55 protein-coding genes, 1 tRNA gene and 1 rRNA gene (1 of these 57 running past the window's edge) are annotated in these 57,671 nt (G+C 49.3%); 40 read left to right on the top strand and 17 right to left on the bottom strand.

Features of this window, described 5'->3' with window-relative positions:
• From KJS57_RS00005 to gyrA, 3 genes are all read right to left on the bottom strand, one after another.
• Window positions 1-1,011 (bottom strand): 16S ribosomal RNA (locus KJS57_RS00005); the annotation flags it as partial.
• A 304-nt stretch (window positions 1,012-1,315) separates the two neighbouring features.
• Window positions 1,316-2,425 (bottom strand): HD-GYP domain-containing protein, encoded by a 1,110-nt coding sequence (locus KJS57_RS00010; protein WP_211025746.1) that lies wholly within the window; start codon window positions 2,423-2,425, stop codon window positions 1,316-1,318.
• A gap of 184 nt (window positions 2,426-2,609) precedes the next feature.
• The gene (gyrA, locus tag KJS57_RS00015; RefSeq protein ID WP_213653289.1) at window positions 2,610-5,153 is read right to left on the bottom strand and encodes a DNA gyrase subunit A; all 2,544 of its coding nucleotides are present in this window, start codon (window positions 5,151-5,153) and stop codon (window positions 2,610-2,612) included.
• 411 nt (window positions 5,154-5,564) lie between these two features.
• On the opposite strand from gyrA, the gene KJS57_RS00020 reads away from it, so the two are divergent.
• Complete coding sequence (locus KJS57_RS00020) at window positions 5,565-6,338, top strand: YheC/YheD family protein (protein WP_213653290.1); 774 nt, start codon at window positions 5,565-5,567, stop codon at window positions 6,336-6,338.
• Window positions 6,339-6,422: 84 nt separating this feature from the next.
• Here KJS57_RS00020 and gyrB read toward each other — a convergent pair whose 3' ends face one another.
• From gyrB to gnd, 10 genes are all read right to left on the bottom strand, one after another.
• Window positions 6,423-8,327: a DNA topoisomerase (ATP-hydrolyzing) subunit B gene (gene gyrB / locus KJS57_RS00025; protein WP_213653291.1), complete on the bottom strand. Its 1,905-nt coding sequence runs from the start codon at window positions 8,325-8,327 to the stop codon at window positions 6,423-6,425.
• A gap of 43 nt (window positions 8,328-8,370) precedes the next feature.
• Window positions 8,371-8,619 carry an extracellular matrix regulator RemB gene (gene remB, locus KJS57_RS00030; RefSeq protein ID WP_211025755.1) on the bottom strand — a complete coding sequence of 83 codons (249 nt, stop codon included), beginning with the start codon at window positions 8,617-8,619 and terminating at the stop codon, window positions 8,371-8,373.
• Window positions 8,620-8,631: 12 nt separating this feature from the next.
• The gene (gene recF / locus KJS57_RS00035; RefSeq protein WP_211025757.1) at window positions 8,632-9,744 is read right to left on the bottom strand and encodes a DNA replication/repair protein RecF; all 1,113 of its coding nucleotides are present in this window, start codon (window positions 9,742-9,744) and stop codon (window positions 8,632-8,634) included.
• Between the two features lie 51 nt (window positions 9,745-9,795).
• On the bottom strand, window positions 9,796-10,017 hold the full coding sequence (gene yaaA / locus KJS57_RS00040; protein WP_213653292.1) for a S4 domain-containing protein YaaA: 222 nt from the start codon (window positions 10,015-10,017) through the stop codon (window positions 9,796-9,798).
• A gap of 38 nt (window positions 10,018-10,055) precedes the next feature.
• Entirely contained in the window at window positions 10,056-11,198 is a 1,143-nt protein-coding gene (gene dnaN / locus KJS57_RS00045) for a DNA polymerase III subunit beta (RefSeq protein ID WP_213653293.1), read from the bottom strand.
• 331 nt (window positions 11,199-11,529) lie between these two features.
• Window positions 11,530-12,876: a chromosomal replication initiator protein DnaA gene (dnaA, locus tag KJS57_RS00050; RefSeq protein ID WP_211025763.1), complete on the bottom strand. Its 1,347-nt coding sequence runs from the start codon at window positions 12,874-12,876 to the stop codon at window positions 11,530-11,532.
• 567 nt (window positions 12,877-13,443) lie between these two features.
• Window positions 13,444-14,994, bottom strand: coding sequence for a gluconokinase (gene gntK / locus KJS57_RS00055; protein ID WP_211025765.1), 1,551 nt, complete (start codon window positions 14,992-14,994; stop codon window positions 13,444-13,446).
• 39 nt (window positions 14,995-15,033) lie between these two features.
• The gene (locus KJS57_RS00060; RefSeq protein ID WP_213653294.1) at window positions 15,034-16,392 is read right to left on the bottom strand and encodes a GntP family permease; all 1,359 of its coding nucleotides are present in this window, start codon (window positions 16,390-16,392) and stop codon (window positions 15,034-15,036) included.
• Between the two features lie 183 nt (window positions 16,393-16,575).
• Window positions 16,576-17,247 carry a GntR family transcriptional regulator gene (locus KJS57_RS00065; protein WP_213653295.1) on the bottom strand — a complete coding sequence of 224 codons (672 nt, stop codon included), beginning with the start codon at window positions 17,245-17,247 and terminating at the stop codon, window positions 16,576-16,578.
• A gap of 19 nt (window positions 17,248-17,266) precedes the next feature.
• Window positions 17,267-18,223 (bottom strand): phosphogluconate dehydrogenase (NAD(+)-dependent, decarboxylating), encoded by a 957-nt coding sequence (gnd, locus tag KJS57_RS00070; RefSeq protein ID WP_213653296.1) that lies wholly within the window; start codon window positions 18,221-18,223, stop codon window positions 17,267-17,269.
• 337 nt (window positions 18,224-18,560) lie between these two features.
• On the opposite strand from gnd, the gene rpmH reads away from it, so the two are divergent.
• The 12 genes from rpmH to KJS57_RS00130 all read left to right on the top strand — a co-directional run bounded on the left by rpmH (window position 18,561) and on the right by KJS57_RS00130 (window position 30,540).
• Complete coding sequence (rpmH, locus tag KJS57_RS00075) at window positions 18,561-18,695, top strand: 50S ribosomal protein L34 (RefSeq protein WP_044481584.1); 135 nt, start codon at window positions 18,561-18,563, stop codon at window positions 18,693-18,695.
• A 204-nt stretch (window positions 18,696-18,899) separates the two neighbouring features.
• The gene (gene rnpA / locus KJS57_RS00080) at window positions 18,900-19,250 is read left to right on the top strand and encodes a ribonuclease P protein component (RefSeq protein WP_211025773.1); all 351 of its coding nucleotides are present in this window, start codon (window positions 18,900-18,902) and stop codon (window positions 19,248-19,250) included.
• 75 nt (window positions 19,251-19,325) lie between these two features.
• The gene (locus KJS57_RS00085) at window positions 19,326-20,213 is read left to right on the top strand and encodes a YidC/Oxa1 family membrane protein insertase (RefSeq protein WP_211025775.1); all 888 of its coding nucleotides are present in this window, start codon (window positions 19,326-19,328) and stop codon (window positions 20,211-20,213) included.
• On the top strand, window positions 20,210-20,935 hold the full coding sequence (gene jag, locus KJS57_RS00090; protein ID WP_211025777.1) for an RNA-binding cell elongation regulator Jag/EloR: 726 nt from the start codon (window positions 20,210-20,212) through the stop codon (window positions 20,933-20,935). The genes KJS57_RS00085 and jag overlap by 4 nt, the downstream gene beginning before the upstream one ends.
• Window positions 20,936-21,590: 655 nt before the next feature.
• Window positions 21,591-22,970 (top strand): tRNA uridine-5-carboxymethylaminomethyl(34) synthesis GTPase MnmE, encoded by a 1,380-nt coding sequence (gene mnmE / locus KJS57_RS00095; RefSeq protein ID WP_213653297.1) that lies wholly within the window; start codon window positions 21,591-21,593, stop codon window positions 22,968-22,970.
• Between the two features lie 150 nt (window positions 22,971-23,120).
• Window positions 23,121-25,007: a tRNA uridine-5-carboxymethylaminomethyl(34) synthesis enzyme MnmG gene (gene mnmG / locus KJS57_RS00100; RefSeq protein ID WP_213653298.1), complete on the top strand. Its 1,887-nt coding sequence runs from the start codon at window positions 23,121-23,123 to the stop codon at window positions 25,005-25,007.
• Between the two features lie 4 nt (window positions 25,008-25,011).
• Window positions 25,012-25,734, top strand: a complete 723-nt coding sequence (rsmG, locus tag KJS57_RS00105) for a 16S rRNA (guanine(527)-N(7))-methyltransferase RsmG (protein ID WP_213653299.1) — start codon at window positions 25,012-25,014, stop codon at window positions 25,732-25,734.
• 403 nt (window positions 25,735-26,137) lie between these two features.
• Entirely contained in the window at window positions 26,138-26,956 is an 819-nt protein-coding gene (gene noc, locus KJS57_RS00110) for a nucleoid occlusion protein (protein WP_211025785.1), read from the top strand.
• A gap of 177 nt (window positions 26,957-27,133) precedes the next feature.
• A complete protein-coding gene (locus tag KJS57_RS00115; RefSeq protein ID WP_211025787.1) occupies window positions 27,134-27,895 on the top strand; it encodes a ParA family protein in 762 nt (253 codons plus the stop codon).
• Window positions 27,888-28,727, top strand: a complete 840-nt coding sequence (locus KJS57_RS00120; protein ID WP_211025789.1) for a ParB/RepB/Spo0J family partition protein — start codon at window positions 27,888-27,890, stop codon at window positions 28,725-28,727. Before KJS57_RS00115 ends, KJS57_RS00120 begins: the two co-directional genes overlap by 8 nt.
• A gap of 132 nt (window positions 28,728-28,859) precedes the next feature.
• Window positions 28,860-30,014 (top strand): aminotransferase class V-fold PLP-dependent enzyme, encoded by a 1,155-nt coding sequence (locus tag KJS57_RS00125; RefSeq protein ID WP_211025791.1) that lies wholly within the window; start codon window positions 28,860-28,862, stop codon window positions 30,012-30,014.
• Window positions 30,015-30,039: 25 nt separating this feature from the next.
• The gene (locus KJS57_RS00130) at window positions 30,040-30,540 is read left to right on the top strand and encodes a DUF4446 family protein (RefSeq protein ID WP_211025793.1); all 501 of its coding nucleotides are present in this window, start codon (window positions 30,040-30,042) and stop codon (window positions 30,538-30,540) included.
• On the opposite strand, the gene yyaC is transcribed toward KJS57_RS00130, so the two are convergent.
• Complete coding sequence (gene yyaC / locus KJS57_RS00135; protein ID WP_211025832.1) at window positions 30,512-31,123, bottom strand: spore protease YyaC; 612 nt, start codon at window positions 31,121-31,123, stop codon at window positions 30,512-30,514. The two genes, KJS57_RS00130 and yyaC, sit on opposite strands and share 29 nt — an antisense overlap.
• A gap of 151 nt (window positions 31,124-31,274) precedes the next feature.
• Here yyaC and KJS57_RS00140 point away from each other — a divergent pair, with 151 nt between their 5' ends.
• The 4 genes from KJS57_RS00140 to KJS57_RS00155 all read left to right on the top strand — a co-directional run bounded on the left by KJS57_RS00140 (window position 31,275) and on the right by KJS57_RS00155 (window position 32,969).
• Window positions 31,275-31,523 (top strand): putative Se/S carrier protein, encoded by a 249-nt coding sequence (locus KJS57_RS00140; RefSeq protein ID WP_211025834.1) that lies wholly within the window; start codon window positions 31,275-31,277, stop codon window positions 31,521-31,523.
• The gene (locus KJS57_RS00145) at window positions 31,520-32,425 is read left to right on the top strand and encodes a mechanosensitive ion channel family protein (protein ID WP_213653300.1); all 906 of its coding nucleotides are present in this window, start codon (window positions 31,520-31,522) and stop codon (window positions 32,423-32,425) included. The genes KJS57_RS00140 and KJS57_RS00145 overlap by 4 nt, the downstream gene beginning before the upstream one ends.
• Window positions 32,426-32,477: 52 nt before the next feature.
• The gene (locus KJS57_RS00150) at window positions 32,478-32,714 is read left to right on the top strand and encodes a DUF951 domain-containing protein (protein ID WP_213653301.1); all 237 of its coding nucleotides are present in this window, start codon (window positions 32,478-32,480) and stop codon (window positions 32,712-32,714) included.
• A gap of 164 nt (window positions 32,715-32,878) precedes the next feature.
• A tRNA-Ser gene (locus KJS57_RS00155) sits at window positions 32,879-32,969 on the top strand.
• A gap of 389 nt (window positions 32,970-33,358) precedes the next feature.
• Here KJS57_RS00155 and KJS57_RS00160 read toward each other — a convergent pair.
• Window positions 33,359-33,556, bottom strand: coding sequence for a YjzC family protein (locus KJS57_RS00160; RefSeq protein ID WP_211025798.1), 198 nt, complete (start codon window positions 33,554-33,556; stop codon window positions 33,359-33,361).
• Between the two features lie 129 nt (window positions 33,557-33,685).
• On the opposite strand from KJS57_RS00160, the gene KJS57_RS00165 reads away from it, so the two are divergent.
• The 19 genes from KJS57_RS00165 (at window position 33,686) to KJS57_RS00255 (ending at window position 53,160) form a co-directional block, all read left to right on the top strand.
• The gene (locus KJS57_RS00165; RefSeq protein ID WP_213653302.1) at window positions 33,686-35,197 is read left to right on the top strand and encodes an RCC1 domain-containing protein; all 1,512 of its coding nucleotides are present in this window, start codon (window positions 33,686-33,688) and stop codon (window positions 35,195-35,197) included.
• 142 nt (window positions 35,198-35,339) lie between these two features.
• Window positions 35,340-35,624: a 30S ribosomal protein S6 gene (gene rpsF, locus KJS57_RS00170; protein ID WP_211025802.1), complete on the top strand. Its 285-nt coding sequence runs from the start codon at window positions 35,340-35,342 to the stop codon at window positions 35,622-35,624.
• Between the two features lie 45 nt (window positions 35,625-35,669).
• On the top strand, window positions 35,670-36,161 hold the full coding sequence (gene ssb, locus KJS57_RS00175) for a single-stranded DNA-binding protein (RefSeq protein ID WP_211025804.1): 492 nt from the start codon (window positions 35,670-35,672) through the stop codon (window positions 36,159-36,161).
• Window positions 36,162-36,182: 21 nt separating this feature from the next.
• Complete coding sequence (gene rpsR, locus KJS57_RS00180) at window positions 36,183-36,452, top strand: 30S ribosomal protein S18 (RefSeq protein ID WP_211025806.1); 270 nt, start codon at window positions 36,183-36,185, stop codon at window positions 36,450-36,452.
• A gap of 675 nt (window positions 36,453-37,127) precedes the next feature.
• A complete protein-coding gene (locus KJS57_RS00185) occupies window positions 37,128-38,870 on the top strand; it encodes an ABC transporter substrate-binding protein (RefSeq protein WP_211025808.1) in 1,743 nt (580 codons plus the stop codon).
• Between the two features lie 121 nt (window positions 38,871-38,991).
• Window positions 38,992-39,963 carry an ABC transporter permease gene (locus tag KJS57_RS00190; RefSeq protein WP_213653303.1) on the top strand — a complete coding sequence of 324 codons (972 nt, stop codon included), beginning with the start codon at window positions 38,992-38,994 and terminating at the stop codon, window positions 39,961-39,963.
• Window positions 39,960-40,979, top strand: a complete 1,020-nt coding sequence (locus KJS57_RS00195; RefSeq protein ID WP_244861326.1) for an ABC transporter permease — start codon at window positions 39,960-39,962, stop codon at window positions 40,977-40,979. The genes KJS57_RS00190 and KJS57_RS00195 overlap by 4 nt, the downstream gene beginning before the upstream one ends.
• The gene (locus KJS57_RS00200) at window positions 40,946-41,980 is read left to right on the top strand and encodes an ABC transporter ATP-binding protein (RefSeq protein WP_213653304.1); all 1,035 of its coding nucleotides are present in this window, start codon (window positions 40,946-40,948) and stop codon (window positions 41,978-41,980) included. The genes KJS57_RS00195 and KJS57_RS00200 overlap by 34 nt, the downstream gene beginning before the upstream one ends.
• Complete coding sequence (locus KJS57_RS00205) at window positions 41,977-43,020, top strand: ABC transporter ATP-binding protein (RefSeq protein ID WP_213653305.1); 1,044 nt, start codon at window positions 41,977-41,979, stop codon at window positions 43,018-43,020. Before KJS57_RS00200 ends, KJS57_RS00205 begins: the two co-directional genes overlap by 4 nt.
• Window positions 43,021-43,287: 267 nt before the next feature.
• Window positions 43,288-44,385: an LCP family protein gene (locus KJS57_RS00210; RefSeq protein ID WP_211025816.1), complete on the top strand. Its 1,098-nt coding sequence runs from the start codon at window positions 43,288-43,290 to the stop codon at window positions 44,383-44,385.
• Between the two features lie 148 nt (window positions 44,386-44,533).
• Entirely contained in the window at window positions 44,534-44,965 is a 432-nt protein-coding gene (locus tag KJS57_RS00215; protein ID WP_211025818.1) for a CBS domain-containing protein, read from the top strand.
• 104 nt (window positions 44,966-45,069) lie between these two features.
• Complete coding sequence (locus KJS57_RS00220) at window positions 45,070-45,372, top strand: MazG-like family protein (RefSeq protein ID WP_211025820.1); 303 nt, start codon at window positions 45,070-45,072, stop codon at window positions 45,370-45,372.
• A gap of 6 nt (window positions 45,373-45,378) precedes the next feature.
• The gene (locus KJS57_RS00225; RefSeq protein ID WP_211025822.1) at window positions 45,379-46,299 is read left to right on the top strand and encodes a DUF2232 domain-containing protein; all 921 of its coding nucleotides are present in this window, start codon (window positions 45,379-45,381) and stop codon (window positions 46,297-46,299) included.
• Between the two features lie 11 nt (window positions 46,300-46,310).
• Window positions 46,311-48,293, top strand: a complete 1,983-nt coding sequence (locus KJS57_RS00230; RefSeq protein WP_211025824.1) for a DHH family phosphoesterase — start codon at window positions 46,311-46,313, stop codon at window positions 48,291-48,293.
• On the top strand, window positions 48,290-48,733 hold the full coding sequence (gene rplI, locus KJS57_RS00235) for a 50S ribosomal protein L9 (protein WP_211025826.1): 444 nt from the start codon (window positions 48,290-48,292) through the stop codon (window positions 48,731-48,733). The genes KJS57_RS00230 and rplI overlap by 4 nt, the downstream gene beginning before the upstream one ends.
• Before the next feature lies 1 nt (window position 48,734).
• Window positions 48,735-50,096 (top strand): replicative DNA helicase, encoded by a 1,362-nt coding sequence (gene dnaB / locus KJS57_RS00240; protein WP_211025828.1) that lies wholly within the window; start codon window positions 48,735-48,737, stop codon window positions 50,094-50,096.
• A gap of 237 nt (window positions 50,097-50,333) precedes the next feature.
• On the top strand, window positions 50,334-51,620 hold the full coding sequence (locus tag KJS57_RS00245) for an adenylosuccinate synthase (protein ID WP_213653306.1): 1,287 nt from the start codon (window positions 50,334-50,336) through the stop codon (window positions 51,618-51,620).
• 374 nt (window positions 51,621-51,994) lie between these two features.
• On the top strand, window positions 51,995-52,291 hold the full coding sequence (locus tag KJS57_RS00250) for a transposase (RefSeq protein ID WP_211022752.1): 297 nt from the start codon (window positions 51,995-51,997) through the stop codon (window positions 52,289-52,291).
• 11 nt (window positions 52,292-52,302) lie between these two features.
• Window positions 52,303-53,160 (top strand): IS3 family transposase, encoded by an 858-nt coding sequence (locus KJS57_RS00255; RefSeq protein ID WP_244861368.1) that lies wholly within the window; start codon window positions 52,303-52,305, stop codon window positions 53,158-53,160.
• A gap of 44 nt (window positions 53,161-53,204) precedes the next feature.
• Here the strand turns inward: KJS57_RS00255 and KJS57_RS00260 are convergent, their stop codons facing one another.
• On the bottom strand, window positions 53,205-53,438 hold the full coding sequence (locus tag KJS57_RS00260) for a hypothetical protein (RefSeq protein ID WP_213653307.1): 234 nt from the start codon (window positions 53,436-53,438) through the stop codon (window positions 53,205-53,207).
• Between the two features lie 6 nt (window positions 53,439-53,444).
• Window positions 53,445-53,618 carry a hypothetical protein gene (locus KJS57_RS00265; protein WP_213653308.1) on the bottom strand — a complete coding sequence of 58 codons (174 nt, stop codon included), beginning with the start codon at window positions 53,616-53,618 and terminating at the stop codon, window positions 53,445-53,447.
• A 122-nt stretch (window positions 53,619-53,740) separates the two neighbouring features.
• Here KJS57_RS00265 and KJS57_RS00270 point away from each other — a divergent pair, with 122 nt between their 5' ends.
• The 4 genes from KJS57_RS00270 to walK all read left to right on the top strand — a co-directional run.
• Window positions 53,741-54,586, top strand: coding sequence for a dermokine domain-containing protein (locus KJS57_RS00270; protein WP_213653309.1), 846 nt, complete (start codon window positions 53,741-53,743; stop codon window positions 54,584-54,586).
• 236 nt (window positions 54,587-54,822) lie between these two features.
• On the top strand, window positions 54,823-56,409 hold the full coding sequence (locus tag KJS57_RS00275) for a peptidoglycan DD-metalloendopeptidase family protein (protein ID WP_213653310.1): 1,587 nt from the start codon (window positions 54,823-54,825) through the stop codon (window positions 56,407-56,409).
• Window positions 56,410-56,608: 199 nt separating this feature from the next.
• Entirely contained in the window at window positions 56,609-57,322 is a 714-nt protein-coding gene (yycF, locus tag KJS57_RS00280; protein ID WP_211024407.1) for a response regulator YycF, read from the top strand.
• A 1-nt stretch (window position 57,323) separates the two neighbouring features.
• Window positions 57,324-57,671: the 5' end (the start) of a cell wall metabolism sensor histidine kinase WalK gene (gene walK / locus KJS57_RS00285; RefSeq protein ID WP_213653311.1), read on the top strand. 1,476 nt of this gene lie beyond the right edge of the window; the window shows 348 of its 1,824 coding nt (coding positions 1-348); the start codon lies at window positions 57,324-57,326; the stop codon falls past the right edge of the window.

Here is a 57,671-nt window from a genome sequence, read left to right on the forward strand (position 1 = left end):
AGGGATGTCAAGACCTGGTAAGGTTCTTCGCGTTGCTTCGAATTAAACCACATACTCCACTGCTTGTGCGGGTCCCCGTCAATTCCTTTGAGTTTCAGTCTTGCGACCGTACTCCCCAGGCGGAATGCTTAATGGGTTTCCTTCGGCACCAAGGGTATCGAAACCCCTAACACCTAGCATTCATCGTTTACGGCGTGGACTACCAGGGTATCTAATCCTGTTTGCTCCCCACGCTTTCGCGCCTCAGCGTCAGTTACAGCCCAGAGAGTCGCCTTCGCCACTGGTGTTCCTCCACATCTCTACGCATTTCACCGCTACACGTGGAATTCCACTCTCCTCTTCTGCACTCAAGCTACCCAGTTTCCAATGCGACCCGGAGTTGAGCCCCAGGATTAAACACCAGACTTAAATAGCCGCCTGCGCGCGCTTTACGCCCAATAATTCCGGACAACGCTTGCCCCCTACGTATTACCGCGGCTGCTGGCACGTAGTTAGCCGGGGCTTTCTTCTCAGGTACCGTCACTCCGCTAGCAGTTACTCTAGCGGACGTTCTTCCCTGGCAACAGAGCTTTACGATCCGAAAACCTTCATCACTCACGCGGCGTTGCTCCGTCAGACTTTCGTCCATTGCGGAAGATTCCCTACTGCTGCCTCCCGTAGGAGTCTGGGCCGTGTCTCAGTCCCAGTGTGGCCGTTCACCCTCTCAGGTCGGCTACGCATCGTCGCCTTGGTGAGCCGTTACCCCACCAACTAGCTAATGCGCCGCAGGCCCATCCGTAAGTGACAGATTGCTCCGTCTTTCATTATTCCACCATGCGATGAAATAAATTATCCGGTATTAGCTACCGTTTCCGGTAGTTATCCCAGTCTTACGGGCAGGTTGCCTACGTGTTACTCACCCGTCCGCCGCTAACCATCAGGAGTGCAAGCACTCCATCAAGTCCGCTCGACTTGCATGTATTAGGCACGCCGCCAGCGTTCGTCCTGAGCCAGGATCAAACTCTCCAATAAAGATGGAAGGAGTCTCAAACCCGAAGGTAAGAGGTGTTCCATCAAGGTGTTTGACTTGCTCATTTTGAAACTGACGAGAAAATTAATTCTCTATTTAATACTCACTCGTTGTTCAGTTTTCAAAGATCAACTTCATTCATTTCGTTGTTACCGTTGTTTCAGCGGCAACTCTTATAATATATCACTTACTGCGAAAACTTGCAAGCTTTTTTTTCGAAAAACTTTTTATCAGGTTTTAAAATCCTGATCTGCCTTCCGCAGCAGCGAATATTAATATACCTCATATGCAACCTAAAAAGCAACCCTAAGAAAGAACTTCCTCAATATGCAGATGTCGGGCTTGCACTAAATTGACGATTTCCCCCTGTACGGACACCATAGGCCGTGTTGGATATTGCCGATCGGAGAAGACAATTTCCCCCACGCTATCATTGCTGAGACGTACCCGCATTCCATTATGAAATTGAGTAACTTTCTCCACGAAGGTCTGAACAATGCCCGGATCCAGTTTGCCGAAAGCTTCTGACTTAATCTGTTCCAATACCAAATAAGGAGATTGCGCCTTGCGATATCGGCGGTTTAAGGTCATGGCATGAAAAATATCGGCAACGGCCACTATTTTGGCATAGATATGGATTTTGTCCCCCGTAAGGCGGAATGGATAGCCGGTTCCGTCCATTTTTTCGTGATGCTGCAGTGCCGTGAGTCTTACGCCCTCATTAATGGCCGAAGTTTTACGGAGTTGCTGGTAGCCGTAGGTGGTGTGCATCCGCATTTCTTCCGACTCATCGTCCGTAAGTAATCCCGGCTTATATAGAATGCCCGGATCAATCTTGGTATTACCTATATCATGCAATAAGCCTGCGAAAGCAACCTGCATCCAGTCCTTTTGCGGCAACCCGCACCACTTGGCGATCAGATAGGAAGTTAATGCAGATAAAATGGCATTATGGAACAAATAATCATATTCGTTCATGTTGCGTGGAGCAAAAGTCAGCACATTAAAGTACTTCAATTGCTTGATCAAAGCTTCCAACTGATGACGCAGTTCATAGATTGGGAGCTCAGACGCCAGAACGGATTGGAATGCACTTTTCGTCAAATGCAGCATCCGGTCATATTCTTTATGAAGAAGACCTGTCGGTGATAGCTCATTATCATAAGGCACTGCGCCTACTGCCGCAAACGAACCTCGTCCTGTTTTGACCGAATCCGCCGCGTCAGTTGAGTCTTCCCGCCCTCTCCCCTGAGCTTCTTCGATTTCGACCTGCTGTACCATAAATGCGCGTAATATATCCAAGTCTCTGGGCAGCAGTACTTTTCCTTTTTGCATCAGAAGCCCGCCCAAAGGAGTATGTACATGGTTCACAATTTTTAATCCGGGTTTAAGATCTAATACAGGGACACTTGCCATGTTCGCTCGCTCCTCAATCTCCACATGTTTAGGGCAGGCCCTATCTAGTGAATTAGCACTATTGTACTGCCATTATATTACGAGACTTCTTGCCCAACAATCCTTTTTACAACCTACAAATGAATTAAAACAAAAAAACCGGACTTCCCTAAGGAAATCCGGTTCTTGGTTCATTGTGTTTATGTTATTCTTCCGTACCTTCGGACTCTTGTTCCGGGGCGTCTTGAGCGGCCGTATCAGCGCCCTCAAGGGATTCTGATCCTTCTTGGCCCTCTTGTTCCAAGGATTCCTCTTCCGGCTCCTCCTCGGTCTTATCCGAGCGGCAGACGGTAGCCACAGAATCATCTTCACGAATATTAATCAGCTTCACGCCTTGCGTGTTCCGGCCCATGGTCGAAATTCCTTCCATGCTCGTCCGGATCAGCGTACCGCTTGCCGTAATAATCATTAGGTCTTCTTCATCCTTAACGACCTTCAAGCCGACGACAGGACCGTTCTTATCCGTTACATTGATCGTCTTGATCCCTTTACCGCCACGGCTCTGAATTCGGTATTCCGAGGCCGGCGTCCGTTTGCCGTAACCCTTGGTCGTAACTATGAGAATATCCTGTTCCGGAACAATGACGTCCATCCCGATCAATTGATCATCCGGGTCCAGCGTGATCCCCTTAACCCCGGTAGCAGCTCTACCCATGGAACGAACATCGCTCTCTGGGAAACGGATGGACATCCCTTGAGCTGTACCCATAATGACCTCCTGATTACCGTCCGTAAGCTTAACATCGATCAGGATGTCATCCTCACGGAGATTTACGGCAATCAACCCGCCTTTACGGATATTGATGTAATCTTCGATCGGCGTCTTCTTCACAACCCCTGAACGGGTGGCAAAGAACAGGTACTTATCCTCATCGAAGCGCTCAACAGGAATAACCGCATTGACCGTCTCTCCCTGTTCGATTTGAATCAGGTTGATGATCGGGGTTCCCCGCGCCGTGCGTCCAAGCTCCGGAATTTCATAAGCTTTGAGACGGTAGGCTTTGCCTCGGTCCGTAAAGAACATCAAGTAGTGGTGCGAGTTCGTCACGAACAAATGCTCCACGAAATCGTTGTCCTTAGTATCCATACCGACGACGCCCCGTCCTCCGCGTTTTTGGCTGCGGTAAGTGGTCAAAGGCAATCTCTTGATATATCCGGTATGAGTGATCGTAATGACGACCTCTTCCTGCGGAATCAAGTCTTCGTCCAGAATGCTTTCTTCCCCGACCAAAATCTCGGTCCGGCGCTCATCCGCAAACCGTTCGCGGATTTCCTGGAGTTCATCGCTGATGATTTGCAGAACAAGGGCTTCATTCGCCAAAATCTCCCGGTACTCCGCAATCTTTTGCAGAAGCTCCTGGTACTCGTTCTCAATCTTATCGCGTTCCAAACCGGTCAGGCGTTGCAGACGCATATCGAGAATCGCTTGGGCCTGCTCCTGACTAAGTCCGAAGCGCTCCATCAATCCGTTGCGGGCAATTTCCGTAGTTTGCGAACCGCGGATCAATGCGATGACTTCGTCAAGATGATCCAGCGCCGTACGTAAACCTTCGAGAATATGTGCGCGGGCTTCGGCTTTTTTTAATTCGAATTCCGTCCGGCGACGAATAACCTCGACCTGATGCTGCAAATAATGATGAAGAACTTCCTTCAGCGTCAGAATCTTCGGCTCATTGTTCACAATCGCCAGCATATTGATGCCGAAAGTGCTTTGCAACGCCGTATGCTTGTACAGATTGTTCAACACGATGTTCGGATTGACATCCCGGCGCAGCTCGATCACGACTCTCATCCCCGTACGGTCCGATTCGTCGCGCAAATCCGTAATTCCGTCGATCCGCTTCTCTCTGACCAACTCGGCGATTTTCTCAACCAACCGCGCTTTGTTGACCTGGTAAGGAAGCTCGTCCACGATAATCCGGGCTTTGTTGTTATTCTCTTCGATTCTGGTCTTGGCCCGCATGGTAATCGAACCGCGTCCAGTTGTATAAGCCTGGCGGATTCCCGTCCGTCCGATAATATAACCGGCTGTAGGAAAATCCGGGCCTTTGATATAGTCCATCAAATCCAGGGAATCGAGATCAGGATTCGCAATCAGCGCCTGAACCCCGTCAATGACTTCCCCTAAATTATGAGGCGGTATATTGGTCGCCATCCCGACGGCAATCCCCGAAACCCCGTTAACCAGCAAATTCGGATATCTTGCCGGAAGCACGACCGGTTCATGTTCCTCTCCGTCGTAGTTCGGCATGAAATCAACAGTCTCTTTATTGATATCGCGCAGCATTTCCATTGCGATCTTGGAAAGACGTGCTTCCGTATAACGCATTGCCGCCGCAAAGTCTCCGTCAATCGAACCGAAGTTGCCATGGCCTTCGACAAGCATATAACGCATGGAAAAATCCTGGGCCATCCGCACCATCGTCTCATAAACCGCCGAATCACCGTGAGGATGATATTTACCGATAACTTCGCCGACGATTCTGGCCGATTTCTTAAACGGCTTATCAGGATGCATGCCAAGCTCGTTCATGGCGTACAGAATACGCCGATGCACCGGCTTCAGACCATCCCTTACATCCGGCAAAGCACGGCTGACGATAATGCTCATGGCATAATCCATAAAGGATTCGCGCATTTCCACATTAATGTCCCGGTCTATAATTTGCGAAAATTTTTCTTCCGCCATGCTGGACCTCCTTCAATAATCTATCCATGTGCCCATAGAAATGGAATATAGACTTCAAATTAGTCATTCTCCTGAAGAAACCGCCACGAATAATTGAAACCCAATTAGAAATGATTGTGATTTTGACGTAATTCTTTATATTACTTTCACAAATCAAGAATAATTAAACGTCTCGTCCCTTCAACCCATTCCAGGGAGGCACAAATAAAATGGGGATGTGTCCATTCCCAATGCTTCCACTCTTCATACACTATGAATATAGGCATTTTGAGAGGTTGTTTAAAAAATCGTTCAAAAAACTTATAAAATCCCCATATCTTATAATTATACCATTGTTTATCTCTTCTGTCCTATGTTTTTCGTCTCTGAAGCAAATACCAGCGGGGGTTTTCGGAAAGGAAGGATTGGAAGTTGGCCATTCAACGCATTGCGAGCAAATGGGAAAAAACAATCATTCTAAAACAAAGGGAAATGATCCGTCCTTACATTCCAGATACGCGAAAATATGACTTTGAGCATCTAAAAGAGATGGTCGGTATCTACGGACTCGTGTACGTTAAGCCGGATCATGGAACCTACGGCAACGGAGTCATGAGCATAGAGCCTTGGAAGGATGACTTCGACCCGGAAAGTCCGATCCAATATAAACTTCGTTTTGGGATTCAAAGCGAGCTATATCCAACGCTGGAGGAACTTCATGCTACTTTGTCATCAAGAATCGGCAAAAAGATATTCCTGATCCAAAAGGGGATTCACCTTCTAACCTATCGCCGGCGTAAATTCGATATCCGGGCATTGGTTCAAAAGACACCTAAAAAGACATGGGAGACTACGGGCTTTATTGGGAGGATCGCTGCCCAGCAAAAAATCATTACAAATTATCACGGCGGCGGCTCCATTGCGCCCATTGAAGAATTACTCGGCCCCCATCTCGAACCTAAAGAATTCGCCAAGATATATAAAGAAATGAAGAGCTTAGGCATCCACGTGGCCGCCCAGCTAGCCCGAAGATTCCCCAACTTGAAAGAAATAGGGCTTGATATCGCCATAGACGAACAGCATCAGATCTGGATTTTGGAGGTTAATACCCTCCCGGCGCTATTCCCCTTTAAAAGTCTGGAAAACAAAGATATTTATAAAAAGATCCACCGTTATGCCGTTTCCTACGGCCGGTTTAAGAAATAGGCAGGAGACGACGTTAAGCATTCCGGCCCGTAATCATTCCGCAAAAAAAGCCCCGCCAACGGCGAGGCTTTAGTTAAATTAGGTTTAGATGTCCAGGTTTTTAACGGTTCTGGCATGCTCGTGAATGAAGTCACGGCGCGGCTCTACGTTATCGCCCATCAGCGTATCAAAAATGGCATCCGCTTGAATCGCGTCCGCGATCGAAACCTGCTGCATGGTCCGGCTCTCCGGATCCATCGTCGTTTCCCACAACTGCTCAGGGTTCATCTCGCCGAGACCTTTATAACGCTGCACATTGAATTTGGCATTCTCGCCGAAGGAAGCGATGATTTCATCCCGCTCTTTCTCGGATCCGGCATAACGAATGACCTTGTTACGCTCGACTTTAAAGAGCGGCGGCTGCGCGATGTACACGTAACCTGCTTCAATGATCTTCCGCATGTAACGGAAGAAGAACGTAAGCAGCAGGGTACGAATATGCGCGCCGTCAACGTCGGCATCGGTCATGATAATGACCTTGTGATAACGGGCCTTCGAAATGTCGAATTCTTCACCGATCCCGGTTCCGAGCGCCGTAATGATCGCCCGAATTTCCGCGTTGCTCAGAATACGGTCCAGACGAGCCTTCTCCACGTTCAGAATTTTACCGCGCAGCGGCAAAATCGCCTGGAAGTGCCGGTCTCGCCCTTGCTTCGCCGAGCCGCCTGCAGAGTCACCTTCGACGATGTATATTTCACTGATCGTCGCATCCTTGGAGGAGCAGTCCGCCAGCTTACCCGGCAGGGCGCTGACTTCAAGCGCACTCTTGCGCCGCGTCAACTCGCGGGCTTTACGCGCCGCTTCCCGCGCCCGGGAGGCTTGCAGTGCTTTTTCCAATACCCGACGGGCTACCGCAGGATTCTCTTCCAGGAATTCCTGGAGTTTCTCCGCGAACAGGGATTCCACAATACCGCGTACTTCACTGTTGCCGAGCTTCGTCTTCGTTTGGCCTTCGAACTGCGGTTCCGGAATTTTAACCGAAATAATCGAGGTCAATCCTTCACGAACGTCATCGCCGGTCAAGTTGTTGTCATTATCTTTGATCATGCTGTTCTTACGGGCATAATCGTTAATGATCCGGGTTAAGGCGCTTTTGAAGCCAGACTCGTGCGTTCCGCCTTCATGCGTATTGATGTTATTGGCAAAGGAAAAAATATTCTCCGTATAGCTGTCGTTGTATTGCAAAGCAACTTCTACCTGAATCATGTCACGTGCGCCTTCGACGTAAATCGGCGTCTCATGCAAAACTTCTTTGTTCTGATTCAGATATTTGACGTATTCCATAATGCCGCCCTCGTAATGGAACGAATCGGAGGCACCTGTACGTTCATCGGTGAGAGATATATTAATCCCCTTGTTCAGAAACGCCAATTCGCGAATCCGGGTCAACAGGATATTGTAATCAAAAACAGTCGTCTCCGTAAAAATTTCCGGATCCGGGAGAAACGTCGTCTTGGTTCCGGTAAAGTCGGAATCGCCTACCAGCTTAACATCATATTGCGGGGCTCCGCGACGATACTCCTGCTGATAAGTATGACCATCCCGATTAACCTGTACCACGACTTTTTCGGAAAGGGCGTTAACAACCGATACGCCTACCCCGTGTAAACCGCCGGACACTTTATATCCGCCACCGCCGAATTTCCCGCCGGCATGAAGCACGGTCATAACTACTTCCAGGGTCGATTTCTTCAGTTTCGTATTTTCACCAACCGGAATCCCCCGCCCGTTATCGATAACGGTAATGCTGTTATCCTCATGGACGAAAACGTCGATCTTGTTCGCATAGCCGGCCAGAGCTTCGTCAATACTGTTGTCGACGACTTCCCAGACCAAATGGTGCAGACCCCGGGCACTCGTTGAACCGATGTACATCCCCGGACGCTTGCGAACTGCCTCTAAACCTTCCAGTACCTGTATCTGACTCTCATCATACGATTGCTCGTTCATAGACAATGCCTTCACCTACTTCTATAGATTCTATGTCAACGGATTAGACCATAGATTGAATGTTCGACTTCTTCTTGAGCGTAGCAGAGGAAATCGGCGAATAGTACACAGTATTTTTGGTTACGACAATGGATTTAGGTTCTTCTTCTCCGATCCGCATCACATGTTTTTCCTTGATGGCGTGACTGACGAATTGTTTGGAGATTTTGGACGATTTCTCAATCGATATATCGAAGATCGCTACCAGTTCCGAAGAGAGAATGACCTTCTCCCCGCCCAAATGAATGTACATCGCTTCCCCCTTCTATTTCCGGACTTGTCCCTCTTGAACATGAAAAATGCTGGCGTCCTGAAGACGGCTGGCATTAAGACTCTCGATCCCAGTAGCCGTGATGAACGTCTGCACTTTACTTTGAAAAGTTTCGATCAATTGTGTCTGGCGGTAAGGATCCAACTCGGACAATACGTCATCCAGAAGAAGGATCGGGTATTCACCGATTTCCTCGTGGATAAGCTCAATCTCCGCCAGTTTAAGGGATAGCGCCGTCGTCCGCTGCTGGCCCTGGGAACCGAAACTTTGCGCTTCATTCCCGTTGATATGAAAGGCCAAATCATCACGGTGAGGACCCGAAAGGGTCATCCCGCGGCGGATTTCCTGATCCTTCGTTTGTGATAACTTTATCATAAATTGCTCCAATAAGACAGCTTCATCTTCTTCCTCAGCTTCTCCGAAGGACGGAAGATAGGATAATTTCAGGTTTTCGCCGCCCCCGGTAATGCCCTCGTGAATCTGCTGTGCCCATTTTTGCAGTTTTCTTATGAATTGTTTCCTTTTCTTGATGATTTTAACACCGTGCTCCGCCAGCTGCTCATTCCAGACTTCCAGCATCGTTCCCTTGTCCGAGCCTGAGCCCCACGCCTGTTTCAACAAGTTGTTGCGCTGGACGAGCACCTTTTGGTACTGCTGAAGGTGAAACAGATAGCTGGGCTGAACCTGTCCGATCTCCATATCGAGAAACCGGCGGCGCACCCCCGGCGTTCCCTTGACGATCTCCAGATCCTCGGGCGCGAACATAACGGCATTCAACACTCCGACAAAATCGCTCAACTTCCGCTGCTCCAGCCCGTTCAGTTTCGCCCGTTTACCTTGATGGGAGAAGCGCAGCTCCAGGCCGACCGCCCCGTATTTTCGCTCGATCTCCGCCGACACCGTAGCATGGTCCTTGCCAAAGGAGATCAATTCCTTATCCTTCGACGTGCGGTGCGACTTTGTCAGAGCTAGAACGAGCAGAGCCTCCAGCAAGTTTGTCTTGCCTTGGGCATTACGCCCGATCATCAGATTGACGCTGCCGAAGGAGTCCAGCGACAGCGTCTCGTAATTGCGGTAATTCATGAGTGATAATGATTTGACAAACACGTTATCCCAGGCCCTCCTCGTTTCCCCCTGTCATCCAGGTTCAGGGAGCCTCTATTCCTTGCCGCGAACCACTTGAAAAGAACCGCAATCCGCTACCTCAATCTCGTCACCGGGATACAATTTGCGTCCCCGACGATCTTCAGGCTCCCGGTTGACTTTTACGGCCCCTTCCTGCAGTAAAGCTTTGGCCATGCCTCCTGTTGAAACGCAATCGGCCAGCTTCAAGAACTGATCCAGCTTAATATACTCGCTGGAAATCTGAATGGTTTTCATGGATGTTCGAACTTCCTCTCTTCAGGTAGTCCCCCCGCTTAATTCGTTGTGCGGTAAGGGAGGATGAGATAAAGGCTTTGCGTATCGTCGACCGGTTTAACAATAATCGGGCTCATCGCTCCCGTAAAACCGATGTGCAGCTGCTCGCTTTCCACCACTTTCAGTACATCGAGCATATATTTGGAGTTGAACGAGATCCGCAGCGGGTCGCCCGTAAAGGAAGCCAGTTCCAGTTGTTCGGTAACCTTACCGAGTTCTGAAGAACTGGACGAAATTTCAATAGTGCCGTTCTCCATGGTCTGAAGGCGGACGATATTCGTCTTTTCCTCACGCGACAGCAAATAAGCGCGATCGATCGATTCGCTCAATTTTTTTGTATCCAATACCAGTTCTGTTTTGTAGGTTGTCGGAATAATCTTGGAAGTATCCGGATAAGTCCCGTCCAATATTCGGGAGTAGAACAGCACGCGGTCGATCTTAAACAAGACCTGGTTGTCCGCTACGACAATATCCACCCGTGTATTTTGGTCAGGAATGATTTTGCTCAGCTCATTCAGCGTTTTGCCGGAAATGACAATATTGCTGAAACGAACACCTTCGGCGTCATCGAGCTCTGCCATACGGCTGGCCAGACGGTGGCGGTCGGTTGCGACGAATTTGAATTGGTTGTCGCTAAGGTTCCACAATACCCCGGTCAAAATCGGCGAGCTTTCATTGGACGAAATGGAGAATGCGGTTTGCTTAACCATATTTTTGAGCAAATCGCCAGGAATGGAAATAACCTGATTCTCCTCAATGCTCGGAAGCACGGGGAATTCCTCAGGATCAAGCCCGACCATCTGAATATCGGTCGATCCGGAACGGATTTGCGTCTTGAATCCTTCAAGCACCTCCATCTCAATTTCGCTCGAAGGAAGCTTTTTGATGATCTCCACGAAGAACTTGGCCGGCAAAACGACGCTGCCTGGACGTTCTACCTGCACGATTTGTTTATCCTGATCTTCCGCCGGAATAAAGGCCTGAATGGAAATATCGGTATCGCTTGCGGTCAACGTCATTCCCTGAAAATTAACCTCCAGCTTAATCCCCGTCAAAATAGGGATCGTAGTCCGGCTTGAGATGGCCTTGGCCACATGTTGGATGGATTCGTTCAAATCGTGCTTCAAAACGCGGATTTTCATAAATTCAACTCCTAAAAAATTTATTATAGCATCGCAATATAAACACACTTAAAACAATCATAATTCACTTCGTTATGCATAAACTTGATTTTAGCAAGCAAATGCATTTGGGCTTAAATGGCTCTTTTCTATTTTAGCTCAATTTGAGCAGTTAAGCAGGACCTGAATTTGAATTTCTACCCTGGCGGCATGGCCGCTTTATAGGATGATGTATATCTTTAAAATATATAGAAGAAGTAGTAGGGGCCCTGAATATGTGGATAACGAGACGGAATATATGAAATGAAGCCTATCCACATGTGAATATCATGTGCATAGGCTTATAGCTTATTCAGGATGAGTTTTTGATTTTTTCCGTAATGTTGTTGATAACTTTATAGAGATCCTGGTCGACTTTGAGCTGCTGGGTTATTTTTTCGTGGGCGTGAATGACTGTCGTATGGTCACGGCCTCCGAAGGCATCCCCGATCTTAGGCAGCGAGAAATCCGTCAGCTCCCTCGATAAATACATGGCGATTTGGCGAGGGAAGGCGATTGCTTTTGTCCGTTTGCGGGCTTTGAAATCCTCAAGCCGCAAATTATAGTACTCTCCGACCTTTTGCTGAATGTCCTGAATGGTGATCATCTTCGGACGGCTGGAAGGTATGATATCCTTCAGCGCTTCGGCAGCCAGGTGGGTCGTAATATCCTGGTTAATGAGGGAGGAGTAGGCGACGACACGGATAAGGGCGCCCTCAAGCTCCCGGATGTTGGTATCGATTTGATTGGCGATATACATCATCGCTTCGTTCGGAATATCCAGGTTTTCCGCTTTGGCCTTCTTGCGGAGAATCGCGATCCGAGTCTCCAGGTCCGGTGGTTGAATATCCGTGATCAGGCCCCATTCAAACCGGGATCTGAGCCGCTCTTCCAGCGTCGGTATTTCTTTTGGCGGACGGTCACTGGAAATAATGATCTGCTTGCGTTCCTCGTGAAGCGCATTAAACGTATGGAAAAACTCTTCCTGGGTCGATTCCTTGCCGGCGATAAATTGAATATCGTCGATCAGCAGGATATCGATGTTCCGGTATTTGTTGCGGAAGCTTTCCGCCCGGTTGTCCCGAATGGAGTTGATGAATTCGTTCGTGAATTTCTCGGAAGAAATGTAAACGACCTTACTGCTGGGGCTATGTTCCAGAATGTAATGTCCGATCGCGTGCATCAAGTGCGTTTTGCCAAGTCCGACGCCGCCGTATAGAAATAACGGGTTATAAGCTCGTGCGGGAGCTTCGGCTACGGCGAGGGATGCAGCATGGGCAAACCGGTTGCCCGAACCGATGACGAACGTATCGAACGTATATTTCGGGTTGAGCATATTGGAAACGCTTTCCTCCGCTTGGACGGGTGCAGGGGGCTCCTTATATACCTGGGTTTGCTCGGGCACCGCAGATTCCTCAATGACGAAGGAAACGTCGACTTGTTTGCCAAGGTATTCATAAACGGTGGTTGCAACCAGTTTGGTATACCGGCTTTCCAGCCATTCCACGGCAAACGTGGTCGGAGCGGATATTACGATCTGGCGGTCGTTCAACGAGACAATTTTGGTCGCTTTAAACCAGGTATCGAAGCTGGGTTTGCTGAGTTTGGTATTGATGATGGATAAAATATGCTGCCATATATCGGAGGTATGGCTATCCACAGCGGTCACTCCTTTTAAATCTTCCAATTGTGGCATGAGCCATGCAGAAAGGGGTCGAATAAACATAAATAAAGGGGAATATTATCCCCATGAGTCAGAAAAGTGGAATCATTACAAACAAGGATAAATTCGAATTGTTCACAATTTTATCCACAGCCTGTTAATAATTATTGACTTAAACTTAGATATTCACAACAAAAGCAATATAATCATAGCAAAAGAAGCCTTATATTTCAATGCAATGCTGTATTTTATCCACAAATTCAATAACTTGTGTATAATTTTAACTCACACCACTACATATTGTTTATAATTTGTTTAAAATTCGACAGGATCCGATTTTCTCCGAAAAAAATTATACACAGGATGTTCAATATCGAAAATTACTTATCGACAGTTCTTTAGGGCTGGGTTCATCGATCGTTCTTAAAATCGGGAACCTAATAACAAGATTAGGAAGGGCGGATGGCAATTTGAGGAGGGAGGAGTAGGTTTAGATTATAGGCATAGCAAAGAGCAGGTTTTGCAACCTGCTCTTTTTATTTATTTAAAATTAGGCTGAAAAGCTTAATCTGCCGCCGGCAAATTCCGTTGGAATTTGGCGATCGCTTCATAATCTTCCTCCAACTTGCGGGAAATTCGGATGAAAATCGGGAGGAGCTCCTTGTAAATAGCGGCATGCTCCTTGATCGGGGCATGTTCAAAGGTACCGCCGACCATCTCTGACACTACATCAAACGAGTCGATCTTGCCCAGCGCATATAATCCGAGCACTACAGCACCGAGACAGGAGCTTTCGAAGCTTTCGGGAATAACAACCTCTTGGTCGAAAATATCCGCCAGCATTTGCCGCCAAAGCGGAGAACGCGCAAATCCGCCTGTCGCCTGAATTTTTTCGGGCCGGCCGATCTGTTCTTCCATAGCGAGCAGCACGGTATATAAGTTATAAATGACGCCTTCCAGTACGGAACGAATCATATGTTCCTTTTGATGGTGCAATGTCAGGCCGAAAAAGGATCCGCGAGCGTTAGGATTCCATAAGGGAGCTCGCTCTCCGGCCAAATAAGGGTGAAAGAGCAGTCCATCCGAACCGGGACGTACCTTTTCGCCGATTTTGGTCAGCACATCGTAGGGGCTAATTCCGAGACGCTTTGCCGTTTCAACCTCCGAAGCGGCGAATTCATCCCGCACCCAGCGAAAAATAACCCCGCCGTTATTGACCGGCCCGCCGATAACCCAATGCTTCTCAGTCAGCGCATAGCAGAAAATTCGCCCTTTCGGGTCGGTTTTAGGACGGTCGACAACAGTGCGGATAGCGCCGCTTGTACCGATCGTCACGGCTACGACCCCCGGTTTGATGGCATTGACGCCTAGATTGGATAATACGCCGTCGCTAGCCCCGATGACGAACGGAGTGGAGGCGAGAAGCCCCATTTCGGCCGCATAGGTTCCCGAAAGTCCCTTCATAACATGAGTGGTCGGCACGAGGGTCGATAATTGGTCCGGCGTGATGCCTGCAATCTTCAACGCTTCCTCGTCCCAGTCCAGGTTCTCCAGATTCATTAGACCGGTACTGGAGGCGATGGAGTGGTCCACGACATATTCACCGAACAGTTTGGCAAAGACATATTCTTTAATAGAAATAAACTTATTCGCTTTATTAAAAATATCGGGCATGTCATGGCGCAGCCATAGAAGCTTGGATAAGGGGGACATCGGATGGATTGGGGTACCGGTACGCAGATAGATCTCATGTCCGCCGAGCTCGTTTTTTAATTTTTCCGACCATTCCACGCTCCGATTGTCCGCCCACGTTAGACACCGCATCAACGGCTGACCTTCTTGGTCAACCGGGATTACGCTGTGCATGGCCGTGCTGAAGGAGACCAACATAATCTGTTCAGGGGCAGCTCCGCTTTGATCCATCACGTGACGGACGGCGGCCAGCATCGCAGCGAAAATCTCCTCCGGATCCTGTTCCGCCACATCGGCCGTCGGCGTATATAGCGGATAGCCTTCATTTGCCGTCGACACGATTTTTCCGTTTTCTTCGAATAATACAGCCTTGGTGCTTGTCGTTCCTATATCGATACCTATCATATAAGAAAGTTGATTCATCCGAGTTACCTTCTCTCCCATAAATTTATATTTATTTCTTTAGAAAACACTGGCGAGAAGAATCAGCGCCAAGCCAACGACGGAAAGGATCGTCTCCATCACCGTCCAGGATTTCAGAGTTTGCGGGACCGTCATGTTGAAGAATTCTTTGACCATCCAGAACCCTGCATCATTTACATGCGACAGGACGATGGAGCCCGCACCGGTTGCCAGAACCACTAGCTCCACGTTAGCGCCGGGCGTAAGGGCCAATACCGGAGCGACAATGCCAGCGGCGGTCGTCATGGCGACAGTGGCCGAACCGGTGGCTACCCGGATCAGTGCAGCGACGAACCAGGCAAACAGGATCACGTTGACATGAGCTCCCGTGGCAATTTCCGCAATCGCAGTGCCTACGCCGCTGTTAATGAGCACCTGCTTGAAGGCTCCGCCGGCTCCAATGATTAGAACAATCGTAGCGATCGGGGCAAGACATTCGCTTGTAAACTTGGAAATATCATGCTTCGTAAAGCCTCTGGAGAAGCCGAGCGAGAAGAAGGAGAAGACGACGGCAATCAGCAATGCCATAATTTCATGGCCGATAAATTCGCAGAACAGCGTGAAGCCGCTGGTAGCTTGCGGGTCGATAATGTCGGCGATGGAGCCGATCAGCATCAGAATTACCGGCAGAAGGATGGTAAACAGGGTGATTCCGAAACCCGGAAGTCTTCTGTTACCTTTCACGGCAAATTGCTCCGCCAGTTCAGCGGGCGGTTCCAGCACGATACGCTTACCGATGAATTTACCAAAAAGCGGACCGGCAATAATAGCGACGATAATGCCGATCACAAGGGAATAAAGAATGGTCCGGCCAAGATTGGCGCCGTAAGCATCAATGGCGATCATGGGTGCCGGATGCGGCGGCACAAGTCCGTGCACGGTCGAAAGGCCCGCCAAAATCGGAATTCCGATTTGCAGCAACGACATTTTTGTTTTTCTGGCTACAGTGAAGACAATGGGGATAAGCAGGATAACTCCTACCTCAAAAAAGACAGGAATCCCGACGATAAAACCGACGATCATCATCGCCCAATGGACTCTTTTTTCTCCAAACCGGTCGACCAGCGTAGTGGCAATTTGCTCCGCACCGCCGGATTCGGCCATCATTTTGCCCAGCATGGTGCCAAGGCCGATGACAATCGCTATGGTGCCCAGTGTGCCTCCAAGTCCGCTTGTGATCGAATTGACCACATCGAGCGGCTTCATCCCGGCCAGCAGACCGAGCAGCAAAGCGGAAATTAATAAGGTCACGAACGGATTCCATTTATATTTGGAAATCAGGACGATAAGAAACACGATCGTCACCAGGGTCCATAATAGCAAGGTGGCGTTGTGGCTCATGTTGAATAACGTGCTCATGGTGTTCCTCCTTTTATTTACCCTGAAAAATACATACATCTGTATGTTCTTAATATAAAGCGAACGTTTTGGGATAGGGGATCCTTTGGAAGTGCGCGCCTAATGACGAAAGTCAGCGGTGGAGCGACGAACAACAGATCACATGGCCCAAAATGTGAGCGATATATATGTTATTTTTGTCGATTATTTCATGGACGTATGCAAGGTATTTCTGGAATCTGCAAAATACTCCTCAATCCGTGCCGAAATGATGGCCGGGTCTCTGGACTCCAGTCCTTTAAGCAGCTTACGGTGCTTATCCACCACATAGGCGATTTTGTCTTCCCCTTGGGACAATACATCTTCCGTCGTTATAAGCATTACGGTCATTACGATCTGCCGGATGCTGGTCCATAAATGCAAAATTCGCGTATGATTGGCGGAAGAGATGATGAGTTCATGAAAGGACAGGTCCTGATAAGCAAATTCCACAATATCGCGGTATTTGGCAGCGAGCTCCATTTTATCGATGATTTGGTGAAGCCGGGCGATTAACGGAGCGGGATCTTCCTCCGCGAGGCGCTGCCAGGCAAAGCTCTCAATGAGATACCGGACATCGTACAGTTCATCGATGTCTTTTAATAGAAGACCGTTTACTACGGCCCCCATCCGCTGCAAGGTGATGAGGCCTTCGCCGGATAGCGTTTTCATGGCTTCGCGGACCGGTGAACGGCTTGTTCCGAAGTCCGCGGCTATGCGGTTTTCGGACAGCACCTCGCCTGGCTTGATGGTGTTGTTAATGATTTGAAGGCGCAGCTCGCAGGCGATGGATTCGCCCAGCGAGCTGCCCTTCAACCAAGAAGCGGGAAACTTCATAATATGGTTGGCTCCTATCTTATTCTGCAGATTCGACTGCATGGCCGCCGAATTCGTTGCGCAGGGCAGCGACGACCTTGCCGTGGAACGTGTCGGATTCAAGAGAGCGATACCGCATGAACAGGGACAACGCGATTACCGGAGCGCTCGCTTGAAGATCCAGTGCGGTTTCAACGGTCCATTTTCCTTCGCCGGAAGATTTCATGACACCTTTGATTCCCTCGAGTTTAGGGTCTTTGGAGAAGGCATTTTCCGTCAATTCCATCAGCCAGCTGCGGATGACGGAGCCGTTGGACCAAACGCGGGCCACATCTTCGAAATTGTAATTAAACGGACTTTTCTCAAGCACCTCAAACCCTTCGGCAATCGCCTGCATCATGCCGTATTCGATACCGTTATGAACCATTTTAAGAAAATGTCCGCTGCCGTTCTGGCCTGCATACAGGTAACCGCGATCGACGGCGATATCCTTGAAAATCGGTTCGATCGTACGGAATACCGATTCATCTCCGCCGATCATGAAGCAACCGCCGTTATTGGCGCCTTCCACGCCGCCGGAAGTTCCTACATCAAAGAAATTAATACCGTGGCCGGATAGCTTCTCAGCTAGAGCCAGAGAATCTTTGTAATGCGAATTGCCGCCATCGATTACGATATCGCCTGGTGTGAGCAGGGGAATCAATGTATCCACTACGGACTGAACCGCCGGACCGGCCGGAACCATGACCCAAACGATACGCGGTGTCTCCAGGGAGTGGACAAGCTGTTCAAGACTGGAGGCGGGAATCGCTCCTTCTTTTTCCGCATTCTGAACGGCTTCTTTGTTCATATCGAATGCAACGACTTCATGTTGATGCTCAAGCAGATTGTGTACGAGGTTGTATCCCATTTTGCCGAGCCCGATCATGCCTAATTTCATAAAATAAACATCCTTTCGCATACCAGTATACTTGTATACAACTTGCTCATAATCCATATTACTCCGATCAACGTTCGCTGTAAACCGTGTGAAAGCGATTGCCGATCGATTCCATTCCAAGTAAATAAGAAGAACGATTTCGATTCTTCATCTATATATAGGATCAGATTTAAATACTTTTCCACATGTGCATAACTTTTATTCTGAAAGGCAATAAAGGGCGGGTTGTGGAAAACTTTTTGACAGTTCGGAAGCCAGCCTATAAATCGTAAAAAGAAATGCCGGGCTCGGTTGACTTTTCAGAGGGGTTATGGTTAAATGTAAAAAGGCATTTTCTGTGGATATGAAAATGGTAAATATACAGTGATCGATTCCTGTTAAGGGGGTGCAATAAATGAAACCGACTTTCAAACCAAATGTGAGCAAACGTAGTAAGGTTCATGGTTTCCGTAAAAGAATGAGCACGAAAAACGGCCGCAAGGTTCTCGCAGCTCGCCGTCAAAAAGGCAGAAAAGTATTGAGTGCGTAATGCGTGTATAAAGACCACTACGGTGGTCTTTTTTTACATTAGATCGTATAGATGTTTTTTGGGTTCCCCGCAAAGATGAAGATGGTAATGGGTTGAAAAACCCCGCTTTGCGGGGTTCTTTTGTATCGTTTATGGTTTTTGGGATTGGTCCATAATTACAGTAGCACTTTACCCGTTTACGGGGTTAAGTCAGGAGAAAAGCTCGTGCATAGAAAGCTTAGATTAAGAAACCGGGCGGACTTCAGCCGGGTGTATCGGTACGGAAAGTCTTTCGCCAACCGTCAACTCGTTGTTTATTATTCGGCCAAGCCTGATATCGAGCGTTTTCGGCTCGGCGTTTCAGCTAGTAAAAAGATCGGCAACGCCGTCGTCCGTAACCGGATGCGCCGGATGCTGAAGGAAATTGTACGCCTGCATGAACCCGAGATCCGGGATCATATGGATTTGATCCTCATCGTCCGCAATGGGGCGGTCGGAATGGAGTATAAGGAATTGGAGAAAAGTGTGCTTCACGTGTTGCGCAAAGCCTCGCTGCTCAAGCCTTCCGGACGGTAAGCATGCTTGTTTCTTTGTCCATATAAATATGGTATGATTTACAATGATGGATAGGTTTAAGAGAGGGGTTTTGAAGTGTCGCGTATTACGAATAACAAAAGGAAATGGCTTCTCCTCATCCTCGCAATCGGCCTGATGACTTTGCTGGCTGGCTGCGGTACGCAAAGCAGCAATTTCGCAAGCACTACTGAGGATATGGCGAAGAGCGGTTCCTGGTGGACAGCAAACGTCGTTTATTATTTCTCGCTTGCTTTGGATACGTTTGCGGATTGGTTCGGCGGAGCATACGGTTTGGCCATTCTCGTCATGGTGCTGATCGTTCGGACGTTGATTTTACCGCTTACCTTGAAACAGGTCAAGAGCTCGAAAGCGATGCAGGCGATTCAGCCTGAGATTCAGAAGATCAAAGAGATGTACAAGGATAACCCGGAGAAACAGCAGCAAGAAACGATGAAGCTGTTCCAGGAAAATAAGGTAAATCCGATGGCCGGTTGCTTCCCGTTAATCATTCAAATGCCGGTGTTCATCGCTTTATATAACTCAATTTATCACAACTCGGCGATCCGTGATCATTCCTTCTTATGGTTGCAGCTCGGTGAACCCGATAAATGGTACATTTTACCGATCATTGCTGCATTGACGACATTCATTCAAACCAAGATGATGTCGAACATGAACCCGGGCGGTATGCAGGGTCCGATGCAGTTTATGATGTTCGTTTACCCGATTTTGATTTTTGTCATGGCGATGAATTTTGCCGCCGCACTTCCGTTGTACTGGATTTTCAGTAACCTGTACACGATTGGTCAGAACTACTTTATTTACCGTAAGAAAGAACCCGTTCTTGCAACTACTGTCGCCAGCACTGGCTCAAGCACCTCTGGTAAATCGAAAAAGGGCGGTTCGAATCTAAAAGCCGGTCATCCCGGCAAAGGTGCCAAGGAGGCCAAAAAATCGAAATGAGAAGCATAGTGACGTCGGGAAAAACCGTTGAAGCAGCTGTAAAACAAGGATTGGCCAAGCTCGGCACTACCGAGGATCAAGTTGCCGTGAATGTGTTGGAGCAGCCATCAAAAGGATTCCTGGGCCTGATTGGCGTCAAGGAAGCCAGAGTCGAATTGACTTTGCTGACCGATGACAAGCCATCGGCTGCGCCGCAAGGGACCGCTTCGGAGGAACGTGCGTCCGTGACCCATAAGGATCATGGAGCTGCGGATACCAATGCCGGACAGGACCCTTATGAAGTGGCGGCGTCATTTATCAGGGACGTCGGTGAGAACATGGGCCTTCATGTGGATGTGGAAATTGTCCATAAGAAGGACAACACCGTACTGAACATCTCAGGCAGTGATCTTGGCGTATTGATCGGCCGGAGAGGGCAAACCCTCGACTCGTTGCAATATCTCGCCAACATTATCGCCAATCGTTACTCGGACAGCTTCATTCGTATCGTATTGGATGCGGAGAACTTCCGTGAACGGCGGAGAAAGACTTTAGAGGATCTGGCGGTTAGACTGGCGGGACGGGTCATTCGGACTCGCAAGGAAGTAGCCCTTGAGCCGATGTCGCCGCAAGAACGTAAAGTGATCCATTCCAAACTTCAGGATCATCCGGAGGTTAAGACCTACAGCAAAGGCGAGGAGCCTAACCGTCGGGTCATTATTACACTGAAGCAGAGTAAATGATGAATGAAGACGCAATGGCGTTTTGCCCCGGCAAATGTCATTGCGTTTCTTTTATATCTCAACCCTCCCAAACCCTCCCTTACCGTAAGGGAGGGCCCCCCGAGGGCACGCTGCCCTAGGGGATCACCCGCAAACTGGAGGAACGTGGGAGATGGAGAGATGCTCCCTTGTCCGCTGTCCCCTTCGGGGATGCGCTTGGGTTTGGTGCGAGGCACGCTTTTCCCCCTTCGGGTACGTCTTATTTTTGGCGACCCCGAATTACCTGGTTTTTGGAGGCACTGCTGCTTTCGAAGCACCCGGGAGGACTTTGGCGGAATGAGCCGCTTGTCGCCCCTTCGGGGTACGCTATACTTTAAGAACTCCTGCATTGGAGTAAGGCGCTATTGGTTGCGGTTATATCTGCTACTTGTGATTAATGAGGCGCTGTTCCCTTTGGGAATACGCTAGACTGGAGCGAGACTTTTTGCGGGTGAATCGTTAGAGGAGCAAGGCCGTTTAAATTCGGGAAGCGTCAGCGTTCGCCTTTGCAGCCGGATTAAGACCCTTAGGGTGTTATATAATCGAAATAATCTGGCTGCAACAGCAATCGGAGGATCAAACGGATTGCGGAGCGGCCAGGATTCACTATTAATTTTAATATTCGAGGTGACAATATATGCTTAGCGATACGATCGCCGCGATTTCAACCGCGGTAGGCGAGAGCGGAATTGCCGTGATCCGGGTCAGCGGACCCGAGGCGATTGCCGAAGTGGGACGGTTGTTCCGTTCCAAAATTGCATTGCCGGAGGCTGAAAGCCATACGGTGCATTACGGATTCATCATAGATCCGGAAACGGGCGAGAAGCTGGAGGAGGTTCTCGTATCGCTGTTTCGGGCTCCCCGTTCCTTTACCACGGAGGATGTAGTGGAAATCAGTACGCACGGGGGCATTATTTCCGTGAAACGCGTGATGGATTTACTGCTGCAGCAGCGGGATATCCGTTTGGCGGAGCCAGGGGAATTCACGAAACGCGCCTTCTTGAACGGACGGATCGACTTGTCTCAGGCGGAGGCTGTCATTGACTTGATCCGGTCGAAATCGGACCGGGCTTTCTCGGTGGCGCTAAAGCAAGTGGAAGGGGACTTGTCGCGTAAAATAAACACCCTGCGGCATTCCCTGGTAGAGACGCTTGCCCATATCGAGGTGAACATCGATTATCCGGAGCATGACGTGGAGTCGATGACCACCGAATTCATTAAGAACAAATGCACGGAGGTAACCGAGGGAATCGAGACCCTTTTGAAAACGGCGAATCAGGGAAAAATATTACGGGAAGGCATCACGACAGCTATAGTAGGGCGGCCGAATGTGGGCAAATCCTCGCTGTTGAACGCCTTGGCCCGGGAAAATAAAGCGATCGTTACCGATATTCCCGGTACGACGCGCGACGTGATCGAAGAATACGTGACGATTAACAATATTCCATTGAAGCTGCTCGATACGGCAGGAATCCGTGAAACGATGGATGTCGTTGAACGGATCGGAGTAGAGCGCTCGAAAGCGGCGGTCCTGGAGGCGGATCTCATCCTCCTGGTGCTGAACAGCTCCGAGCCGCTTCATGAAGATGAAATAAAGCTGATGGAGCAACTAAGCGGTCGTCCAACGCTGGTGCTTTTGAACAAAATCGACCTACCACAGCAGCTGGACAGAGGGAAAGTAGCACTTTATTTCCCGGAAAATGCAATCGTCGAATTGTCCGCAAAAACGCAGGAGGGATTGGACCATCTGGAAGATGCTATATCCCAACTCTTCTTTGGCGGTAAGCTGGAGTCCGGGGATTTAACTTATGTGAGCAATGTGCGTCATATCGCCCTGCTCAAAAAGGCGAAACAGTCACTGGCTGAAGCTTATGATGCTGCAGATAGCGGCATACCGATTGATATCATGCAAATCGATGTAAGGCTGGCCTGGGAGCAGTTAGGCGAAGTTATTGGCGATTCGGCACCAGATGCGCTGATCGACCAAATATTTTCACAATTCTGCTTAGGAAAATAAAGGTTTGGAGCTATTCCAATCCGGAGATCGTGGTATGATGATGGGGATCCAATTAATGCATTAAATTTTAATTAAATGGAGAGGACTGTGCAGAGGCGAGTCCATCTTCTTATCTATTGGTAAAGTAAAAAAACTTAGGAGGTTGATTCGATGGGATATGATGCCGGAAGCTATGACGTAATCGTAGTCGGAGCAGGGCATGCGGGCTGTGAGTCCGCGCTGGCGGCGGCTCGGATGGGTTGCCGTACGCTGATGATTACGATTAATTTGGACATGGTCGCCTTTATGCCGTGCAATCCTTCGATTGGCGGCCCGGCAAAGGGCCATGTTGTGCGCGAGGTTGATGCGCTAGGCGGAGAGATGGGCCGCAATATAGACAAAACTTTTATCCAAATGCGGATGTTGAATACCGGTAAAGGCCCGGCGGTACACGCTTTGCGGGCTCAAGCGGATAAATTTTCATACCAGCATACAATGAAAGAAGCGATGGAGAAGGAACCGAACCTGACTATGCGTCAGGGAATGGTTGAAGAACTGATCGTGGAGAACGGAAAATGCGTCGGTGTTGTTGCCCAAACGGGTGCGGAATACCGGGCAAAAGCCGTAGTGTTGACGACTGGAACCTATTTGCGCGGTAAAATTATTATGGGCGAGCTCATGTATGAGAGCGGTCCTAACAATCAACAGCCTTCCGTGAAGCTGTCTCAAAACTTGAAGGAACTGGGCTTTGATTTGGTTCGGTTCAAGACAGGTACCCCACCGCGGGTGCATAAGGACAGCATTGATTTTTCGCAAACGGAAATTCAGCCCGGCGATGATAAGCCGAAGTTCTTCTCTTATGAGACAAAGAGCTCGGACAATGAGCAATTGCCTTGCTGGCTGACCTATACATCTACGGAGACGCATGACATTATTAATGCAAATCTCCATCGGGCACCGATGTTCTCCGGGGTAATTGAAGGGACGGGACCTCGCTACTGTCCTTCCATAGAGGACAAAATTGTCCGTTTTGCCGATAAGCCGAAGCACCAGATTTTCCTCGAGCCGGAGGGCAAGAATACTTCGGAGTACTATGTACAGGGCTTTTCAACCAGTATGCCTGAGGATGTTCAGTTGAAAATGCTGCGCTCCGTTCCCGGCCTGCAAAATGCGGAAATTATGCGGAACGGCTATGCCATCGAATATGATGCGGTCGTACCGACTCAGCTATGGCCATCGCTGGAGACCAAGCGTCTTCCCGGCCTTTTTACGGCGGGACAAATTAACGGAACATCCGGTTACGAGGAAGCGGCGGGACAAGGAATCATGGCCGGAATCAATGCTGCGCGCAAGGTACAGGGTAAAGAACCGGTCATTCTGGACCGTTCGCAGGGGTATATCGGTGTTCTCATCGATGATTTGGTAACCAAAGGGACCAATGAACCGTACCGTTTGCTCACTTCCCGCGCCGAATATCGGCTCTTGCTTCGCCATGATAATGCCGATTTGCGTCTGACGCCGATCGGGTATGAAATTGGCCTGATTACGCAGGAACGTTACAACCAATTTCTTGATAAAAGGGAAAAGGTGGAACGCGAAATTGAGCGGTTGCGGGAAACGAAAGTACGTCCATCGGAGATTAATCCTCTGTTGGAGTCGATCGGCTCAGCGCCGATTCAAGACGGCAGCAACCTGTTGACGATTTTGCGCCGCCCCGAAGTAAGTTATACACATGTGGGTAACTCGTATCCTTCCGACTTGGAATTGGATGAGGAAATGAAGGAGCAAGTCGAAATTCAGATCAAATATGCAGGCTACATTGAGAAGCAATTGCTTCATGTTGAGAAATTACAAAAAATGGAAAAGAAAAAAATCCCTACAAATATTAAATATGAAGAGATTCAGGGACTGGCGATGGAAGCTCGTCAAAAACTCGCCAAGATTCGTCCGATCTCAATCGGGCAGGCTTCGCGTATAGGCGGGGTTACTCCTGCGGATATTTCCATTTTATTGGTATACTTGGAACACTATAATCGGGTAACTGCGGCAGGAGGATAAGACCTTGGATTCAATACAAACTCAATTTCATGACTTGTTGAGCAAACAGAACATCGTCTTGTCTCCCGAGCAGATGCAACAATTCGAGACTTATTATGAGGAACTGGTATCCTGGAACGAAAAAATGAACTTAACCGGCATTACGGAACGGGATCAGGTTTATATCAAACATTTCTATGATTCAGTAACGCTTTCCTTCTATTTAAAGATGGATCAGATTCATAGCTTGGCGGATATAGGATCGGGAGCAGGCTTTCCGGGAATACCTTTAAAAATATGCTTTCCGCATCTGAAATTAACTATTGTCGACTCTTTAAATAAACGAATCCTCTTCTTGCAAAATGTTGCTGATAAGCTGGGTTTGAAAGATGTGGAACTTCTTCACGGCAGGGCGGAGGATATGGCACGTAACGAAGGGTTGCGTGATTCATTCGATCTGGTAACGGCACGAGCGGTAGCTCGCATGGCTGTACTAAACGAATTTTGTCTTCCTTTTGCCAAACCGGGCGGCACTTTCGCTGCAATGAAGGGCAGTGATCCTGCAGAAGAGGTACGGGAATCGGCGAAGAGTTTATCGGAGCTAAGAGGAAAGCTGAAGGATAGTCATCATTTTTCTCTTCCGATGGAAAATTCGGAGCGCCATATTATTTGGGTTAGCAAAACCGGACCGACGCCTAAGAAGTATCCCCGCAAAGCGGGCACTCCTTTAAAATCGCCAATTTTATAATATTGAATGAACCAACCTCCTAGCAAATTGTTCCACGTGAAACAACTTTGCCAGGGGGCTTTTTTTTGTCATAAAGGCAAGCTTGTTTATCTTAAAATTCATTTATAAGAGAATAGGATTATAGAGGAAAAAGTGGTAGAATAGATATATCGCTAATTATTGTCGGGGCATTTGCTTCAACATTGGCTAATCCTAACTCATGCAATAGCCAAAAGGTGAGAATTTACCTTTTTGCACAATCGTTGTCCTGGGGTTGTATTTGCTTCAAGATATCGTTTATACATAGGGAGTCTTGCCTTAGGATGGGTGTATTTGCCCGGTTTCAATCGCATTTTCATTTGGAAGAAAATGTGCTTATAAGGTATGCCTTATGTCACTATGAAATTAGGTGGTAATCTGCGGAATGAAAGAACAATTTTCTAAATTGTTTGGTTTAACCGAACGATCGAACGGTGATGAAGTTAAGCAAATCCCGGTTGGGGATATAGTAGGGAGTCCTTATCAACCCCGCACTATTTTTGATGATGAGAAAATTGATGAGCTCTGCCAAACGATCCGTACTCACGGTGTTATTCAGCCGATCGTTGTCCGCTTCAGAAATGACAAGTATGAGATCATCGCCGGGGAGCGCCGCTGGCGTGCGGTTAAGAAGCTGGGCATGGATACGATTCCGGCTATTGTGCGGGATTTTAATGATTCCCAAGCCGCTTCCATTGCACTGATTGAAAACTTGCAACGCGAAGGACTTACTGCGATTGAAGAAGCGCTGGCCTATCAGAACCTGATCGATTTGCATCAGCTGACCCAGGAGAGCCTGGCTCAAAGACTCGGGAAAAGCCAGTCTACGATTGCCAACAAAATCAGACTTCTTCAGCTTCCTGAAACCGTAAAGACGGCATTAATGGAACGGAAGATTACGGAGCGCCACGCACGGGCATTACTTTCGCTGGATTCCGAAGAATTGCAGCTTAAAGTGCTGGAAGAAGTCATAACCAAGGAATTAAATGTAAAACAGACGGAAGCGCGGATTGCATTCTATAAAGAGGTTGCCAAGAACAAAAAGGCCTCGAAGCGTATTTCCTTCACTAAAGACGTGAGACTCGCGTTAAACACGATTCGCCAATCCATTGATATGGTCTCCGGTTCCGGACTCGCTATTAAAACGGCGGAAAAGGATCATGAGGATCATTACGAAATCGTTATTCAAATTCCAAAAAGATAATGTCCTTATCCACTGGCCATAACCGAAAGGTCCGAGGTCAGTTTCTTTTTTGAAATCGAGCCGTAAGACGTAAGTCGCCAGGAGCACTGTGGTCTTTTTGTAGCAACAACTTGGTGAATACTTGCATATTTTTATAATCTACAAGAAGATTCTTCTATTATATTGAGGTGAAATGGATTGTCTAAAATAATTGCCATTGCTAACCAAAAAGGGGGCGTCGGAAAAACGACGACTTCCGTCAATTTGGGAGCTGGACTTGCATCAATAGGTAAGAAAGTTCTCCTTATTGATATCGACCCGCAAGGAAACACAACAAGTGGCGTAGGCATTAATAAAGCAGATGTAGCCAACTGTATTTATGATGTGTTGATCAATGAGGTGGATCCGAAAGAAGCGATCGCTCCGACCGATATTGATGGATTGAACATCATTCCTGCAACGATTCAACTGGCAGGGGCCGAGATTGAATTGGTTCCTACGATCTCGCGTGAAGTGAGATTAAAGAAATCGCTGCAGCAGGTTAAACATATGTATGATTATATTTTGATTGACTGCCCGCCGTCGCTCGGTATTTTGACGATAAATTCTTTGACGGCTGCGGATTCGGTACTCATTCCAATTCAGTGCGAATATTATGCATTGGAAGGATTGAGCCAGTTACTGAATACGGTACGTCTTGTTCAAAAACACTTGAACACTTCTTTGCAGATAGAAGGGGTATTGCTGACGATGTTTGATGCCCGTACAAATCTTGGTATTCAAGTCATTGAAGAAGTGAAGAAGTATTTCCAGCAAAAAGTTTATAGAACGGTTATACCACGGAATGTTAGACTTAGCGAAGCGCCTTCTCACGGTCAGTCCATCATAACGTATGATCCCAAATCGAAGGGCGCCGAAGTGTATCTAGAGTTGGCAAAGGAAGTGGTTTCCTATGAATAAACGTTTGGGGAAGGGCTTGGATGCATTGATCCCGTCGCTTTCGGTTCAGGAAGACGATAAGGTGATTGAGATTCCATTGAAGCAGCTTCGTGCTAATCCTTACCAGCCAAGAAAAACCTTTGACGAAGAAGCTATCCGGGAATTAGCGGAATCGATTCGTCAGCACGGCGTAATCCAACCAATTATTGTACGCAGTGTATTGAAGGGGTATGAAATCATTGCCGGGGAGCGACGTTTTCGCGCCTCGCAATTTTGTGGAAATACAACGATCCCTGCGGTAGTAAGAGCTTTCTCTGACCAGCAGGTCATGGAAATCGCACTCATTGAAAACCTGCAGCGGGAAAACTTGAACGCCATGGAAATCGCTGTGGCCTATCAAGGCTTGATGGATCAATTCCAATTAACGCAGGAAGAACTTTCCTTAAAGGTAGGGAAGTCCCGTTCCCATATTGCAAACTTTCTGAGATTGCTGTCGCTTCCAGAGGAAGTGAAGGATTATGTTTCACGTGGAACATTATCTATGGGGCATGCAAGAGCCTTGGTCGGATTGAAGGACGCTGGAAAGATTAAACAGCTGGCTAAGCAATGCATCGATCATGAGTGGAGCGTGCGCGACCTGGAGGATGCGGTAAAGCAATTGGACCGGAGCAAACAGGACAAAGCCAAACTCGTAAACAAGAAGCGCGACCCCTATATGGACGAAGTGGAAGAAAACCTGCGGGAGCGTTACAAGACAACAGTTAAGATTAAGGCAACTAAGGAAAAAGGAAAAATTGAAATCAACTTTTACAGCAAACAGGATTTGCAGCGCTTGCTCGATTTGTTGAATTGACAATGAACTGACATGACATACCCGGCTATCCTGTGGGGTAAGAGAGGCCTGTCCTTTCCTCGGGAAGTTGGGTATGTCATTGTATTCTAGGGAGAAAAAAAGGTTGCCGGATGGAGAAAGAGGGTAATCAGTATGAAGCAGCAATCGGTAATTTATTTGGACCATGCCGCTACCTCCTGGCCGAAACCGGCGGGTGTAGGAGAGGCGATGATGGAAATCCTTAACGGGCCATCTGCGAACTCCGGACGAGGAAGCTATGGCATGGCGTTAAAGGCAGCTCGCACTATATTTCAAACCCGAGTACGGCTTGCCAACCTGTTTCATATTGATAACCCGAATGATATTGTGTTCACCTCCAATACGACGGAAGCTCTGAACTTGGCGATTAAAGGCTGTCTGAAGCCGGGAGATCACGTGATTGCGACGATGGTAGAGCATAATTCGGTCAGAAGGCCATTGGAATATTTGAAGAGAACTCAAGGGATTCAGGTGGATTATCTCGCTCTGAATTCGGAGGGGGAGCTGGATCTAGCGGAATTGGAGCGAGCTTTTAGACCAGAGACGAAATTACTAGTATGTGCTCATAGCTCGAATTTACTTGGGAGTATTCTTCCGGTCGGAGAAATGAGCCGAATTGCACATGAACATGGAGCCCTCATTCTCGTTGATGCAGCTCAAACAGCCGGGCGGTACCCCGTAGATGTAAGTTCAATGGGAATTGATCTTTTAGCGTTTCCTGGTCACAAAAGCTTATTAGGTCCGCAAGGAACAGGCGGTCTGTATATCCACCCGAATGTGGATCTGGAGCCGCTGTTGCATGGAGGAACCGGAAGTCAGTCGGAAGCTTTGGAAATGCCGCTGGTCCGGCCGGACCGATATGAAGCCGGGACGCTGAATGCCGTAGGAATTGCCGGGTTGGGCGCCGGGGTAAATCAGGTGTTGGAAATTGGAGTCGAGCAGATCTATAGTCACGAGTGGCAATTGACGCAAAATATAATGACCGAATTAGGGAAAATTAAAAAGGTAACGCTGCTTGGACCGGAACCCGGCAAACCAAGAACCGGCATTGTTGCTTTTACAGTTGAGGATCAGGATGCATCCAGCGTAGCTTTTCAATTGGACCGTAAATTCGGTATTGCCGTAAGAGCCGGGTATCATTGTACTCCTCTGGGGCATATGACGGCAGGGACGTCGGCTGGCGGAGCCGTTAGGGCAAGTGTAGGTTACGCTACAACGGAGGGGGATATTGACGCCCTTATTGCAGCTATACAATACATCGCAAAGTGATATTTACACATAGGGGAGAGCATGCATGCGGGAGTGGAATGAACTCATTATTGATCAGTTGGCTTGGATTGTCGGTGGATTGGCGGTTTTGACGTTATGGCTGCTAATCTGGAATTTCATACAAGGCGGGAAGCTTAGAAAGGTCCGCCGCAGATATGAACAAATGATGCAAGGTACCGGTATTGAGGATCTGGAAGGTTTACTGATCGACTTGAAGAATCAGCAAGGGAAAATTGAAGACATTCAGTCAGAGCAGCAACAAGAGCTTGATAGAGTGAAGACATTGCTCCCCAAACAAAAGGCAAAGGTTGGAATCAAACGCTACAATGCCTTTGGCGAACGCGGCAATGACTTGAGTTTTTCCGTGGCTTTCGTGGACGATATGAAGAATGGCGTAGTCATTACCGGACTATATAGCCGGGATGGATCGTATGTGTACGCCAAGCCCCTGACCGGAGGAGAGTCGCCGCATGCACTTTCATCGGAAGAGGTCGAAGCTATTGCTCTCGCCGGACTAGGGGAATAAAGCCGCGATTCCATTCTTTAATAGCCGTATAAACGCTGCTGGAAATGATTTCCGATAACCGCATGACGAGACTAAGACGCGTATTTTGCAACACAAAATATTCCATAAAGCCGCCGACATTGACGATCCCCGTTACATGGATATCGCCGACCGGCGGCAATTCTTTATTTACGCCTGCACCGGGGCGGAGAGGTCCTTGCACGACCTGGATCGAACCGACACTGGTAGTTTGTCCTAAGCAGGCATCGATCCCGACAATGAAGGGATTGATAAAAGACTGATTGATTTTATTAAGCGTTTCTTTTAAATTCATGGCATGAACAGGTTCTTCCAATGTTCCATAGAGGTGAAAATGGCCGCGATGATTCAGCTTGGAAAGTGCTGTACCTACAAGCGGTCCCAAGCAATCCCCGGTAGAACGGTCGGTTCCGATGCATACGATGACCAGCTCTTGACCGGGAGATACTTTGGCGAAATGCAGAAGCAGACGATGAATAATAGCGGAGTGAATGCCGGGCTCGGTGTGAGGTATTTTTAAATAAGGAATATCTTGTCCCGGAACCGTAGGTTGAATTTGCGACATATAATCTTCCTTTCCTAAATGGTGCATTGAGATGGCCTGCTAAGGCACTGCTTTCGGATATTAGTAGATAGTATATGGAAATTTCTGAAGTTATATACTCGGACTATAGTCGCAGAAAGGGGAGAGATAGGAGTTGGAGGATTGGCTGGTAATGGCATTCGACTCGACGCAGCAAGCACTGCGGGCCGAAATGCTGCTGGAATACGCAGAAGTGGAGATTGATTTATGCCCGACTCCTAAGGAAATCACGGCAGGCTGTGCATTATCCATTCAGTTTCCGCAGGAGTCTCTTGCGATAGTAAGAGAGATCGTCCTTCAGGAATCGGTGGAAATACGAGGAATCTTTTTCCGTCAGGCAGCAGGCTATGAGCAAATCGGACTTGAGGAGGGGACAGGATGAAACGATGGTTGAGCGTAGAAACGCCGGGGGGTGTCATTGAACAGGCGATAACCTGGAAAGATAAGATGTGGAATTGGTTTACAGATATGGATATGTGGCAGGCCTTTGTGTTCTCGGCGATTCGAATCATCATCATCTTTTTGTTGACCCGTTTATTTGTAAAGATAATATATAAGGTGATTGATAGATCTCTCGAACGGCGGGAAAAAGGCCGTCTGCAGGTAAACCCCCGCAGATTCATTACGGTCGGGGAACTGCTTAAGAATGTAACTTCCATTACAAGCAATTTTATTATGCTGATGCTGATTATGGGCGAGATTGGAGTGAAACTGGGTCCGCTGCTGGCGGGAGCCGGCGTGCTGGGTCTGGCCATCGGGTTTGGCGCACAAAGTTTGGTGAAAGATGTGATTACCGGCTTTTTTATTATTTTGGAGGATCAGTTTGCAGTGGGCGATGTCATCCAAACGGGAACGTTAAAAGGAACGGTGGAGATTATCGGCCTGCGCTCAACCCGGCTGGTTAGCTGGACCGGTGAAGTTCATATCATTCCCAACGGGATGATTACGAACGTAACCAACTATTCGTTGGGGAATGCCTTAGCGGTCGTAGATCTTCCGTTCAGCAATACGAGAAAACTGGAAGACACTCTGAACCTGCTGAAAAAGGCGATGCTGGACTTATCGGAAAGCAGCGGGGATATCACTCAGGTTCCGAGTATCATGGGCGTACAATCGCTTACGGCCAGCGAGTATGTCGTCAGGGTTGCCGTAGAGTGTCTGCCGGGCGTAAGGGCTAATGTGGAGCGTGAGATTCAAATGTACGCCAAAGAGGCGCTGGAGGAAGAAGAGGCGCTCAGATTGGCTGCTGAAGCCCAGAAACAGCAGGATGGCCAGCCAGGTTGATCTGGAGGCTTATATCGCAAAGGAATCGGGTTAAAGTGCAGGAGGGGGACAAATGGAACGGAAATCTTTTCAATTGGGCGATGTAGTATTAATGAAGAAGAACCATCCTTGCGGCAGCAATGAGATGGAGATTATCCGGATGGGCATGGATATCCGAATCAAATGCGTAGGCTGCAAGCACAGTGTGCTCGTCCCGCGGGCAAAATTTGAAAAAAACATGCGCAAAGTGCTGCGATCAGCCTCCGAGGATTCAGGTCAAAACGATGGGGCGGGAGGGGCTCTCAATTAGCCCTGTAAAGCGCGAAGCTGGAAGAGGAGAGGGCTTCGATTTCAGGTGAATAAACCCTTGAAGATGGGGCCCTCCGGCAGCTTTTCGCCGATCAATTCCCATCATAAAGAGAAAGTATTGCATTTTGAAAAAAAGCATGGTACAATCATTCTTGCTTGTTAAATGGAGAGGTACCCAAGAGGCCCAAGGGGGTTGACTCGAAATCAATTAGGCGTCGCAAGGCGTGCGTGGGTTCGAATCCCACCCTCTCCGCCATTAACTTGAATGATCAAACCTTTCGTGTGAATACACGGAAGGTTTTTTTGTTTTATTGGCACATCATCCAAACTTAGTTTCTAATCAAACCGAAAAGGACCCTTGCGGGTCCTTTTTCTGGTCGACGGCGAGCTTATTTGGAATTCTTGTCTCACAACCTAAGAAACGGTCGATGTTTGCTTTGGCAACCCGGACTAAAGAAGAGGGGTCTTCACTAACCCGAGATCTTGGCTTCTAAATCGTAGTGAATAAGACTCCTGAGTAATGTTGCTCGCTGATACCTCCAACGGAACCACACCTCTCTTGGCAACGCCGTCTGATTGTATTATGTGCAGGATGCAGGGTTCTATACACGAATTTTTTAAAATTTCAGCTATCCGGCAAAAACATTAGTGTACACGCGCTTTTTCGGCCTTTTTCCACTTTCTGTCCTTATTCGTGGTCTCAGGAAACGTCTCTCCACGCTCCAAGGTAACCCGTTTGGGGTTCTGAATTTGGGTATGGAAGCTGCGCGCCTCGCTGACTTCAACATAAATGCCCGGGTTCGGCGCTTTGTCGCCCGGTTCGAATTCGGTTTGCTCGCCCATTTTATTGTTCCTCCTTTCTGCCCCGAAGAGGGGAATCAGACATAGTGTTTGTAATGCGGACTTAATCATGTACAAGTCAGAGCCGATAATTATTTACATACATAAACATGGCAGAGAGGATGATTGAAGATGGCAAGGCGTATGAGGGGATTGATCATAATGGTCATCATGGCGCTCGTTATTCCACTAATGCCTATATCGGTTAGCCCGGTGAAGGCTCTTGGAGAATGGATTGAAATATTCACCCAGCGAAATGAAGATAACTCCATCCTGGTTGAAGGATTGGCTAAAGCTTCATCTTTGAGTATCGAGTTGAGGGACGAAGATGAGAAGGCCTTTTTCTCCGCTACAGTAAAGGTAAATAAAGACGGTTATTATCACCTGGTCACGCCTGCTTTTAAAGAAGAGGTATTCAAGGAATCCAGGTTCTCCAAATACAATTACGGCATAGGAGTTTATGTGACTGTACCGGGTGGCGCGCAGGCTGCGACATCTTTGCCGGACTACCGGGATCGTTACGAAACGCCAAGCCGATATGAAAAGTATCGCGAGGGCTACCAGGAACCCGTGCCCATTAAATTTGAACAATACGGAGTCGGATCGCAAGCTACCGTCTTCAAAGAGCCAACCCAGCTGAAAGTTGTAGCCTCACCCGTGTCCGTTGCCGCCAGTGAAGTCCATACCTTGGCGCTTGGAAAGGAAGGCCAACTTTATGGATGGGGGAAGAACACGAACCACGAAATCAACGAGAGCGAAATGCCGGTGCTTCCGCCAACGCTCATTACCACCAACCCAAAAATCCGGAAGATTGAAGCAGGGGATAAATTCTCCTTATATATTACAACGGACGGAGAATTATACGGTTGGGGAGACCTGAAGGATCTCGGCATAAAGACCGTTACCGGGGTACCGATCAAGATCACATTGATTGATGAGCCGATTGCCGATATGAACGCATTTAATCGGGGGGTTGCTCTTCTGACAAAGGCCGGGAACGTTTATCAAATGGGCGGAGTTGGTTGGGCTAATGAGGATGCGCGAGAATTCGTACATAATCATTACAGAAAAATATTAATCCAGGACGCAGTGGCGGTATCCATGAGCAATCATAAAGGCTACGCTTTAAAGAAGGACGGCACCCTATGGGGTTGGAATAATGCCATTGTAGAAGGGCAGACGACCAAAGCCGAGCAAATCGCCGGGTTCAAGGATATCCAAAAGTTCGATGCCGCCAATACGAATGATGAATATATCATTGCCATAGACAAAAAAGGCGAGTTGTGGGGATATGGGGACAATTCGGCAAGACAGCTTGGACAGAAGGTTCCCGCCAAACTGGTTAAACCTACGAATCTTACGAATATGGCGCTTAGATACAATAAAGAAACAGGCTGGAGTGCGGCCGGCAAGAAGCTGAATTACACCTCGGTGTCATTAACGGTAAACGGCGTCCTGCTGCTGACCCAAAACAAGGAATTGCTGACCTTCAATACTTATCCGCGCCTCGGAGACTTGAATAAAAACGTAAGCTTTATTGAAAATACGAGCCGGAATATCTTTTGGATCAGCGGCGGAAAGCTATGGGTTAGCGGATATGACAATGCTTTTGGACAACAAGGTATGGGAGTCAAAGTAAAGTAACTTAAGAAACTACGAGCAACATATTTTGGGTTCTTGCGCCGCGGTTCCCGATTTGATATACTACTATGGTGCGAGTTTAGACTCGTTCCTTGCTCCCAAGAGGAACAAGTTGGGGGCCATAGTCCACAAGGAGGTGAACCAGATGCGCAAATACGAAGTGATGTACATTATTCGTCCTGACCTTGAACAAGAAGCTGTTCAAGCTGTAGTCGAAAAATTCCAAGGCATCATCCAGAACGGCGGAGAAATTACGAAGCATGATGTAATGGGCAAACGCCGGCTTGCGTATGAGATTAACAAGATCCGTGACGGAGTATACGTACTCGTCAACTTTACAGCTACTCCTGATGTAGTTGCTGAGCTTGAGCGGATTCTGAAGATTTCCGACGAGGTTATCCGTTATCTCATTACAAAAGACGTAGCCTAATTCTTCAAGTTTTGTAAAACAAGAAGCCCGAAGGAGGGGATTTGATTGTTGAACCGTGTCATTCTGATCGGACGTCTTACCAAGGATCCGGAGCTGCGTTATACGCCATCCGGTGTAGCGGTCACTCAGTTCACGATTGCCGTGGACAGACCCTTTACCTCGCAAGGCGGAGAACGCGAAGCGGATTTTATTCCGGTCGTAACCTGGAGACAGCTCGCCGAGACGTGCGCAAACTATTTGCGCAAAGGTCGTCTGACGGCTGTGGAAGGACGTATTCAAGTACGGAATTACGAAAATAACGAAGGTAAACGTGTTTACGTCACCGAAGTCATTGCCGATAATGTCCGTTTCTTGGAGTCGAACCGCGAAGGCGGAGCAGGTGGCGGAGGACAACGTGAGGAGACTCCATTTGGAGGTAGTGGCAGTGGCGGTGGCAACACCGGTCGCAGCAACAATTTCTCGCGCGGCAATCAAAATGATCCTTTCTCCGATGACGGGAAGCCGATCGATATTTCGGATGATGATTTGCCATTTTAATTACGGAAAGGACTGAATAGCATGAGCTTCAAACAAAGAGAAGGCGGAGACGACAAGAGACCGGCTCGCCGCGGCGGCCGTAACAAACGTCGTAAAGTGTGCTTCTTCACTGTGAACAAGATTACTCACATTGACTATAAAGATACTGAACTGTTGAAGAAATTCATCAGTGAGCGCGGCAAAATTTTGCCACGTCGTGTAACAGGTACGAGCGCTAAATACCAACGTCTTTTGACTGTTGCAATCAAACGCTCCCGTCAAATCGCTTTGCTTCCGTACACTACGGAGTAATTGGCGGTATGAAAGAGACAGCCGAATCCTCATGGATCCGGCTGTTTTTTTGTTCTAAATGAGAGTGAAATCCCTAGATTTGACGAATTCTGTCATGCTAAAAGCAGGTAAAAAATAGCCTAAAAAGATATTGACGTAAGGTTAATTAACATGTATTATTTACAATAATCAAGTTGGGGATTTTCCCCAGTCTTTACGGGGTTTCTCAACACCTTATTAACCAGTGGTTTATATTGACGCTTTGACGCTTTATCTCATTAACATAAGTTTTATACTATGTTTAATCTTCTTTTGTATACTTCCTCATAGATATAGTTGAATGCTGGTCCTTAACAAGATACCAAATCAAACTATTTTGAATTCACCGCATGTTCTCAAGCTATACTTCCAAGACCTGACATCGATTGCCTATTAAATTCATGAAACCAAGAAACCAACAATCGTAATGATCTCATTTATTCCTGCTGTAGCAATACTCCTTTCATTGGCAACTACGCTTAAGGTAAGGTTCGATTTTGTGTAGAAAATCGAGGTACCAACCCGTGGCGAAAGTTATATAAAGAACACAGATTCGTAAGGAACAAGGGGGGATTATAGAAAGAAAGCGCTTTACGGATTTCCTGAATGACGGCTTTATAAAATGTCAGCTACATATTCTGAAGGAGGAGTCTTGGTATGAAGTTAAAAAGGATGAATTGGTGGTCTGTTCTGCTTATAGTATCTCTGGTTGGTATTTTATTTACCGGGTGCAGTACCAATAACAATGCTTCTACATCTACCCCGCCCGCTACAGAGAATAACACCAATAAAGAAAATGACACACAGACAGAGGCGCCTCCTGCGGCCGACCAGCCGGTTGACGGCGGAACGATTACGCTTAGTACATTCTCCGATATTGTAAGTCTTAATCCTGTATTTATTAATGATACTTCCTCAGGCGATGTGGCTCAATTTCTGTTCGCCAAACTGTATGATTTGAACCGTGAAGGAAATGTAACTGCAGAACCGTGGTCGCTTGCAGCTGAAGCCCCTAAGGTATCTGAAGACGGAAAGACATACACTGTTAAATTGAAAGATTCGGCTAAATGGAGCGACGGCCAACCGGTAACGGCGGACGATATTATCTTTACGATCGATACGATCCGGAATCCGGAAGCAGGTGCTCCTGGCATAAGCCTTATGGATAAAGTAGATAAAATTGAGAAAGTGGATGACAAAACCGTAAGTATCACACTGAAGCAAATATACGCACCATTCCAGTACTCGTTAGTAGTAGAATTGATACCGGCTCATGTATTGAAAGATATCCCTGTCACAGAACTCCAAAAAAATGCCTATGGTACCGATCCGGCGAAAACGGTAACGAACGGGCCGTGGAAATGGACAGCATGGAAACAAGGCGAGAGCCATACGATGGATGCGGATCCGAACTACTGGGGTGAAGTCAAACCGCATATCGCACAAGTAATTTATAAAATTTATGCCGATCAAAATACAGAAGTTCAAGCTTTGCTGAAAGGCGACACCGACCATATCAGCGCAATTCCGGTTACCCAGGTAGAAGCGGTTAAAGGAAACGACAAAATCGCTATTATTGAAAAACCGGGTGCACAGTATGAATATCTCAACTTCAACTTTGATCCGAAGAACTTCCCTGACAATTACGGATTGTTCGAAGGTCAAAAGACAAGACAGGCGATTGCTCACGCTTTGAACCGTCAAGGAATGGTCGATAACATCCTTAAAGGTGTCGGTGCGCTGATGAATGCTCCGTTCCTGCCGGATACATGGGCTGACCCGAAAGACGCGGCTGTAAACTATGATTACAATGCGGAAACAGCTAAGAAGCTCTTGGCTGAAGACGGATGGGTTGCCGGTAAAGACGGCATTCTTGAGAAGGACGGACATCGCTTCTCGTTCGAGCTTCAATATAATGCGGGGAACAGCCGCCGGGAACAAGTTGCGGCCGTTATTCAACAGAACCTTAAAGATGTAGGCATTGAAGCAACACCGAAGGCTATCGATTTCGCAGCCTGGATCGATCAAAACGTAACACCGGGCAAATACCAGGCGTTGCTGCTGGCTTGGTCGTTGAATACGCCGGATCCGGACTCGGAGAGCATCTTCTCCTCCAAATACTTCCCGCCGGCTGGACAAAACAGCGGCTGGTATAAGAATGAGAAGCTGGACCAGTTGTGGATTGACGGATATTCCACCGTTGATCAAAATGAACGGAAAGAAATCTACAAGGAAGTGGCCAAGGAAATCTCGACCGATCTGCCATACGTGTTCCTCTATCAATATGGTCAGGCTATCGGTACGGGTCCAAGAGTTCATTGGGCTGAAGAAGATCGTCCTGAACCATCGCTTGGATATGGTCAATACTTCCACGCTATCAAATGGTGGGTAACCGACTAAGGAACGGATACAGGAAATAGAATCACCGGAGGGGAAAGAGAATGTCTCTTTCTCCTTCTCCTTTAGGGGAAGAGGATTATTCGGAGATTCTATACCTTGCAATTTATAGGAGGATAGAACAATGACAGAATATCTGGTCCGTCGCCTGTTGCAATCGGTATTGGTCATTTTTTTAATTACTGTCGCTACTTTTCTTCTGATTCATGCGGCTCCTGGGGGTCCTACACAGGTCATGCTGGCGCCCGGTTTGTCGCCGGAAGCGATGGCACAGCAAAAAGCAAACATGGGGCTTGATAAGCCGATCCCGATTCAATACATAAAATGGGTGGGCGGTCTGCTTAAAGGCGATTTGGGCTACACTTTCAAAAATCACATTCCGGTCGGTGATCTGCTCTGGCCGCGGATGGCTAATACGCTCATATTAATGGGAGCTGCCTGGTTTGTTTCCCTGATCATTGCAATTCCATGGGGAATTTATAATAGTACGAGAGAATATGGTCTATCCGACCAGACCTCATCCTTTATTTCTTATTTAGGCTTTGCGATGCCGAGTTTTTGGTTCGGGATTCTGCTTCAGCAGTGGCTGTCGTTGGAACTCGATTGGTTCCCGCTTTCGGACATGCATTCCCGAGGCAAAGAAGGGGATATCGGCGACTTGTTCATGCATCTCGTGTTACCGGTCTCCGTGCTTGCCTTAGGCTTCCTTGCTTCCTATTTGAAATACGCACGTGCCAGTATGCTGGAGGTACTTGACCAGGATTATATCCGTACGGCACGGGCCAAAGGGGTCAAGGAGCGTAAGGTTGTGTTCCGGCATGCGCTTCGTAATGCCTTAATTCCGGTTATTACCGTCATTGGGCTCGATTTGCCGATTCTGGTGTCGGGTGCGGTGCTGACGGAAAATGTGTTCAACTGGCCGGGTATGGGTAGGTTCTATGTTGAGAATGCCTTGGCTCGCGAATACTCCGTACTAATGGCGATTACAATCGTAACAGCGGTTATCGTGATTATCGGGAACCTGCTGGCCGACATTCTTTATGCCGTGGTTGACCCGCGTGTCAAAATCAGCGGCAAAGGGGGGAAATCAGCATGAGTGATATGAAAGCCGAAACATCTGCTGGAGCGGGTACGGATCCGTTGGTTGCCGCTCCATTCGGACTTCCCCCGGAATCCTACGATCCTTCGCCGGCAATCCTCTCCCAAAGGCCTCCGGGTCCATGGAGAATGCTATGGAGTAAATTTTCCCGAAATCCTTATGCAATGACCGGGCTTGTAGTATTGACCTTTTTTGTAGTGATGGCCTTATTGGCTCCTTTTATATCGAAGTACGAACCATCACGAATCGATATGATGTTTGCAAACTTGAAGCCAGGAACGGACGGACATCTACTGGGTACGGACGAATTGGGCCGTGATATTTTTACCAGATTGCTTTATAGCGCTCGCATATCTCTTTTGATCGGATTTTCCGTTGCGTTTGCATCGGTTTTTATCGGTTCTATAGTAGGAGCGGTATCCGGTTATTTCGGGGGATGGGTTGATACGATATTTATGAGACTCGTTGACGTCATGAACTCGGTACCAACCCTGTTCCTGAACATTCTTGTACTTGCGATTTTCAGCTCGGAAATCAAATATATGATTATGATTTTGGCCTTTACGAGTTGGATGAGTATTGCGCGCCTAGTACGCGGGAACTTCCTGCAGCTTAGGGAAATGCAGTATGTGGAGGCGGCCCGGGCAATCGGAGTTTCTAACTGGGGGATCATCTTCCGTCACTTGCTGCGTAATGGGAGCTTTCCAATTATTGTAAATGCTACCTTGATGGTGGGCAGCGCCATTTTGAGCGAATCGGCATTATCCTTTCTGGGGCTCGGCATCCAGGCTCCGGCAACCAGCTGGGGAGTCATGCTCAGCAATGCGCAGGAATTTATGCTGGTTGATAAATTACAGGCCTTATATCCAGGTCTATGTATATTGTTAGTTGTGCTCGCGGTCAACTTTATCGGCGACGGGATCAGGGATGCGCTTGATCCTCGGCAAAGCATGAGCAAAACCCGGAGGAGGCTGAAGTTATGGCGGAAAAACTACTCGAAATCCGGAAACTGACGGTTGGATTCGTAACCGATAAAGGGCTGGTCAAAGCAACCGATGAGATTTCGTTGTCCATTCGTCAAGGGCAGACCGTCTGTCTGGTCGGCGAATCCGGCAGCGGAAAGAGCGTCACTTCGCTCGCCGTGATGCGGCTGATCGATTATGCCGGCGGAGTGATTGCGGATGGAAGCATTGAGTACCACGGACAGGATCTGGCCTTAAAAAGCCAGGAAGAAATGCGCCATATCCGGGGTAACCGGATCGCCATGATTTTTCAGGATCCGATGTCCTCGCTGAACCCGGTGTTTACGGTCGGGGAACAGATCGCGGAAAGCTTGCGCTTGCACCAGAACATGAGCGGCGACAAGGCCTGGAACGCCGCGGTCGATATGCTGCGTACGGTAGGCATTCCAGCCCCGGAAATTCGGGCAAAGCAGTACCCGCATGAACTTTCCGGCGGGATGTGCCAGCGTGTGGTTATCGCGATTGCGCTGGCATGCAAACCGGAATTGCTGATTGCCGACGAGCCGACTACGGCGCTTGACGTGACGGTTCAGGCCCAGATTCTGGACCTGCTCCGCAAACTCCAGGCCGAGCTGGGCATGTCTATCCTGCTCATCACCCATGATATGGGGGTTGCGGCGGAAATGGCAGACCGCGTAGCAGTCATGTATGCAGGTGCGATTGTAGAAGAAGGTCCTGTGGAGGATATCTTCAACACTCCGAGCCATCCGTATACCGTGGGTCTGCTGCAGTCCATTCCCGGTTTTGAAGGGGAGCGCGGCAGAGAGCTGTACACGATCCGGGGAACGATTCCGCCGATAGGTCAACTTCCTGACGGGTGCCGTTTTCATCCGCGTTGTCCGCATGCCATGGATATTTGCCGCCAAAAGGAACCCTTCGACTTTTTGGTCGGGGATGGGGACGATCATCGGGCCGCCTGCTGGCTGTTTGAAGATCGGCCTGTGGCACTCGTTGATGGCAGAGGCGGAAGAGATGAGGTGAAGCGCGCATGAGTACGAAAGTCACGCTCAATAAACAAACTACAGGTGAAGCGGCAACGGAGGATGTAATCATTGATGTCCGTAACCTGAAGAAGTATTTCCCGATTCATAAAGGATTGCTGAGCCGGGTAGTCGGTCAGGTCAAAGCGGTGGACGACGTGTCCCTGACGATCCGGAAGGGCGAGACGTTCGGACTCGTTGGTGAATCGGGGTGCGGCAAATCTACGCTTGGACGGGTAATTCTTCGTCTTCAGGGAGCGACCGAAGGTGAAGTGATTTTTAACGGACGGAATATTCACGAAATGGGCGGCAAGGAACTGCGTGAGCTTCGCGAGGAAATGCAGATTATTTTTCAGGATCCGTTCGGGTCGTTGAATCCGCGGTTTCTGGTGAGGGACATTATTGGGGAACCGCTGCGCGTTCACCGGAAAATGTCCGGGAAAGAAATCGATGAACGGGTTGTCGAATTGATGGAGATGGTAGGTCTGGATGCCTCGCGCCGTAACCGGTACCCCCATGAATTTTCCGGCGGCCAGCGGCAGCGGATCGGTATCGCACGCGCAATTGCACTGCATCCTCAATTCATTGTGGCGGATGAAGCGGTATCCGCGTTGGACGTTTCCGTTCAATCGCAGGTCATCAACCTGCTGATGAAGCTGCAAAAGGAGCTAGGCCTTACCTTTTTGTTCATCGCGCACGGTCTTAACGTGGTCCGGCATATTTCCGACCGGGTCGGCGTCATGTACCTGGGCAAGCTGGTGGAAGTGGGGGAAACGGAAACGCTGTTTGCCGCACCGCTGCATCCTTACACGGCAGCCCTGTTATCGGCGATTCCAAAGCCGACCCCGGGTCGTCGGCAGGAGCGGATCGTCCTTCAGGGGGATGTACCGTCACCGGCCAATCCGCCTTCAGGTTGCCGTTTCCATACGCGCTGTCCTTTAGCGCAAGCAAAATGCTCCCAAGTGGAGCCGTTGCTGGAGGAGATTATGCCAGGCCGGCAGGTTGCTTGTCATTTTCCGTTAGTGAAGGGCGATTCCGGAGGCGTAAATTAATTAAATCAAGAAAGTTTAGCAAAGCTCGTCCTCTATTCTTGGGGGCGAGCCTTTTTTATGGTTATATAAGGAATAGATTAGAAAATAATGTTGTGCACAAAACAGTCAAAAAAGGGTGAATTTATCGTCCTATACCCATATTTGGGGAGGTAACTTTGTTGTGCCCAAATTCGTCTATATGGTATAGTACGAAACGGTAGGGTATTTAGTTATTAAAGTCGTCGTCTGAATGCTTATATAAGAAATAATCAACACTGATGGAGGCATATGATGAAACAAAGAGATAAAAGGGTAAAGAAAAAAGGGAGCCGGGGCAAAAAGGCGCTAATTGTGCTGCTGGCACTTGTCGTTCTTGGAGCGGGGGGATATTTGTTCCGCAAGCCGCTGGCCGTCATGGCGTTCGATTTATTCCTTTCCGGCCAGGTCGAGAAGAAGCTGGAGAAGTCCTATGCTCCGCTTGAAGGAGAGCAAGCGAAGCCGAAGCCGGTCGTCAAAGAGCAGAAGATGGAGCCGTTCAGCGCGCTCCTGCTCGGGGTGGACCAGCGGGCGAATGAACCGGCCCGTTCGGATACGATGATTTACGCGGTGGTTCGGCCGGAGGAATCCAAGGTATTGCTGGTTTCGATTCCCCGGGACACGTACACGGAAATCGTCGGCAGGGATAAGGAAGACAAAATTAATCATGCGTATGCATTTGGCGGCGAAAAGATGGCCAAAGACACGGTTGAGAACTTTCTCGGCAGCCCGGTCGATTATTATGCGGCCATCAACTTCGAGGGACTGCGTGAAGTAGTCGATGCGCTCGGCGGAATCGAATTGCCGATTACGAAAGATATCGTCAACAAGCAGAAGGATCACGAGAAGTTTACGATCAAAGCTGGAAAGCCGCTGTATGACGGACAGGAAGCATTAAACTACACCCGCTATCGCGAGGATAGCGACTTTAACCGGACGAAGCGGCATCAGGTGTTCCTAAGCGCCATCGTGGACCGGATGCTGAAGCTGGACCAGGTTTCGAAGATCCCCGATCTCATGGATATGCTGGGGGATAATTTTAAAACCGACATGATGCCAAGTTACATTATTGACCTCTCAAAGAAAGTTCTGCTGGGAGATGCCCCGTCGATCAACGGATTTACCATTATGGGGGAAGGCTTCCGCAAGAACGGGGTATATTATGACGCGGCCAATGAAGAAGATCTTGAATTTGCTAAGCAATTGATCACTAATTGGACGGATCCGGATACTAAAACGGAACAGCTGCTGATGCCGGATGCCCGGGAAAAAGCTGCCGATGAGGCGGAGAACGGGACGAAGGAAACGAACGAGAAGGAATCTGCGGGAACATCTGCTCAAGCGAAGTAATCAGCACTTATATCATTTTCAACATTGCGAATCAGCATTCATACATTCCGCGAATCCCTCGGCAGTCCGGTTTACCGGCTGCCGATTTCGCGCCATTTGAAGAACGATAGCATTGCTTATAAGCAAGGTAGAGGAGGATATTTTTCTCATGAATATTGCGTTTTTTTTACTGCCGAAAAATGATGTCGTGGCTGTTACTTTGGATTCGACCTTACGGCAGACGCTCGAACGGATGGAATTTCACCGGTACACAGCGGTACCGATTCTTGGCCGGGATGGAGTTTACGTCGGAACGGTTACCGAAGGCGACTTGCTGTGGTATATGAAAAATTCGGCCGGCAAGGTCACTTTTGAGACCGCTTCAAAATTTCTCCTGCGGGATGTTCCTCTTAAAATGGATATCAAGCCGGTATCGATCGATGCCGATATGGAAGACCTGATTAACTTGGCCAAAGTGCAAAACTTTGTGCCGGTCGTGGATGATATGGGCCGGTTTATCGGCATCGTCCGCCGCAGCCAAATCATTGAATACTGCGAGAAATTCGTGGCTCGCGATGCTTCGGTCCGAAGCAATAACTAGGTCCTACTGTTAAAACCTGCTGCGACCGTTTGCGTCCCTTGCCGGGATTGCTTTATGCTATAATGAAGAATAATGCCTTTCGGGGAGGGTGGAAGCTGTCGGCCATGCAAAGGGAAATGGATGTAGCCAAACGAGCTAAAGTGATCGAGTGGTTAAAAACCGAGGTAGTCGATCACGTATCCCGTTTATTCAAAGCATTGTGGGAAGGCAGCACGACAAGGATAACGGATAGTATTGCCAGCCTGATCGTCAGCAGTTATATATTGGGGCGAAGACTGGGCGTTTCCTATCGGGATTTGGATGAAGCAATCCTGGAAAAGTTGAAAAAGCACAAACAGGAAGGCCACCAACTCGAAGATTGGTATCAGGATATATCTACATTGGAAGAACATATGCGTAAGAGGTGAACCCATTTGAAGCTTCGCTGGACATCGGTGGCTTGGAGCGTCGTTTATTTGCTGCTCCTGCTGTCACTCGCTACCCCGCTTACGGTCGTCACGGCTTTTTTCCTGATTGTGCCGGGCGTTCTGCTGTACACTACTTTATCGCCTAAAGCGTTCGTGCTTCATATAGCGCCGGTCTGGATCATCAGTGCTTTGATTTTCGGACCGATGATATGGCTGCAGGCTGCTTATTTTTTAATTCCCGGAATTGTAATGGGACATCTGTATAAAAAAAGAGCGTCCGCCATCCGGACCATCCTGACGGGAGCAGGTACGGTAATGGCCCTGTTCCTGATGGTGCTGCTGGTCAGCACGGTGTTCTTTCAATTTAATCTGGCTGTGGCCATTGAGGAAATGCTCAATACGGCGATGGCTCCGCTGCAAAATGTTGCGGACAGTCCGCTATCCAGCGGAGTGGTCTGGTCTCCGGAGTTGAGCCAACAGGTATCCAGCCTGACGGTACGCCTGATTCCGTTCACCATGATCGTCTGCGCTCTTGTCATTACGGCTATCGCTCATGCGATTGCCCGTCCTACGCTGGGCAGTATGGGTCATATTGTGCCGAAGCTTCCTCCAGTCCGCGACTGGCGGCTGCCAAGATCGCTGATCTGGTACTATCTGATCGGCCTGCTGATTCAAATGTTCGGCGGTGAGGCGGTTCATCAAGGCTTTATGGGAACGATATTGCTAAATATGATGCCGCTCCTGCAGTTTTTATTCATGATTCAGTCGGCAAGTCTGTTCTTCTTCGCAGCTTACCACCGGAAATGGAATCCGGCGATCCCGGTACTTCTTGTGGTGGCAATGTTATTTATTCCGCCGCTGCGCATTGTTGGGATTTTGGACATCGCGTTTCCACTGCGTGAGATGCTTACAAGACCAAGACGATAGGGTGAGAAGGCATGCCTAGTTTACTGCAAAAGCGCTGGCACGGTTATCAGACCGTTTGGATGTTCATGCTCCAGCTGATGCTCATTATATTCGTCTCCTACTATAATTGGATCCTTGGATTGGTCAGTTTGTGTCTGGTCTGCGTGCTGGCTTACGTCATGCTGCAGGCGGAACGGCGCTTCCGCAGGGATCTGGTTAAGTACGTGACGGATTTGACGTACCGGATCAAACGCGTCGAAGGAGAAGCTATCGGGCGTTTGCCGTTCGGGATTATGCTTTACAGCGAAGACCGGGTGGTAGAATGGCACAACCGTTTTGTGGGCGGGATGTTCGGCCGGGAAACGGTAGTAGGCTCGTCATTGGCCGAGCTTTTGCCTCCTTTGCCGCAGCCGGCTCGGGACAAAAAGGACAACAAAATCGGCAAATCCACGGTAGAAGTCGTGGCGAACGAACGCTACTACGAGTTGACCATCGATCACGATGAGCGGCTGATTTATATGCATGACATGACGGAACTGGCGATGCTGCGCGAACGGTATGAGAATGAACGCGCCGCGCTCGGCATCGTGATGCTGGACAATCTGGATGAAGCCGCGCAAGGCATGGACGACCAGCAGCGGACCGCGCTGATCGCCCGCGTGGCGTCGGCGATCACGGAATGGGCCAAGCAGCACCGCATTTATTTGCGGCGCTTGTCCTCCGAGCGATATCTGATGATGCTGAATCAGAGATCGCTGAACGAACTGGAGCAAAGCCGGTTCGTGATCCTGGACGAGGTCCGCGAGATGACCGCGGACCTCAAGGTGCCGATGACGCTGAGCATCGGGCTCGCCTTCGGCACCGAGCGCTTCAGCGAGCTGGGCGAACTGGCCCAGTCGAGTCTGGACATGGCGCTCGGGCGCGGGGGCGACCAGGCCGCGGTGAAGGCCGGTCAGCGGTTGTCATTCTACGGCGGCAAAACGGGCGCCGTAGAGAAGCGGACGCGGGTCCGCGCCAGGGTCATCGCGCATGCGCTGCGCGATTTGATGCAGGAAAGCGACCGCGTCATTATCATGGGCCATCACATGCCTGACCTTGACGTGATCGGCGCCTCCATCGGTGTGATGAAGGCCGCCGATATGTACAAGGTCGAGGCGCACATCGTGCTGGATGGCCCCAACCCGGGTATCGAGCGCCTGATGGAGCGCGTCGACAAAGAAGAGGCGCTGGCGCGCCGCTTCATCTCGCCGGAGCAGGCGCTCGGCATGATGACCCCGCATACGCTGCTCGTGGTCGTCGACACCCATAAGGCGTCGATTACGATGGAGCCGCGGCTGGTGGAGGTCGCCCGGCGGGTCGTGGTGGTGGATCATCACCGCCGCGGCGAGGAGTTTATCAACGACGCGGTGCTGGTTTATCTGGAGCCTTACGCCTCCTCGGCCTGCGAGCTCGTCACCGAGCTTCTGCAGTATATTCACGAGAAGGTGGAGCTCAGCCCGCTGGAAGCGACGACGCTGCTGGCAGGGATTACAATCGATACAAAGCATTTTGCGCTGCATACCGGGTCGCGGACGTTTGAAGCGGCCGCCTTCCTCCGCCGGATGGGGGCGGATACGGCCATGGTCCAGCGGCTCCTGAAGGAAGACCTTCAGGAGTACATCGCCAAGGCCGACATTATCAAGCATGCCCGGATGATTTATGGGCATATCGCGCTGGCGGTGACGGAGGAAGACCATAAAATTCCGCAGCTGCTGATCGCTCAAGTGGCGGACACGCTGCTGAATATGACGAACGTGCTGGCTTCGTTCGTCATCAGCGAGCGGCCTGACGGACTGATCGGCATCAGCGCCCGGTCCTTAGGCAGCATGAACGTACAGGTAGTCATGGAACGGCTTGGCGGCGGGGGGCATTTGACGAACGCCGCGGTACAACTGGAAGGCACCCAGGCGGAGGCGGAGCAACGTTTGCTGGCCGTGCTGGAGGAAATAGATAAGGAAGAGGGGTTATTCGAATGAAGGTAATCTTTTTGAAGGATGTTAAGGGTCAAGGGAAAAAAGGGGAAATCAAAGAGGTATCCGAAGGCTACGCTCAAAATTTTCTGATGCCTCGCGGACTGGTTCGTCCGGCTACTGACGGCAATGTGAAGACGCTGGAGAATCAAACGGCGGCTGAAGTGAAGCGTAAGGAGAAGGAAAAGGAAGAAGCGCAAGCGCTGGGCAAGAAGCTCGAAGAAATGACGGTTACGCTGAAGGCGAAAGCCGGGGAAGGCGGCCGTTTGTTCGGAGCGATTACGAGCAAGCAGGTGGCTGAAGCGCTGGAGAAAGCCGGCGTGAAGATCGACAAGCGCAAAATTGAAATGCACGATCCAATCCGTACGCTGGGCGTGACCCAGGTACCGGTTAAGCTTCATCCTGAAGTAAAGGCGACGTTCAAGGTTCAGGTTACGGAGGAGTAACATGAGCGGCGATATATTTTACGATCGGATTCCACCGCAGAATCTAGAGGCCGAGCAGGCGGTACTCGGAGCGATTCTGCTGCAATCCGAAGCGCTTATTACGGCGATGGAGCGGGTCCGTACCGATGATTTCTACGACAAGCCCCATCAGTTGATCTATGAAGCGATGGTTCAGCTCGGCGAGGAAGGGCAGCCGATTGACCTGGTTACACTGACCTCTCGTTTGCAGGACCGGGGCGAACTAGAGGAGACCGGCGGGGTCAGCTATTTGGCCAAGCTGGCGCACGCAGTGCCTACGGCGGCAAACGTGGATTATTATGCGCGCATTATCGAAGAGAAGTCGATGCTGCGTCGTTTGATCCGGACCGCGACTCAGATCGTTAGCGACGGCTATACTGGCGGAGAGGATGTCTCCGGCATGCTAAGCGATGCCGAGCGGCGTATCCTTGAAATTTCGAACCGCCGCTCCGGCAGCGGATTTATTGCGATCCGCGACGTGGTTATGGAAGTGTTCGAACGCGTTGAGCAGCTCCATCAGAATCGCGGGAATACGACCGGAATCCCTTCCGGCTTCGTCGATCTCGATAAGATGACGGCCGGTTTTCAACGGAACGATCTCATCATCGTGGCGGCCCGTCCGTCCGTAGGTAAAACCGCCTTTGCGCTGAATATCGCGCAAAACGTGGCGGTACGCGCCAAAGAAACCGTCGCGATCTTCAGCCTGGAGATGTCCGCCGCCCAGTTGGTGCAGCGGATGATCTGCGCCGAAGCGAATCTCGACGCGGGAATTATGCGGACAGGTGACTTTAAGAACGATGACGATTGGGCGAAGCTGACGATGGGGATTGCGGCTTTGTCCGAGGCGGAAATCTACATTGACGATACGCCGGGCGTGACCGTGGCTGATATCCGGGCGAAATGCCGGCGGCTGAAGAAGGAGAGAGGGCTAGGCATGATCCTCATCGATTACCTTCAGCTGATTCACGGACGCGGGAAGCCGGGCGAGAACCGGCAGCAGGAAGTATCGGAAATTTCCCGTACGCTTAAACAGATTGCCCGTGAATTGGAAGTGCCGGTAATTGCCCTGTCCCAGCTCAGCCGGGGCGTGGAGCAGCGGCAGGATAAACGTCCGATGATGTCCGACCTTCGGGAATCCGGTTCGATCGAGCAGGATGCCGATATCGTAGCGTTCCTTTACCGGGACGATTACTACAACCAGGAAACCGAGAAGAAGAATATCATCGAGATTATTATCGCCAAACAGCGGAATGGACCGGTCGGGACCGTCGAGCTGGTCTTCCTGAAGAACTTCAACAAGTTCGCGAATTACGAGCGTGCGCATATGGACGCTTTTGCCGGGTAAGCTAATTTTGACGGAAGCGATGCGTATTATGCTTGTTTTTAGTTCAGGTTTATAGCCATTATCCATCCATTTCCGAACAATCGTGCAGGTGACTGTGTGATTGTTCGTTTTTAATTTGACTTTAAAAATGGGGACTGGTAAACTGATATTGCTGCTTTAGAGCAGTAAATGGCTTTGTCGCGTATGTCTATGAATTGTTCAAATACAGGTGCGAGGGCACCAGGCGGGGGAATGTACATGTCAACGGTAGTCGTTGTAGGTACCCAATGGGGAGACGAAGGTAAAGGTAAAATCACGGATTATCTGGCGGAGAGCGCCGAAGTGGTGGCCCGTTATCAAGGCGGCAACAACGCCGGTCACACCATTCTTATCGACGGCAAGAAGTACAAACTCAGCCTGATCCCATCGGGCGTGTTTTATTCGGATAAGAAGTGTGTTATCGGTAACGGCATGGTTGTAAATCCGGCCGCGCTGATTCAAGAAATCAACTATATTCACGAAAATGGCTTCAGTACGAAGAATCTGGTCATCAGCGACCGTGCGCATGTCATCATGCCTTATCACATGGTGCTGGATGCGCTGGAGGAAGATCGTAAGGGACCGAACAAAATCGGAACGACCCGTAAAGGGATCGGCCCGGCTTATATGGATAAAGCGGCTCGCAGCGGCATCCGGATCGCGGATCTGATGGATGCGGAAGAGTTCGAGCTGAAGTTGCGCCATTTGATGAACGAGAAGAACCATGTCATTCAGCAAGTTTACGGTTCGGAGCCGCTGGATGTGGAAGAGATTCTGAAGCAATACCTGGAGTATGCGGAAGTTCTTCGTCCGTACGTCACGGATACTTCGGTCGTGCTTAACGATGCGATTGATGCGAAGCAAAAGGTACTGTTTGAAGGCGCGCAAGGCGTCATGCTGGACATCGACCAAGGGACTTATCCGTTTGTAACGTCCTCCAACCCGTCGGCTGGCGGCGTGTGCATCGGGTCCGGTGTGGGACCTTCGAAGATCGACCAGGTCATCGGGGTAGCGAAGTCGTATACGACGCGTGTCGGCGACGGACCGTTCCCGACGGAACTGCACGATGAAATCGGTGATTTCATTCGGGAAACCGGCCATGAGTACGGCACGGTTACAGGTCGTCCTCGCCGCGTTGGCTGGTTCGACAGCGTCGTGGTCCGCCATGCTCGCCGCGTCAGCGGGTTGACCGGCCTCTCGCTGAACTCGCTGGACGTATTGACCGGTTTGAAGACGGTCAAGATCTGCACCGGCTATAAATACCGGGGCGAAGTGATCACGCATTATCCGGCCAGCCTGAAAATGCTCGCCGAGTGTGAAGCGATCTACGAGGAGCTTCCGGGCTGGTCCGAAGATATCAGCGGCGCGAAGACGCTGGAAGATCTGCCTGAAACGACCCGCAATTACGTGAAGCGCGTATCCGAGTTGACAGGCATTCCGATCGCCATCTTCTCGGTTGGCCGCAACCGCAGCCAGACTAACCAAGTACTGCCGATCTACGAGTAAGGTAGTCAGAACCGCCTCAGGAATTAAATTCCCTGGGCGGTTTTTGTATTGTTTGGATATTAGCTTGGTGGATGTCGGCATGATGGATATTGGCATGATGGATGGTTTAGCTTAATGGATGGTAGCTTGATGGGTGGTGCGAGTCTGGCAGAGTTACTAGGAGTGGAAAATTAGCTGTAGAACCTGCATCTAATTTTGGAGAATCGGGCTAATTGGGGCATTTAGATGTAAAATCTGCAGTTAATTTCGCTCCTTTTGCTTCTATCAGGAGAAAAGGAGAGAATTAGCTGTATGTTTGCAGCTAGAATAAAAAGTAGACACCTCTTAATGTCACACAGATAATAAATCTATTGAGTCAGAAAGGGTGTCGAGAAATGAGTGAGTCTAGGCAACGATACAATGAAACATTTAAGCGTGAGGCCGTAAAGTATGTTCAAGAGCAGACAAAGACGCTGGAGCAGGTGGCCGACGAGCTAAACATCAATCCCGGTACGTTGAGAAACTGGGTGGGTAAGTACCGTGAGTTTGAAAATGAGCCGGTAAACCAAGGAGAATCACTTCGACAGCAATCCCAACTCATTGAAGACCAAAAACGTGAGATCGCGGACCTGAAAGAAGAGATCGAAATTTTAAAAAAGGCCGTGCACATCTTCGGGAAAGAAAAGAACTAAGGTTCCAGTTCATCGAAGATCATCGCTCCGAGTTTCGATTGGAGAAGATGTGCAAAGTGCTGCAAGTTTCCCGGAGTGGATACTACAAGTGGCAGGCATCCGAAGCCTCCGAAACAGAGAAGCGTCGTGAGAAACTCGTAGCACGTATTAAATGGCATTTTTACGATTCCGATGAAATCTACGGCAGCCCAAGGATACACAATGAATTAGTAAAAGAAGGATGGACGGTATCGGAACGAACCGTCGGCCTCATCATGCGCGAAAATGGGTGGCGCTCGTGCATGGCTCGAAAATTCAGAGTCACCACCACAGACTCCAATCACGATATGCCCATCGCACCGAATGTACTGGATCAGGATTTCTCTGCCACCAGGCCTAATGAAAAATGGGTGGCTGACATTACCTACATCCCTTGCCGCCAGGGAAAGCTGTACCTTGCCAGCATTTTGGATCTATATACAAAACAGATCGTTGGATGGAGGCTCAGCGATAAAATGACGACGGACCTCGTCCTTGAAGCACTAAATCAAGCGTACGAGGCTAAGAAGCCAAGGGGTGTAATTCACCATTCCGATCGCGGCTCCCAGTATGCCTCCAAGGAGTACCGTGAACAACTGGCACGTTTAGGCATACAGCCAAGCATGAGTCGTAAAGGTAACTGCTATGACAATGCCTGCATCGAGGCGTTTCACAGCATCTTAAAACGCGAATTCATCTACAGCAGGCCAAAGTTCAGGACCAAGGAAGAGGCGCAACAGAAACTGTATCGTTACATTGAGTTCTTTTACAACCGCAAGCGCTCAAATAGCACAATTGGTTACATGTCACCGGTGCGCTTTGAACAGATGTACTACCAATTTACAGCTTAAGGGTGTCCACTTTTTTGACAGAAGAGCAGTTTTCCATCTATTTGTTATGAAATCGAAGAAAGAAGAGAAATAGATGTAGGTTTTACAGTTATTTTATACTTGGGGATCACATTCGCAACCGAAGCCGTATCCAAACCCAAACCCAAACCCAAACCCAAACCCAAACCCAAACCCAAACCCAAACCCAAACCCAAACCCAAACCCAAACCCAAACCCAAACCCAAACCCAAACCCAAACCCAAACCCAAACCCAAACCCAAATCTCCATTCACACCCATCCCCATTCACATCCGTATCAGCACCCACCTCGCACCCGCACTCACATTCGCATCTAACACATTCGCATCCACCACATTCGCATCCACCACATTCACATCCACTACATCTACATCCACACCCACACTCGCACCCGCACTCACATTCACATTCACATCCACTACATCTACATCTACACCCACACCCGATCCACTACTTGTATGGCGATTCTATTTCATGAGGTTGAAACTTCCTTTCTGCGTCCATACTGGAAATTAGGAGAATAGATTGCCGGCCTGGCCGGCAGGCAGAAGGAGGAAGCTGCATGAAATGGATCGGATGGCTGGCGAAGCTGGTTATAACGGTAGTTACGGTAAGTATGCTGACGGTGATGACCACGGGTTACGTGGTGAATACGTATATACAGTCGCTGCTTGGAAGCTATAATTTGCCTATTGCGGGTAAGGCGCCTACCCTGGGCGGAATGATGAAGGGGATGTTTGGGTTTGGAGGAGATGATAAGGACAAAAAAGAGGCGGAAGGCGGAGGGACCGACGTAACTGGAGTAAATGATGGGACCGATGGAACAGGTGGAATTAATGGGACCGACGTAACTAGTGGAATTGGTGACACCGACGGAACTAGTGTAACCGGAGGGACTAACGGATCCAGCGGGACTGACGGCTCGGAGGGGGACTCCGAAAATGCCGGAACTGGAGCTAATGGAGACAACAATGGAGCTTCCGGATTTGAAGCTGGCAAAGGTAGTGAAGGCACCGATGGAGCAACCGGTGTTGCCGGTATCCCCGACGGCGGCCAGAAGGATGCCAACAATCAGAATGGCGGATCCGGCGGGGAGGAGGCCCCTGAGGACGCCTTATCCGTGATGGGAGGCATCTCCTCGAACTCGGGATCATCCGGTGGCCAGGACCAGCAGGTAGTGGTGACCCCAGATGAAATGGTGGCTAAGAAAGACGAACTTTCGGACAAGGATAAGGAGGAAGTATTCGCTATTTTGATGTCGAAGCTGCCGCAGGCTGAAATGCAGAAGATGACGGAGGCCATGGAGGAAGGGCTGACGGAATCGGAGATGATTGAAATTGAGCAAATTTTATCCAAATACCTGGACAAGACGGAATACAGTAAGATGATGAAGATTCTAAACAGCTAAATAACTTCTATTTTTATTACAGTAAAGCGATGACATTCACAGGATTGTTAAAATATACCTTAACCCGGAAAAGTCGATAAAACGCCTTGAACCTTTGCCACAATGGGGTTCTGGGCGTTTTTGGCATTGGTTGAAATCATTAACCTGGCTATGTTAAAGTAAACAATAGCGGTAAAAGGTTAAAATTTTGAAACCATTTTATGTCGTATTTAGTCGAATGGGAAAAGGAGATCAGCATGAGAGGTTTCAGGGGGATACGTTGGCAGCTGTGGCGCAAGGGTCAGAACCCGGCGCAGATGATGAATCACGGCCGTCCGGAAAACGATCAAGAGATGTCCGAATTACACACGGAAAACGAAGGTAAGGGCGGAAGCCGCCGGTCTAAACCACGTATGATCGCCATAAGCGCGATTGCAGCCCTGGTAGCTGCAGGCGGGATCTATCTGGCGGGGCAGCAGTATGTGGAGGCCAATATGGTGTCCTACTATCGGGTTTACGTCGCAGGCAAAGAAGTTGGAACGATCGCTAATGAGGAACAATTGCAGGCTCTTTTCAAACAAAAGGAGCAAGAATATAACGAAAAATACCCGCAGGTAGAGATGGCGGTACATACCGAAGGCATCACTACGGTTGAAGAAAAGGCTTATAAAGCAAAGGTAAGTGACGATGAGACGTTGAACACGCTCAGCGGCATGCTTACGGGATACGCCAAAGGCGTCGAGCTGAAGGTTGACGGCAAAACGATCGGTATCGTCAAGGATCAGGCTACGGCCGATGCCGTACTGGAGCAAATTAAAGGCAAGTATGCCCCTCAAGCGAAGGCCGTGGCGGCCTCGGCATCGACGACTTTTGCATCCAAGGTGAAGAAGACCGGCGGACTCCAACAGCAGCAGGCTTCCGCAAATACGGCAAAGGAATCGGATCCTATGCTGGAATCGGTAGACATTAAAGAAAACGTCGCCACTGAGACCATCGATACGGACCCGAACAAGGTTCTGGACGTGAATGAAGCGGTGGCCCGTATTTTGGAGGGTGACGAAGCTGCTATTACGTATGCGGTCCGGGAAGGGGACACGATCTCTTCCATTGCGGCCCGTTTCGGTATTACCCAGAAGGAATTGTTCAGCAACAATCCGGGCGTGAAGGAATTGACGCTGCAAATCGGCACGGAGTTGAAGATCAATGCCGTACAGCCGGCGTTGACGGTAAAAACGGTGGAACGCGTATCCGAGCAAATCGTGACGGAACCTCAAGTCATCGTTCGCAAGAGCGCGGACATGAGGTCCGGTCAGTCCAAGGTAATCTCCTTGGGCGAGAGCGGACTTAAGACGATGAAGTACCGCTTGACGAAGGAGAACGGCGAGGTTGTGGCAGAAGAGTGGCTCGGACAAGAGGTCGTCAAAGAGGCGCAGCCGAAGATCGTCGTCAAAGGCACGAAGGTGGTGCTGGGCGAGGGCTCGGGTGATTTCGCCTGGCCTGTATCCGGGGCGACATTGACCAGCAGTTACGGCAAACGCTGGGGCAAAACGCATAAAGGCCTCGATATGGTCTCTTCCAGTCGCAACATTCTTGCCTCCGATGATGGCGTAGTCACCTTTGCGGGAACCAAGTCCGGTTACGGCAATTGCATCATCATCAACCATAAGAACGGGTACGAAACCTTGTACGGACACTTGAGCAAAATCAGTGTGAAGAAGGGCGATGTCGTCGAGAAAGGTACCAAAATTGGCGTCATGGGTAACACCGGCCGTTCGACAGGAACGCATCTTCACTTCGAAATTCACAAGAACGGAAGTGTCCAAAACCCGTCGAAGTATCTGTAAATCACACAGAAGAATGCATTGCATATACGAACCCGGCCTTAGGCCGGGTTTTTGATTTGGACAGAATTCAATAATGGATACTAAATCTCTCTGAAATTCCCTATAGCCAAATCTATTGAGGTTATGTAGGGCGGGGCCAGGTATGGTAAGATAGAGTAAGATTCGGCCAAGGCCTGAAAGTTTGGGGTGAACATAAAGCATGCAAGGTAAAATTCTGGTCGTTGACGATGAACGGCCCATCGCGGATATTTTGAAATTTAATCTGGAAAAAGAGGGCTATGAAGTCATTCTCGCTTTTGACGGGATCGAAGCGGTGGAGCTGGCTTATTCGGAGCAGCCGGACTTGATCCTGCTTGACCTGATGCTGCCCGGCAAGGACGGCATGGACGTCTGCAGGGATGTTAGGGCCAAGCTGCAAACCCCGATCATTATGCTGACAGCCAAGGACGGAGAGATCGACAAGGTGCTGGGTCTCGAGTTCGGCGCGGATGACTATGTAACCAAACCGTTCAGCACGCGCGAACTGCTGGCCCGGGTGAAGGCGCAAATGCGCAGGCAGCAGAAGCCTGTGGCGCAGGAAGGGCCTGAGGAACGGCAGGGCATCAGCTTGTTTGAACTTTTTATTGATACCGATACGTATACGGCTTCGAAAAACGGGGAGCCGCTTGATCTGACCCACCGGGAATTTGAGCTGGTTCATTATCTGGTGAAGAACGCCGGGAAGGTCATGACTCGAGAGCACCTGCTGCAAGCGGTGTGGGGGTTCGAATATTTCGGGGACGTACGGACGGTCGACGTGACCATTCGCCGGCTGCGCGAGAAAATCGAGAAGGACCCGAGCAAGCCGGAATACATTTTGACCCGGCGCGGCCTCGGGTATATGATGCGAAGCTCCAAGGCGGGTGGGTTCTAGCATGAAGCTGCCCTCCTTTTTCCGCACCATCCAGGCAAAGCTGATCATCATCTATGTGCTGCTGATCCTGATCGCGATGCAGCTGATCGGGGTCTATTTCGTGAGCGCGATGAAAACGTCGCTGACGAGCAATTTCACGAAGGAATTGCAGGAACGTGCGGAGCTGCTCTCCGTGCTGGCGGCACAGAACCTGGGGGTGACCGGGGATTCGGCGGAGGAATCGCTGGAGAACCTGCGCGTGCTGGTGAACAATCTGTTCAACATCAACGGTGCGGAAATACAGGTGCTGGATGCCAGCGGCAAGGTGCTTACGACGTCCAAACCGTCGCATGCCGATTATGTCGGCACG

The organism is Paenibacillus vini (assembly GCF_018403325.1).
Classification (GTDB): Bacteria; Bacillota; Bacilli; order Paenibacillales; family Paenibacillaceae; genus Fontibacillus; species Fontibacillus vini.

Bases quoted from the DNA above. Each gene is read 5' to 3' on its own strand.
- KJS57_RS00250 (WP_211022752.1), top strand. From the start codon at position 51,995: ATGAGTGAGTCTAGGCAACGATACAATGAAACATTTAAGCGTGAGGCC.
- yaaA (WP_213653292.1), bottom strand. From the start codon at position 10,017: ATGAAAACCATTCAGATTTCCAGCGAGTATATTAAGCTGGATCAGTTC.
- gyrA (WP_213653289.1), bottom strand. From the start codon at position 5,153: ATGGCGGAAGAAAAATTTTCGCAAATTATAGACCGGGACATTAATGTG.
- KJS57_RS00140 (WP_211025834.1), top strand. From the start codon at position 31,275: ATGGCATTCGACTCGACGCAGCAAGCACTGCGGGCCGAAATGCTGCTG.
- rpsR (WP_211025806.1), top strand. From the start codon at position 36,183: ATGAGCTTCAAACAAAGAGAAGGCGGAGACGACAAGAGACCGGCTCGC.
- KJS57_RS00010 (WP_211025746.1), bottom strand. From the start codon at position 2,425: ATGGCAAGTGTCCCTGTATTAGATCTTAAACCCGGATTAAAAATTGTG.
- KJS57_RS00270 (WP_213653309.1), top strand. From the start codon at position 53,741: ATGAAATGGATCGGATGGCTGGCGAAGCTGGTTATAACGGTAGTTACG.
- KJS57_RS00150 (WP_213653301.1), top strand. From the start codon at position 32,478: ATGGAACGGAAATCTTTTCAATTGGGCGATGTAGTATTAATGAAGAAG.
- rpsF (WP_211025802.1), top strand. From the start codon at position 35,340: ATGCGCAAATACGAAGTGATGTACATTATTCGTCCTGACCTTGAACAA.
- remB (WP_211025755.1), bottom strand. From the start codon at position 8,619: ATGTACATTCATTTGGGCGGGGAGAAGGTCATTCTCTCTTCGGAACTG.
- KJS57_RS00245 (WP_213653306.1), top strand. From the start codon at position 50,334: ATGTCAACGGTAGTCGTTGTAGGTACCCAATGGGGAGACGAAGGTAAA.
- KJS57_RS00190 (WP_213653303.1), top strand. From the start codon at position 38,992: ATGACAGAATATCTGGTCCGTCGCCTGTTGCAATCGGTATTGGTCATT.
- mnmE (WP_213653297.1), top strand. From the start codon at position 21,591: ATGCTTAGCGATACGATCGCCGCGATTTCAACCGCGGTAGGCGAGAGC.
- rpmH (WP_044481584.1), top strand. From the start codon at position 18,561: ATGAAACCGACTTTCAAACCAAATGTGAGCAAACGTAGTAAGGTTCAT.
- KJS57_RS00275 (WP_213653310.1), top strand. From the start codon at position 54,823: ATGAGAGGTTTCAGGGGGATACGTTGGCAGCTGTGGCGCAAGGGTCAG.
- KJS57_RS00145 (WP_213653300.1), top strand. From the start codon at position 31,520: ATGAAACGATGGTTGAGCGTAGAAACGCCGGGGGGTGTCATTGAACAG.
- mnmG (WP_213653298.1), top strand. From the start codon at position 23,121: ATGGGATATGATGCCGGAAGCTATGACGTAATCGTAGTCGGAGCAGGG.
- KJS57_RS00065 (WP_213653295.1), bottom strand. From the start codon at position 17,247: ATGAAGTTTCCCGCTTCTTGGTTGAAGGGCAGCTCGCTGGGCGAATCC.
- gnd (WP_213653296.1), bottom strand. From the start codon at position 18,223: ATGGATTATGAGCAAGTTGTATACAAGTATACTGGTATGCGAAAGGAT.
- KJS57_RS00165 (WP_213653302.1), top strand. From the start codon at position 33,686: ATGGCAAGGCGTATGAGGGGATTGATCATAATGGTCATCATGGCGCTC.
- gntK (WP_211025765.1), bottom strand. From the start codon at position 14,994: ATGAATCAACTTTCTTATATGATAGGTATCGATATAGGAACGACAAGC.
- yyaC (WP_211025832.1), bottom strand. From the start codon at position 31,123: ATGTCGCAAATTCAACCTACGGTTCCGGGACAAGATATTCCTTATTTA.
- KJS57_RS00185 (WP_211025808.1), top strand. From the start codon at position 37,128: ATGAAGTTAAAAAGGATGAATTGGTGGTCTGTTCTGCTTATAGTATCT.
- KJS57_RS00260 (WP_213653307.1), bottom strand. From the start codon at position 53,438: ATGGGTGTGAATGGAGATTTGGGTTTGGGTTTGGGTTTGGGTTTGGGT.
- KJS57_RS00200 (WP_213653304.1), top strand. From the start codon at position 40,946: ATGGCGGAAAAACTACTCGAAATCCGGAAACTGACGGTTGGATTCGTA.
- noc (WP_211025785.1), top strand. From the start codon at position 26,138: ATGAAAGAACAATTTTCTAAATTGTTTGGTTTAACCGAACGATCGAAC.
- KJS57_RS00060 (WP_213653294.1), bottom strand. From the start codon at position 16,392: ATGAGCACGTTATTCAACATGAGCCACAACGCCACCTTGCTATTATGG.
- dnaB (WP_211025828.1), top strand. From the start codon at position 48,735: ATGAGCGGCGATATATTTTACGATCGGATTCCACCGCAGAATCTAGAG.
- KJS57_RS00160 (WP_211025798.1), bottom strand. From the start codon at position 33,556: ATGGGCGAGCAAACCGAATTCGAACCGGGCGACAAAGCGCCGAACCCG.
- KJS57_RS00130 (WP_211025793.1), top strand. From the start codon at position 30,040: ATGCGGGAGTGGAATGAACTCATTATTGATCAGTTGGCTTGGATTGTC.
- yycF (WP_211024407.1), top strand. From the start codon at position 56,609: ATGCAAGGTAAAATTCTGGTCGTTGACGATGAACGGCCCATCGCGGAT.
- jag (WP_211025777.1), top strand. From the start codon at position 20,210: ATGAGAAGCATAGTGACGTCGGGAAAAACCGTTGAAGCAGCTGTAAAA.
- KJS57_RS00125 (WP_211025791.1), top strand. From the start codon at position 28,860: ATGAAGCAGCAATCGGTAATTTATTTGGACCATGCCGCTACCTCCTGG.
- gyrB (WP_213653291.1), bottom strand. From the start codon at position 8,327: ATGAACGAGCAATCGTATGATGAGAGTCAGATACAGGTACTGGAAGGT.
- KJS57_RS00215 (WP_211025818.1), top strand. From the start codon at position 44,534: ATGAATATTGCGTTTTTTTTACTGCCGAAAAATGATGTCGTGGCTGTT.
- KJS57_RS00210 (WP_211025816.1), top strand. From the start codon at position 43,288: ATGATGAAACAAAGAGATAAAAGGGTAAAGAAAAAAGGGAGCCGGGGC.
- dnaN (WP_213653293.1), bottom strand. From the start codon at position 11,198: ATGAAAATCCGCGTTTTGAAGCACGATTTGAACGAATCCATCCAACAT.
- KJS57_RS00205 (WP_213653305.1), top strand. From the start codon at position 41,977: ATGAGTACGAAAGTCACGCTCAATAAACAAACTACAGGTGAAGCGGCA.
- KJS57_RS00220 (WP_211025820.1), top strand. From the start codon at position 45,070: ATGCAAAGGGAAATGGATGTAGCCAAACGAGCTAAAGTGATCGAGTGG.
- KJS57_RS00195 (WP_244861326.1), top strand. From the start codon at position 39,960: ATGAGTGATATGAAAGCCGAAACATCTGCTGGAGCGGGTACGGATCCG.
- rplI (WP_211025826.1), top strand. From the start codon at position 48,290: ATGAAGGTAATCTTTTTGAAGGATGTTAAGGGTCAAGGGAAAAAAGGG.
- KJS57_RS00230 (WP_211025824.1), top strand. From the start codon at position 46,311: ATGCCTAGTTTACTGCAAAAGCGCTGGCACGGTTATCAGACCGTTTGG.
- KJS57_RS00120 (WP_211025789.1), top strand. From the start codon at position 27,888: ATGAATAAACGTTTGGGGAAGGGCTTGGATGCATTGATCCCGTCGCTT.